The organism is Amycolatopsis bartoniae, from assembly GCF_014191255.1.
In the GTDB taxonomy this organism is placed as follows: domain Bacteria; phylum Actinomycetota; class Actinomycetes; order Mycobacteriales; family Pseudonocardiaceae; genus Amycolatopsis_E; species Amycolatopsis_E bartoniae.
On record NZ_JACHWH010000001.1, the window covers coordinates 392,616 to 448,996 of the forward strand.

55 protein-coding genes and 1 tRNA gene (2 of these 56 cut by a window edge) are annotated in these 56,381 nt (G+C 70.4%); 32 read left to right on the forward strand and 24 right to left on the reverse strand.

What is annotated here, in order from left to right; all coding sequences use genetic code 11:
* Nucleotides 1-207: the final stretch of a haloalkane dehalogenase gene (locus FHX82_RS02005; RefSeq protein ID WP_145936084.1), read on the forward strand. Its footprint begins 699 nt before the window's first position; the window shows 207 of its 906 coding nt (coding positions 700-906); the start codon falls outside the window, past its left edge; the stop codon is at nt 205-207.
* A 3-nt stretch (nt 208-210) separates the two neighbouring features.
* Here FHX82_RS02005 and FHX82_RS02010 read toward each other — a convergent pair whose 3' ends face one another.
* The 3 genes from FHX82_RS02010 to FHX82_RS02020 all read right to left on the reverse strand — a co-directional run bounded on the left by FHX82_RS02010 (nt 211) and on the right by FHX82_RS02020 (nt 3,193).
* A complete protein-coding gene (locus tag FHX82_RS02010; RefSeq protein ID WP_145936083.1) occupies nt 211-981 on the reverse strand; it encodes a PRC and DUF2382 domain-containing protein in 771 nt (256 codons plus the stop codon).
* 98 nt (nt 982-1,079) lie between these two features.
* On the reverse strand, nt 1,080-2,366 hold the full coding sequence (gene serS, locus FHX82_RS02015; protein WP_145936082.1) for a serine--tRNA ligase: 1,287 nt from the start codon (nt 2,364-2,366) through the stop codon (nt 1,080-1,082).
* 74 nt (nt 2,367-2,440) lie between these two features.
* The gene (locus tag FHX82_RS02020; protein ID WP_183176427.1) at nt 2,441-3,193 is read right to left on the reverse strand and encodes a maleate cis-trans isomerase family protein; all 753 of its coding nucleotides are present in this window, start codon (nt 3,191-3,193) and stop codon (nt 2,441-2,443) included.
* A gap of 49 nt (nt 3,194-3,242) precedes the next feature.
* On the opposite strand from FHX82_RS02020, the gene FHX82_RS02025 reads away from it, so the two are divergent.
* A complete protein-coding gene (locus FHX82_RS02025) occupies nt 3,243-3,779 on the forward strand; it encodes a DUF3558 family protein (RefSeq protein WP_229880798.1) in 537 nt (178 codons plus the stop codon).
* Here the strand turns inward: FHX82_RS02025 and lhgD are convergent.
* On the reverse strand, nt 3,760-4,947 hold the full coding sequence (lhgD, locus tag FHX82_RS02030) for an L-2-hydroxyglutarate dehydrogenase (protein ID WP_229880801.1): 1,188 nt from the start codon (nt 4,945-4,947) through the stop codon (nt 3,760-3,762). The genes FHX82_RS02025 and lhgD overlap by 20 nt on opposite strands.
* 61 nt (nt 4,948-5,008) lie before the next feature.
* Between lhgD and FHX82_RS02035 the strand changes: the two genes are divergently transcribed.
* The gene (locus tag FHX82_RS02035; protein ID WP_145936080.1) at nt 5,009-6,406 is read left to right on the forward strand and encodes an AMP-binding protein; all 1,398 of its coding nucleotides are present in this window, start codon (nt 5,009-5,011) and stop codon (nt 6,404-6,406) included.
* A gap of 53 nt (nt 6,407-6,459) precedes the next feature.
* A complete protein-coding gene (locus FHX82_RS02040) occupies nt 6,460-7,173 on the forward strand; it encodes a lysophospholipid acyltransferase family protein (protein ID WP_145936079.1) in 714 nt (237 codons plus the stop codon).
* An 8-nt stretch (nt 7,174-7,181) separates the two neighbouring features.
* On the opposite strand, the gene FHX82_RS02045 is transcribed toward FHX82_RS02040, so the two are convergent.
* On the reverse strand, nt 7,182-7,847 hold the full coding sequence (locus FHX82_RS02045; RefSeq protein WP_145936078.1) for a TetR/AcrR family transcriptional regulator: 666 nt from the start codon (nt 7,845-7,847) through the stop codon (nt 7,182-7,184).
* A gap of 101 nt (nt 7,848-7,948) precedes the next feature.
* On the opposite strand from FHX82_RS02045, the gene FHX82_RS02050 reads away from it, so the two are divergent.
* On the forward strand, nt 7,949-8,863 hold the full coding sequence (locus tag FHX82_RS02050; protein WP_145936077.1) for an SDR family NAD(P)-dependent oxidoreductase: 915 nt from the start codon (nt 7,949-7,951) through the stop codon (nt 8,861-8,863).
* Nucleotides 8,864-8,870: 7 nt separating this feature from the next.
* Here the strand turns inward: FHX82_RS02050 and FHX82_RS02055 are convergent, their stop codons facing one another.
* Nucleotides 8,871-9,686, reverse strand: a complete 816-nt coding sequence (locus FHX82_RS02055; protein WP_145936076.1) for a Cof-type HAD-IIB family hydrolase — start codon at nt 9,684-9,686, stop codon at nt 8,871-8,873.
* 45 nt (nt 9,687-9,731) lie between these two features.
* Between FHX82_RS02055 and FHX82_RS02060 the strand changes: the two genes are divergently transcribed.
* From FHX82_RS02060 to FHX82_RS02095, 8 genes are all read left to right on the forward strand, one after another.
* A complete protein-coding gene (locus FHX82_RS02060; protein WP_145936075.1) occupies nt 9,732-10,610 on the forward strand; it encodes an LLM class flavin-dependent oxidoreductase in 879 nt (292 codons plus the stop codon).
* Nucleotides 10,611-10,659: 49 nt separating this feature from the next.
* Entirely contained in the window at nt 10,660-11,883 is a 1,224-nt protein-coding gene (glf, locus tag FHX82_RS02065; protein ID WP_145936074.1) for a UDP-galactopyranose mutase, read from the forward strand.
* Nucleotides 11,876-12,397, forward strand: coding sequence for a phosphatase PAP2 family protein (locus FHX82_RS02070; protein ID WP_145936073.1), 522 nt, complete (start codon nt 11,876-11,878; stop codon nt 12,395-12,397). Before glf ends, FHX82_RS02070 begins: the two co-directional genes overlap by 8 nt.
* A 9-nt stretch (nt 12,398-12,406) precedes the next feature.
* A complete protein-coding gene (locus FHX82_RS02075; protein ID WP_229880803.1) occupies nt 12,407-13,453 on the forward strand; it encodes a decaprenyl-phosphate phosphoribosyltransferase in 1,047 nt (348 codons plus the stop codon).
* Nucleotides 13,450-15,384 carry an arabinofuranosyltransferase gene (locus FHX82_RS02080; protein ID WP_145936072.1) on the forward strand — a complete coding sequence of 645 codons (1,935 nt, stop codon included), beginning with the start codon at nt 13,450-13,452 and terminating at the stop codon, nt 15,382-15,384. Before FHX82_RS02075 ends, FHX82_RS02080 begins: the two co-directional genes overlap by 4 nt.
* A gap of 10 nt (nt 15,385-15,394) precedes the next feature.
* A complete protein-coding gene (locus FHX82_RS02085) occupies nt 15,395-16,795 on the forward strand; it encodes a hypothetical protein (protein ID WP_229880805.1) in 1,401 nt (466 codons plus the stop codon).
* 64 nt (nt 16,796-16,859) lie between these two features.
* A complete protein-coding gene (locus tag FHX82_RS02090; protein WP_145936071.1) occupies nt 16,860-17,603 on the forward strand; it encodes a hypothetical protein in 744 nt (247 codons plus the stop codon).
* 45 nt (nt 17,604-17,648) lie between these two features.
* Nucleotides 17,649-19,760 carry a DUF8728 domain-containing protein gene (locus tag FHX82_RS02095; protein ID WP_145936070.1) on the forward strand — a complete coding sequence of 704 codons (2,112 nt, stop codon included), beginning with the start codon at nt 17,649-17,651 and terminating at the stop codon, nt 19,758-19,760.
* 1 nt (nt 19,761) lies between these two features.
* Here FHX82_RS02095 and FHX82_RS02100 read toward each other — a convergent pair whose 3' ends face one another.
* Genes FHX82_RS02100 through dprE1 form a run of 6 tightly spaced genes read right to left on the reverse strand, consistent with a single transcriptional unit; the run spans nt 19,762 to nt 25,191 of the window.
* On the reverse strand, nt 19,762-20,358 hold the full coding sequence (locus tag FHX82_RS02100) for a hypothetical protein (protein ID WP_145936069.1): 597 nt from the start codon (nt 20,356-20,358) through the stop codon (nt 19,762-19,764).
* Between the two features lies 1 nt (nt 20,359).
* Nucleotides 20,360-21,040 carry a hypothetical protein gene (locus tag FHX82_RS02105; RefSeq protein ID WP_145936068.1) on the reverse strand — a complete coding sequence of 227 codons (681 nt, stop codon included), beginning with the start codon at nt 21,038-21,040 and terminating at the stop codon, nt 20,360-20,362.
* Entirely contained in the window at nt 21,037-22,515 is a 1,479-nt protein-coding gene (locus FHX82_RS02110) for a WXG100 family type VII secretion target (protein WP_145936067.1), read from the reverse strand. Before FHX82_RS02110 ends, FHX82_RS02105 begins: the two co-directional genes overlap by 4 nt.
* The gene (locus FHX82_RS02115) at nt 22,516-22,998 is read right to left on the reverse strand and encodes a YbaB/EbfC family nucleoid-associated protein (protein WP_145936066.1); all 483 of its coding nucleotides are present in this window, start codon (nt 22,996-22,998) and stop codon (nt 22,516-22,518) included. It lies immediately after the preceding gene.
* Between the two features lie 58 nt (nt 22,999-23,056).
* Nucleotides 23,057-23,812 (reverse strand): decaprenylphospho-beta-D-erythro-pentofuranosid-2-ulose 2-reductase, encoded by a 756-nt coding sequence (gene dprE2, locus FHX82_RS02120; protein WP_145936065.1) that lies wholly within the window; start codon nt 23,810-23,812, stop codon nt 23,057-23,059.
* Nucleotides 23,809-25,191: a decaprenylphosphoryl-beta-D-ribose oxidase gene (gene dprE1 / locus FHX82_RS02125; RefSeq protein WP_183176428.1), complete on the reverse strand. Its 1,383-nt coding sequence runs from the start codon at nt 25,189-25,191 to the stop codon at nt 23,809-23,811. Before dprE1 ends, dprE2 begins: the two co-directional genes overlap by 4 nt.
* A 95-nt stretch (nt 25,192-25,286) precedes the next feature.
* On the opposite strand from dprE1, the gene FHX82_RS02130 reads away from it, so the two are divergent.
* The 5 genes from FHX82_RS02130 to FHX82_RS02150 all read left to right on the forward strand — a co-directional run bounded on the left by FHX82_RS02130 (nt 25,287) and on the right by FHX82_RS02150 (nt 30,473).
* Complete coding sequence (locus tag FHX82_RS02130) at nt 25,287-25,748, forward strand: GtrA family protein (protein WP_145936064.1); 462 nt, start codon at nt 25,287-25,289, stop codon at nt 25,746-25,748.
* A gap of 60 nt (nt 25,749-25,808) precedes the next feature.
* Nucleotides 25,809-27,758, forward strand: coding sequence for a glycosyltransferase (locus FHX82_RS02135; protein WP_145936091.1), 1,950 nt, complete (start codon nt 25,809-25,811; stop codon nt 27,756-27,758).
* A gap of 176 nt (nt 27,759-27,934) precedes the next feature.
* Nucleotides 27,935-28,402, forward strand: coding sequence for a hypothetical protein (locus FHX82_RS02140; RefSeq protein ID WP_221215311.1), 468 nt, complete (start codon nt 27,935-27,937; stop codon nt 28,400-28,402).
* 3 nt (nt 28,403-28,405) lie between these two features.
* The gene (locus FHX82_RS02145) at nt 28,406-28,993 is read left to right on the forward strand and encodes a DUF3558 family protein (RefSeq protein ID WP_145936062.1); all 588 of its coding nucleotides are present in this window, start codon (nt 28,406-28,408) and stop codon (nt 28,991-28,993) included.
* Between the two features lies 1 nt (nt 28,994).
* Nucleotides 28,995-30,473, forward strand: coding sequence for a PPE domain-containing protein (locus tag FHX82_RS02150; RefSeq protein WP_145936061.1), 1,479 nt, complete (start codon nt 28,995-28,997; stop codon nt 30,471-30,473).
* Nucleotides 30,474-30,486: 13 nt separating this feature from the next.
* On the opposite strand, the gene FHX82_RS02155 is transcribed toward FHX82_RS02150, so the two are convergent.
* Nucleotides 30,487-30,729 carry a hypothetical protein gene (locus FHX82_RS02155; RefSeq protein ID WP_145936060.1) on the reverse strand — a complete coding sequence of 81 codons (243 nt, stop codon included), beginning with the start codon at nt 30,727-30,729 and terminating at the stop codon, nt 30,487-30,489.
* A gap of 69 nt (nt 30,730-30,798) precedes the next feature.
* Here FHX82_RS02155 and FHX82_RS02160 point away from each other — a divergent pair, with 69 nt between their 5' ends.
* A complete protein-coding gene (locus FHX82_RS02160; RefSeq protein WP_145936059.1) occupies nt 30,799-31,572 on the forward strand; it encodes an ESX secretion-associated protein EspG in 774 nt (257 codons plus the stop codon).
* Here FHX82_RS02160 and glfT1 read toward each other — a convergent pair.
* The 3 genes from glfT1 to wzm are packed head-to-tail and all read right to left on the reverse strand — an operon-like array spanning nt 31,560 to nt 34,264.
* The gene (glfT1, locus tag FHX82_RS02165) at nt 31,560-32,477 is read right to left on the reverse strand and encodes a galactofuranosyltransferase GlfT1 (protein WP_145936058.1); all 918 of its coding nucleotides are present in this window, start codon (nt 32,475-32,477) and stop codon (nt 31,560-31,562) included. The two genes, FHX82_RS02160 and glfT1, sit on opposite strands and share 13 nt — an antisense overlap.
* 2 nt (nt 32,478-32,479) lie before the next feature.
* A complete protein-coding gene (wzt, locus tag FHX82_RS02170; protein ID WP_145936057.1) occupies nt 32,480-33,295 on the reverse strand; it encodes a galactan export ABC transporter ATP-binding subunit Wzt/RfbE in 816 nt (271 codons plus the stop codon).
* A 9-nt stretch (nt 33,296-33,304) separates the two neighbouring features.
* Nucleotides 33,305-34,264, reverse strand: coding sequence for a galactan export ABC transporter permease subunit Wzm/RfbD (gene wzm / locus FHX82_RS02175; RefSeq protein WP_145936056.1), 960 nt, complete (start codon nt 34,262-34,264; stop codon nt 33,305-33,307).
* 201 nt (nt 34,265-34,465) lie between these two features.
* Here wzm and FHX82_RS02180 point away from each other — a divergent pair, with 201 nt between their 5' ends.
* The 6 genes from FHX82_RS02180 to FHX82_RS02205 are packed head-to-tail and all read left to right on the forward strand — an operon-like array spanning nt 34,466 to nt 41,215.
* Nucleotides 34,466-36,331, forward strand: coding sequence for a glycosyltransferase (locus FHX82_RS02180; RefSeq protein WP_145936055.1), 1,866 nt, complete (start codon nt 34,466-34,468; stop codon nt 36,329-36,331).
* A gap of 20 nt (nt 36,332-36,351) precedes the next feature.
* Nucleotides 36,352-37,545 (forward strand): acylneuraminate cytidylyltransferase, encoded by a 1,194-nt coding sequence (locus FHX82_RS02185; RefSeq protein WP_229880806.1) that lies wholly within the window; start codon nt 36,352-36,354, stop codon nt 37,543-37,545.
* On the forward strand, nt 37,542-38,411 hold the full coding sequence (locus FHX82_RS02190) for an N-acetylneuraminate synthase family protein (RefSeq protein WP_145936053.1): 870 nt from the start codon (nt 37,542-37,544) through the stop codon (nt 38,409-38,411). The genes FHX82_RS02185 and FHX82_RS02190 overlap by 4 nt, the downstream gene beginning before the upstream one ends.
* 56 nt (nt 38,412-38,467) lie before the next feature.
* Entirely contained in the window at nt 38,468-39,151 is a 684-nt protein-coding gene (locus tag FHX82_RS02195; RefSeq protein ID WP_229880808.1) for a glycosyltransferase family 29 protein, read from the forward strand.
* Nucleotides 39,148-39,591, forward strand: a complete 444-nt coding sequence (locus FHX82_RS02200) for a hypothetical protein (RefSeq protein ID WP_145936052.1) — start codon at nt 39,148-39,150, stop codon at nt 39,589-39,591. The genes FHX82_RS02195 and FHX82_RS02200 overlap by 4 nt, the downstream gene beginning before the upstream one ends.
* On the forward strand, nt 39,575-41,215 hold the full coding sequence (locus FHX82_RS02205; RefSeq protein ID WP_145936051.1) for a hypothetical protein: 1,641 nt from the start codon (nt 39,575-39,577) through the stop codon (nt 41,213-41,215). The genes FHX82_RS02200 and FHX82_RS02205 overlap by 17 nt, the downstream gene beginning before the upstream one ends.
* Before the next feature lie 18 nt (nt 41,216-41,233).
* Here the strand turns inward: FHX82_RS02205 and FHX82_RS02210 are convergent, their stop codons facing one another.
* Entirely contained in the window at nt 41,234-41,791 is a 558-nt protein-coding gene (locus tag FHX82_RS02210) for a bacterial proteasome activator family protein (RefSeq protein ID WP_183176429.1), read from the reverse strand.
* 114 nt (nt 41,792-41,905) lie between these two features.
* On the opposite strand from FHX82_RS02210, the gene FHX82_RS02215 reads away from it, so the two are divergent.
* Complete coding sequence (locus FHX82_RS02215) at nt 41,906-43,105, forward strand: cysteine desulfurase-like protein (protein ID WP_145936049.1); 1,200 nt, start codon at nt 41,906-41,908, stop codon at nt 43,103-43,105.
* Here FHX82_RS02215 and FHX82_RS02220 read toward each other — a convergent pair.
* Both FHX82_RS02220 and ypfJ read right to left on the reverse strand, forming a co-directional pair.
* Nucleotides 43,102-44,079: an NAD(P)H-quinone oxidoreductase gene (locus FHX82_RS02220; protein WP_145936048.1), complete on the reverse strand. Its 978-nt coding sequence runs from the start codon at nt 44,077-44,079 to the stop codon at nt 43,102-43,104. The two genes, FHX82_RS02215 and FHX82_RS02220, sit on opposite strands and share 4 nt — an antisense overlap.
* A 31-nt stretch (nt 44,080-44,110) precedes the next feature.
* On the reverse strand, nt 44,111-45,031 hold the full coding sequence (gene ypfJ, locus FHX82_RS02225) for a KPN_02809 family neutral zinc metallopeptidase (RefSeq protein ID WP_145936047.1): 921 nt from the start codon (nt 45,029-45,031) through the stop codon (nt 44,111-44,113).
* 470 nt (nt 45,032-45,501) lie between these two features.
* Here ypfJ and FHX82_RS02230 point away from each other — a divergent pair, with 470 nt between their 5' ends.
* Both FHX82_RS02230 and FHX82_RS02235 read left to right on the forward strand, forming a co-directional pair.
* Complete coding sequence (locus FHX82_RS02230) at nt 45,502-45,966, forward strand: MarR family winged helix-turn-helix transcriptional regulator (protein WP_145936046.1); 465 nt, start codon at nt 45,502-45,504, stop codon at nt 45,964-45,966.
* Nucleotides 45,967-45,986: 20 nt separating this feature from the next.
* Nucleotides 45,987-46,071 (forward strand) — tRNA-Ser (locus tag FHX82_RS02235).
* Between the two features lie 188 nt (nt 46,072-46,259).
* Here FHX82_RS02235 and FHX82_RS02240 read toward each other — a convergent pair.
* Nucleotides 46,260-47,426 carry a hypothetical protein gene (locus tag FHX82_RS02240; protein ID WP_229880809.1) on the reverse strand — a complete coding sequence of 389 codons (1,167 nt, stop codon included), beginning with the start codon at nt 47,424-47,426 and terminating at the stop codon, nt 46,260-46,262.
* A 73-nt stretch (nt 47,427-47,499) separates the two neighbouring features.
* Entirely contained in the window at nt 47,500-48,282 is a 783-nt protein-coding gene (locus FHX82_RS02245; protein ID WP_145936045.1) for a FadR/GntR family transcriptional regulator, read from the reverse strand.
* A 201-nt stretch (nt 48,283-48,483) separates the two neighbouring features.
* Here FHX82_RS02245 and FHX82_RS02250 point away from each other — a divergent pair, with 201 nt between their 5' ends.
* The 3 genes from FHX82_RS02250 to FHX82_RS02260 all read left to right on the forward strand — a co-directional run bounded on the left by FHX82_RS02250 (nt 48,484) and on the right by FHX82_RS02260 (nt 50,328).
* Nucleotides 48,484-48,642 (forward strand): hypothetical protein, encoded by a 159-nt coding sequence (locus tag FHX82_RS02250; RefSeq protein ID WP_183176430.1) that lies wholly within the window; start codon nt 48,484-48,486, stop codon nt 48,640-48,642.
* A gap of 117 nt (nt 48,643-48,759) precedes the next feature.
* Nucleotides 48,760-49,965, forward strand: coding sequence for an aKG-HExxH-type peptide beta-hydroxylase (locus tag FHX82_RS02255; protein ID WP_183176431.1), 1,206 nt, complete (start codon nt 48,760-48,762; stop codon nt 49,963-49,965).
* Between the two features lie 165 nt (nt 49,966-50,130).
* Nucleotides 50,131-50,328 (forward strand): hypothetical protein, encoded by a 198-nt coding sequence (locus FHX82_RS02260; protein WP_145936043.1) that lies wholly within the window; start codon nt 50,131-50,133, stop codon nt 50,326-50,328.
* 35 nt (nt 50,329-50,363) lie between these two features.
* Here FHX82_RS02260 and FHX82_RS02265 read toward each other — a convergent pair whose 3' ends face one another.
* The 3 genes from FHX82_RS02265 to FHX82_RS02275 form a co-directional block, all read right to left on the reverse strand.
* Nucleotides 50,364-51,620: a GTPase family protein gene (locus tag FHX82_RS02265; RefSeq protein ID WP_145936042.1), complete on the reverse strand. Its 1,257-nt coding sequence runs from the start codon at nt 51,618-51,620 to the stop codon at nt 50,364-50,366.
* Nucleotides 51,617-53,422, reverse strand: a complete 1,806-nt coding sequence (locus FHX82_RS02270; protein ID WP_145936041.1) for a dynamin family protein — start codon at nt 53,420-53,422, stop codon at nt 51,617-51,619. The genes FHX82_RS02265 and FHX82_RS02270 overlap by 4 nt, the downstream gene beginning before the upstream one ends.
* 149 nt (nt 53,423-53,571) lie before the next feature.
* On the reverse strand, nt 53,572-55,254 hold the full coding sequence (locus FHX82_RS02275; protein ID WP_145936040.1) for an IniB N-terminal domain-containing protein: 1,683 nt from the start codon (nt 55,252-55,254) through the stop codon (nt 53,572-53,574).
* 213 nt (nt 55,255-55,467) lie between these two features.
* Here FHX82_RS02275 and FHX82_RS02280 point away from each other — a divergent pair, with 213 nt between their 5' ends.
* Nucleotides 55,468-56,381: the 5' portion of an Hsp70 family protein gene (locus tag FHX82_RS02280; protein WP_145936039.1), read on the forward strand. Its footprint extends 226 nt past the window's final position; 914 of the gene's 1,140 nt are visible here — the first part of the coding sequence; the start codon lies at nt 55,468-55,470; the stop codon falls past the right edge of the window.

Consider the following 56,381-nt stretch of genomic DNA (forward strand, 5'->3'; position numbering starts at 1 on the left):
GCCACACTGTCCGAACTGGACATCCCGTTCCTGTGCGCGTTCTCCGACGGAGACCCGATCACCGGTGGGATGGCCCCGGTCCTGAAGCGCGCCATGAAGGGCGCCACTGGCCTGGACCATCCCACGGTGACCGGTGCCGGGCACTTCCTGCAGGAGGACGCCGGTGCGGAACTGGGCGAAATCGTGGCCCGGTTCGTGCGCGGCTAGCGACTAGGGGTGGTTGCGGCGGCCCATGCGGTCGCGACCGTCGCGACCGTCCTCGTCGACCTCGATGCGCTCCTTGCGGACCTCGCCGGAGAGCTGCTGCTCCTCGGTGACGTCCTCCTTGCGCAGCCGCACCTTCTCCATCGGCACGGCCTCCTTCTCCACCTTCGCCCGTTCGGCGTGCAGGGTCATCTCCTGCTCCTCGTCGCCGATGCGGGCGTTGGCGCGCTCCCCGTCGGTGATGGGCTCGCGCTCGATCCGCACCTCTTCGTGCGTCACCGGCACCCGGACCTGCTGTTCCTCCGTGACCGTGTACTTGCGCAACCGCACGCGGCCGGTCTCGACCTGGTCCTTGCCGACCTTCAGCTGCTCCTCGGAGCGGGTCATGGCCTCACCGGCTTCGCGGGTGCGGCCGGTGTCCATCCCGCCCCGGCGCCCGCCGGTGTTCTCCATCGAGGCGCGCGGCGTCGGCAGGTTGTAGTACCGGTAGAGCTCGACACTCTCCTGTTCGGACAGGTGCTGGTCGGCGTCGGTGCGCGGCGCGTCGGAAACCTGGTCCTTCGACACCTGGACGTGCAGGCCGTCGCGGTCAAGGCGCGCGCCCCGCAGCGGGACGAAGCTCTCCTTCTGCCCGAACATCCCGGTCCGCACGGTCACCCACTCCGGCTCCTGGGTGTCGTCGGACAGGTAGACCGTGCCCACCTTGCCGATCTTCTTCCCCTCCGGGTCGACCACGGCGTTCTCGGTCAGTTCCTCGGGACGAAGTGTGCTCGTCATGACTGAATCTCCCCTTCGGATCGTCAACCGTCCTGAAAGGAGTTGACGTTTTCCGGGGACCCCGAAACTGACACGTTCGGGGTTCACTCACGCGTGCCTCAGGAAGTGGTGCCGTCCGCGTTGATCGTGGTGAAGCCCGTGTACGGCACCAGCGCCTCCGGGATCCGGATGGAACCGTCGGCCTGCTGGCACTGCTCGACGAGGGCGACGAGGGTGCGGCCGATCGGCAGCCCGGAGGCGTTGAGTGCGGCCACCGCACCGCGTTTGCCGTCCTTGCCCTTCGCGCGGATGCCGGCGCGGCGGGTCTGGAACAGGCCGGTGTCGGACGCGCTGGAGATCTCGCGGTAGGTGTCCTGGCTGGGCAGCCACACCTCGATGTCGTAGGTGATCTGGGCCGAGAAACCGATGTCGCCCGCGGGCAGCTTGATCACCCGATAGGCGAGCCCGAGCTTCTGCAGCACTTCCTCCGCGTGCACGAGGATCTCTTCGAGCGCCTCACGCGACTTCTCCGCGTCGACCAGCTGGACGAGCTCGACCTTCGAGAACTCGTGCTGCCGGATCAGGCCGCGGGTGTCGCGGCCGTACGAGCCGGCCTCCGAGCGGAAGCACGGGGTGTACGCGGTGTAGCGCAGCGGCAGGTCCTCCAGGTTGAGGATCTCGCCCGCGTGCAGGTTGACCAGCGGCACCTCGGCGGTGGGGATGAGGAACAGTTCCCGGTCGGCGACCGCCGTGCGGAACAGGTCCTCCTCGAACTTCGGCAGCTGACCGGTGCCGGTCATCGTCTGGCGGGTGACGAGCGCGGGCAGCGAGAACTCGGTGTAGCCCTGCTCGATGTGCACGTCGAGGAAGAACGCGGCCAGTGCGCGCTCCAGCCGGGCGCCCGGGCCCTTGAACACGGCGAAGCGCGGGCCGGACAGCTTGGTGGCGCGCTGCAGGTCGAGGAACCCGGCGCGCTCACCGAGGTCGACGTGGTCGAGCGGGGTGAAGTCGAACTGCGGCACGTCGCCCCAGCGGCGGATCTCCTCGGCGAACTCCTCCGTGGCGCCGTCGGGCAGCTCGTCGAGCGGCAGGTTCGGGATCGCGAGCAGGAACTCCTGCAGCTCGGCCTCGACCGAACGCTGCTCGTCCTCCAGCTCACCGATGCGGACCTTCAGCTGCCGCGCCTGCTCCCGCAGCCCGGTGATGTCCTCGCCGCGCCGCGCGGCGGCCTGCACCTCGGTGGCGGCCTTCTTGGACTCCGCACGAGCCTGGTCGCCCTCGCCGATGACCTCGGAGCGCCTGCTGACCAGCTTGCCGAGGCGGTCGGTGTCGAGCACGAACCCGCGACGGCGCAGCTTGGCGGCCGCGTCCACGTCGGGGTCGAGCAGCTGACGAGGGTCGTGCATGGGAACTCCAGGTACGAGCCGGGATTGTCCCGTCCAGCGTATCCACCGGGAGTTCTCGGTGGCATACCGGCTCGTCAGGCCACCTCGGGCACGAAGAGCGGCTCGGTGAGTGCGCTTTCCGCGGCGAGCACCTGCCCGGCGTCCTCCAGCGCGGCCCACATCGTGACCTGGTTCGCGGTCAGCACCGGGATGCCGAGGCGCCGTTCCAGCGGCGCCACCACGTCGTAGGTGGGCACGTTGGTGCAGGAGACGAACAACGCGTCGGCTCCCGTGAGGTCGAGCCCGGCGACCGCGCCCAGCACCGCCGAGTACGACATCTTCCAGATGTCCCCGAGCAGCCCCAGCCCGACGCTCGCGGTGGTGGTGATGCCGTACTCCGCCAGGAAGTCCAGCAGCCTGCCGGTCACGTCGTCGACGTACGGGGTGAGCACCGCGAGCCGGCGGACGTCGAGGCGGGTGCACGCCCTGATCAACGCGCCCGAGGTCGTGACCGCCGCCGGGGCGCCCGCGTCGAGCATGCTCCGCACCAGCTCGGCCTCGCCCGCCGCGCCGCCGACGAAGCTGCCGGAAGTGCAGGCGTAGGCGACGACGAGCGGTTCCGGCACCAGGACGTCCCGCGTCGCGCGGCGCACACCGTGCGGGTCGCTCAGCGCCTCGGCCAGCTGCACCGTCACCGGCTCCGGCAGGTACGGCAGGCGCGTGGTGTGCAGGCACACCTGATCGGGAACCCAGCGCCACAGTTCGCGGTCCAAGGCGAAGTCGAACGGCGCGACCACGCCGACTCCCGTCTGCGCCGGCAGCGTGATCTCGAAGGGACTGCCCGTCATGATGTTCCCCTTATCCCCGGGAGACTCCACTCAGGACGGTAGGTTCCGCGTGCGAAAACGAACGGCGGCGCTGGTAACCGTGCCGTTAATTTCCCTGGCGCTGACTTCCGCCTGCACCAGCACGATCGGCGGGACGGCGCAGCCCGATCCGGCCCGCGTCACGGTCACGCCCCAGGCGTCGACGGACCCGTGCTCGCTGCTCACCAGCGACGAGGCCGAGGAGCTGGGCCTGCAGGTGCCCGGCGTGCCGCGCGAGGCCGAGCCCGCCTCACGCATCCCGCCGAGCTGCAACTGGTCCTCGACCAACCCCGACTCGGAGCTGGACGGCTCGCTGCAGGTCTTCCTCAGCACCGACCTGAACGTGCGCGAGTACTACTCCAGCGCGCCCGACGGGCAGGAGGAGTTCGGCGGCGTGACGTGGGACCACTACCCCAGCGTGATCGGCGACTCGATGTGCGACTACGCCGTCACACTGGCCCAGCTGTCGTTCGTGACGGTGAGCAGCCAGAACTTCGGCGACACCACCAAGGCGTGCGACACCGCTCGCGCGGCGGCCCCGCTGGTCGCTAAGCACCTGCCACGTTAGCCACGTGCTTCGCGATCTCCAGTGCGCTCGTCGCGGCCGGTGACGGGGCGTTGAGCACGTGGACCTGGTGCGGAGCGGTCTCGATGAGGAAGTCGTCGACGAGGGAGCCGTCGGGCAGCAGCGCCTGCGCCCGCACGCCCGAGCCGTGCCGCACGATGTCGTCCGGGCCCACCGCGGGCACCAGCCGCGCCAGGCTCGCCGCGAACCGGCGCTTCGACAGCGAGCGCAGGACCTCTTCGAGCCCCGTCGGGTAGGCGTACCGGCGTGCCAGTCGCCAGGCGCCGGGGAACCGCGCCACGTCCAGCAGGTCGGCGGGGGAGACGTCGCGCCAGCGGTAGCCCTCGCGGCGCAACGCCAGCACCGCGTTGGGGCCCGCGTGCACGCTGCCGTCGAGCATGCGGGTCAGGTGCACGCCGAGGAACGGCAGCGCCGGGTCGGGCACCGGGTAGATGAGCCCGCGCACGAGGTGCCGCCGTTCGGGTCGCAGTTCGTAGTACTCGCCGCGGAACGGGACGATCCGGGCGCGCGGGGTGAGCCCGGCGAGCCGCGCGATGCGGTCGGACTGCAGGCCCGCACAGTTCACCAGGACGTCGGCGCGGAGCACGTCGTGGCCGGTGGCGACCTCGACCCCGCCCGTGCGGCCCGGCCGGACGCCGAGCGCGGGCGTGCCGAGCCGCAGCTCGGCGCCCTTCTCCGCCAGCAGCCGGACGAGCGCGGCACACACCCCGGGGAAGTCGATGATGCCGGTGGACTCGACGCGCAGCGCCTGGACGCAGGCCACCTCCGGCTCGTACTCGCGCGCCTCCTCCGGCGGGACCAGCCGCGCGGGCACGCCGTTGGCCTCGGCGCGCTCCGCGAGCACGTGCAGCGCGGGCAGCTCGGCCTCCTCGGTGGCGACCACCAGCTTGCCGCACACCTGCACGCCGACGCCGTGCTCGCGCGCGAAGTCCACAATGGACCTGTTCCCGGCCACGGACATCCGGGCCTTCGCCGAGCCCGGCTTGTAGTACAGGCCGGCGTGCACGACGTTCGAGTTGTGCCCGGTCTGGTGCGCCGCCCAGGTGTGTTCCTTCTCCAGCACGGTCACCGCCGTGCCGCGCCGGGTCAGCTCCCACGCCACGGCGAGGCCCAGGATGCCGCCGCCGATCACCACCGCTCGCTGCGTCACCGGACCAGGGTAGGCGGACCGGCGGTTACCGTGGGCGGGCCACCAGCGGAAGGATGAGGACGTGACGCTCATCGGGGACGGTGCCCGGCTCGTCGACGCGACCACCGGCCGCGCACTGGAGCACGACGAGCTCGTGCTGCAGGTGACGCGGGTCGCGGAGGCTCTGTCCGCCCTGCCCGGCGGGGTGCTGTTCGCCCGTGCCGGGATCGACCTGACGGGGATCCTGCACTACCTCGCCGCGTTCGAGGGCGGGCGCGCGGTCGCGCTCCTCGATCCGGCGCTGAGCACCGGATCCGTGACCGAACTCGTCGAGCGGTTCCGGCCGGGAGCCGTGCTCACCGCACCCGCCGCCGCTCCGCCGCCGGGATATGTGGCGAAGGACGGGCACTGGGTGCGCCAGGACCCGGACGGCGTCCTGCCGCACCCGGACCTGGCGCTGCTGCTGGCCACCAGTGGCTCCACCGGCACGCCCCACCTGGTGAAACTCTCCCGCCGCGCGGTCGTGGCCAACGCGCACGCCATCGCCGAGGTGCTCGGCATCGGGCCGGACGAGGTGGCGCCGACGAACCTGCCGCCGCACTACGCCTACGGCACGTCGGTGCTGAACTCGCACCTCGCCCGCGGCGCGACGGTGGTGATCGAGCCCTCGGGCCTGCGGGAACGCGCGTTCTGGGAGGCCGTCGACCGGTGCGGCTGCACGTCGCTGGCCGCGGTGCCGACGCACTACGAGATCCTGCGGCGCAACGGTTTCGACCCCGCCGACCACCCGCGGCTGCGCACCCTCACGCAGGCGGGCGGCAGGTTGCGCCCGGAGCTGGTCGCGGAGTTCGACGCGAAGATGCGGGCGGCGGGCGGCGGGCTGTACGTGATGTACGGGCAGACCGAGGCCGGGCCGCGCATGTCGACCATGCCCGCGGAACTGCTGGCGCGGAAACCGGACTCCGTCGGACCCGCCGTGCCGGGTGGCCGGTTCAGCATCCGGCACAACGACGGGTCGGAGACCACGCACCCGAAGATCAGCGGCGAGGTCGTCTACCGCGGCCCGAACGTGATGATGGGCTACGCCGAGGACGAGGCCGGGCTCGCGCTGGGCGACCAGCTCGACGGGGTGCTCGCGACGGGCGACCTCGGCTACCTCGACGAGGACGGGTTCCTGTTCGTCACCGGGCGGCTCAAGCGCATGGGCACGGTGTACGGCAACCGGATCAGCCTCGACGACCTGGAGCAGGCCGTGCGGACGTGCGCGCCGGAGGTGGGGCTCGTGGCCGCGGTGCCCGGCGACGACAGGGTGGTGCTGTTCGTCGAGGGCCTGCCCGGCGAAGCCTGCCGGAGCGTGTCCGAAGCGCTGGCCGACCGGCTGCACCTGCACGCTTCGGGTTTCGACGTGCGGTGCACCGGCACCGTGCCCCTGCTGAGCAGCGGGAAGATCGACTACCAGGCGCTGACCGGGGAGCTGTGAGCGCCCCCTCTTCACTACGCGGAAGTAACCTACGGTCCCGTAACCTTGGTGGCATGGCAGAGCTCGTGTACCCGCCCGTCATCCTGTTCGCGAAGAGCATGTTCCGGGTCCTGGACCTGAAACTGCGGGTGGAAGGCGGCGAGCAGCTGCCCCGGCGCGGCGGCGCGGTGATCGCGTGCAACCACGTGAGCTACCTGGACTTCATCTTCTGCGGCCTCGGCGCGCAGCCGGCGAAGCGGCTGGTGCGGTTCATGGCGAAGGAGCCGGTGTTCCGGCACCGCATCTCCGGGCCGCTGATGCGCGGCATGCACCACATCCCCGTCAACCGGCAGGCGGGCCGCGCCTCCTACGAGGAGGCCGTCGCCCGGCTGCGGGCCGGGCAGGTGGTGGGCGTCTTCCCGGAGGCGACGATCAGCCCGTCGTTCACGGTCGAGGGCATCAAGTCCGGCGCCGTGCGGATGGCCGCGGAAGCGGACGTGCCGCTGGTGCCGATGGCGGTGTGGGGCACGCAGCGGCTGTGGACGAAGGGCCGCCCGCGCCGCCTCACGCAGCGGCACGTGCCGATCTCCGTCCTGCTCGGTGAGCCCATGCACCCGCACCCCGAGGACGACGTGGACGTGCAGACGCGGGAGCTGCGCAGCCGGATGGCGAACCTGCTGGACAAGGCGCAGGCCGAGTATCCGGAGCAGCCCAGCAGCCCTGACGAGCGCTGGTGGCTCCCCGCCCACCTGGGCGGCACGGCACCCGAGCCGCCCGAGGTCTCTTAGCTCCGGACTCAGGAGCGTGGCAGTAGGCCCACGAGCGACGTGATGATCGCGAGCCGCAGCCCTGTCCGCAGGTCGGTGTGGTGGACCGCGAGTGCTGGCTCGGATTCGTAGACGGCGAGCAGGCTCGGCGGCGGCGGGGTGTAGGCGGACAGTGCGCCGGCCACCACCAGGACGGTCAGGCAGAACTGTTCGGCCTGGTCCCCGACCTCGGGCAGGTACCGCCGGACGAGGCCGGCCATCACCGCGAGGTTGGCCAGTGAGGCCTGCTTGTGCCGGCGGACCACCTCGACCGAGACGTTGTGTTCGAGCACTCCGCCCTGCGCGCCGTAGAGGTCGCAGAGCGCCGTCTGGGCGGCGAGCGACCGGCTGAGGACGTCGGCCGTCTGTTCGGCCCGTTCCACCGCGGGCCGGTCCAGGTCGACAGCGCGGGCCAGCTCCTGCTCCAGCTCGGCCAGCCAGGTCGCCGTCCGATCGTCCATCAGGTCGAGCAGCACCGCCTCGCGGGACTCGAAATAACGCAGCACCGCCGTCTTGGCCAGGCCGACCCGCCGGCTCAGCTCGTTCAGGGTCACCTCGGCCACCGGCATCTCGTCGAGCATCGCCGAGGTCGTTTCCAGGATCGCCCGGCGCCGGACTTCACGCTGCTCTTCGGTGCGCGCCCGCTGGAACGTCATGACTTCGATCCTAGCTTGGGTACCGCCGGTACCTTGACAATGTACCGGCGGAACATTATCGTTCGAGTCATAAGTTACCGGCGGTACATTAGGAGGTTCTGATGAAGTGGACCGAGCAGCAGATCCCGCGCCAGGACGGCCGGGTAGCCGTGATCACCGGTGCCAACACCGGACTGGGCTTCGAGACCGCCCGGCGGCTCGCCGAGCGCGGGGCAACGGTCGTGCTGGCCGTGCGCGACACGGAGAAGGGCAAGCTGGCCGCCGCCCGGATCAACGGCGACGTCGCCGTGCAGGAACTGGACCTGACCTCGCTGGAATCGGTGCGCGCCGCCGCGGCCGCCCTGCGCACCACCTACCCGCGGATCGACCTGCTGATCAACAACGCCGGCGTGATGTACACCCCGAAGCAGACCACCCGCGACGGCTTCGAGCTGCAGTTCGGCACCAACCACCTGGGCCACTTCGCGCTCACCGGGCTGCTGCTCGACCTGCTGCTGCCCGTGCCCGGCTCCCGCGTGGTCACGGTCAGCAGCACCGGTCATCGCATCCGCGCCGCCATTCACTTCGACGACCTGCAGTGGGAGCGTTCCTACGACCGGGTCGCCGCCTACGGTCAGTCGAAGCTCGCCAACCTGATGTTCACCTACGAGTTGCAGCGCCGGCTCGCCGCGCACGGCACCACCGTCGCGGTGGCCGCACACCCCGGTGTCTCCAACACCGAACTCGCCCGCAACACCCCGCCGGCCGCCCGCCGGTTGATCACCTGGCTCGCTCCGGTGCTCACCCAGCCCGCCACGGCGGGCGCGCTTCCCACCCTGCGGGCCGCCACCGACCCGTCCGTCCTCGGTGGGCAGTACTACGGGCCCGGTGGTCTGGCCGAGCTGCGCGGCTATCCGAGGCTGGTCACCTCCAGCCCCGGCTCCTACGACCTGACCGTGCAGCAACGCCTCTGGGCCGTCTCGGAAGACCTCACCGGCGTGCGCTTCCCGCTCGGCCGGGCGGCCGCCACAGCGTGAGCCGTGCCTAGAACCAGCGCTCCAGCACCTGCGCCACGCCGTCCTCGGTGTTCGGTGCGGTGATCTCGTCGGCGGCCGCCCGGACGGCCGGGTGCGCGTTGGCCATCGCCACGCCGTGCCCGGCCCACTCCAGCATCGCGACGTCGTTCGGCATGTCCCCGAAGGCGATGACCCGCTCGGCGGGCACGTCGAGCCGCTCCGCGACCTCCGCGAGGCCCGTCGCCTTGGTGATGCCGTGCGCGGCGATCTCGATGAGCCCCGAACCCGCGGAGAACGTGATGTCCACCGAGCCGTCGAGCACCGCGCCCGCCGCCTCGGCCATCTCGTCCGACGTCATCCCCGGGCGGCTGACCAGCAACTTCATCGCCGGGTGCCCGATGACCTCGGCGCGCGGGACCCGCACGCCCTCGCCGTCGCCCCAGGGGTTGCGGTAGTTCTCCTCGATCACGAGGTTGCGCACGTCGGCGTCCACGGCCCGCCTGCCGATCCGCTCGGCGGCGAACGCGCAGCCCGGAATCGCCTTCTCCACCTCGGCGGCGACCTCGCCCAGCAGCACCGGTTCGAGCAGCCCGTTGACCTCGACGATCAGGTCCTGCCTGATGTCGTAGAGCACCGCCCCGTTCGCGCACACCGCGTAACCGGTCAGCCCGGCGGGCTCGGCGACCGACGGGATCCAGCGCGGCGGGCGGCCGCTGCACAGGACCACCGGCACGTCGGCGTCGTTCACCCGGCGGAGCACCGCCAGGGTTCGGGGGGACAGCCGTTCCTGGCCGTCGAGCAGGGTTCCGTCCACGTCCGAGGCGATCAACAGGGGTTGCTCCACACGCCCATTGTCCCTTTGTCAGCCCTGCCCGATAGCGTTGGCTACGTGCGCGTAGGCATTGTGATCCTCCCCGAGGACCGGTGGTGGGCCGCCGAGCCCAAGTGGCGGGCGGCCGAGGAGTACGGCTTCGACCACGCCTGGACCTATGACCACCTCGGCTGGAGATCCCTCGTGGACGGGCCGTGGTTCAGCGCCGTGCCCACGCTCACCGCCGCCGCCATGGTCACCTCCACCATCCGCCTTGGCACCTTCGTCGCCTCGCCCGTGTTCCGCCACCCCGTGCCGTTCATGCGCGAGCTGAACACCCTCGACGACATCTCCGACGGCAGGCTCCTGCTCGGCGTCGGCGCGGGCGGGCTGGGCTACGACAACTTCGCGATGGGCGGCACCGAGCCCACCCCGCGGCAGCGCGCCGACCGGCTGACCGAGTTCGTCGAGGCCCTGCACGGGCTGTTCAACACCGACAAGTTCGACTACTCCGGCGAGTACTTCCAGGCCGTCGGCGTCCGGAACCTGCCGGGCCCGGTGCAGCGGCCGCGGCCGCCGCTCCTGGTGGCCGCCAACGGTCCCCGCACCATGCGCCTGGCGGCGCGGCTGGGCACCGGCTGGATCACCAACGGCAAGCCCGCCGAGACGCTCGACGAGTGGTGGCAGGGGGTCGGCGAGCTGTCGCGGAAGTTCGACGAGCTGCTCGCCGACGCCGGGCGCAAGCCGGTGAACCGCTACCTGAGCCTCGACTCCGCGCCCGTGTTCTCCCTGACGAGCGTCGAAGCGTTCACCGACGCGGCGGGCCGGGCGGAGGAGCTGGGTTTCACCGACGTCGTCACGCACTGGCCCCGCTCCGGCGGGCCGTACGAAGGCCGGGAAACGGTGCTTGAACAGGTCGTGTCCGACGTCTTGCCGAAATTGCACGGCACGGCTTAACTCACGGCCGGTGCGGTAGCACTGCGTAGCGTGGGTACCCTCGACGCCCGTGAGCGAGCACACGAACTCCACTGACTTTTCCGAAGCCGACTTCACCGGCTACGACCTCGTCGTCGTCGGCTCCGGCTTCTTCGGGCTGACCGTGGCCGAGCGCGCCGCCACGCAGCTGAACAAGCGCGTGCTCGTCCTGGAACGGCGTTCCCACATCGGCGGCAACGCCTACTCCGAGCCCGAGCCGGAGACCGGCATCGAGGTGCACCGCTACGGCGCGCACCTGTTCCACACCTCGAACAAGCGGGTGTGGGAGTACGTGAACCAGTTCACCGAGTTCACGAACTACCAGCACCGAGTGTTCGCTCGGGTCAAGGACCAGGTCTACTCGTTCCCGATGAACCTGGGCCTGATCAACCAGTTCTTCGGCCGGTCGCACACCCCCGACGAGGCGCGCGAGCTCATCGCGAAGCAGTCGTCCGAGTTCGAGACCGCCAACGCGAAGAACCTGGAGGAGAAGGCGATCTCGCTGATCGGCCGTCCCCTCTACGAGGCGTTCATCCGCGGTTACACCGCGAAGCAGTGGGAGAACGACCCCAAGAACCTGGGCGAGAACATCATCACGCGCCTGCCGGTCCGCTACACGTTCGACAACCGGTACTTCAACGACACGTACGAGGGCCTGCCCGTCAACGGTTACACGGCGTGGCTGAACAAGATGGCCGAGCACGAGAACATCGAGATCCGGCTGAACGTGGACTACTTCGACGTGCGCGAGCACATCCCGGCGGGCACCCCGACGGTCTACACCGGGCCGCTGGACCGCTACTTCGGCTACTCGGCGGGCCGGTTCACCTGGCGCACCGTCGACTTCGAGTCCGAGGTCGTCGGCACCGGCGACTTCCAGGGCACCTCGGTCGTCAACTACAACGACCAGGAAGTTCCCTACACCCGGATCATCGAGTTCCGCCACTTCCACCCGGAGCGGGACTACCCGAAGGACAAGACGGTCATCTTCCGCGAGTACTCCCGCTTCGCGGGCGAGGACGACGAGCCGTACTACCCGATCAACACGCCGGAGAACCGGGAGAAGCTGGAGCGCTACCGCGAGCTGGCCAAGGCCGAGGCGCGCGACAAGAACGTGCTCTTCGGCGGGCGTCTCGGCACGTACAAGTACCTGGACATGCACATGGCCATCGGTTCGGCGCTGTCGGTGTTCGACAACAAGATCGCCCCGCACCTGACCGACGGCGCGCCCCTGGACGGGAGCCTCGATGCTTGAGAAGGGCGACAGGCCGCTCACCGAGATCGACATCCTCGCCAAGGTGCAGGGGGTGCTCAAGCGGCCGGCGACGGTGAAGGCCGCGCGTGGCCTCTCGCACTTCGGTGAGCACAGCATCGGCTGGTTCGCCGCCGGGCTCGTCGGCGCCGCGGTGGACCGCAAGCGCCGCAAGGACTGGCTGGTCGCGGCCGGTGGCGTGGTCGCCGCGCACGGCGCGTCGATCGCTGTGAAGCGGGTGGTCCGCCGCCCGCGCCCGGAGCACCCGAGCGTCGAGGTGCTCGTCGGCACGCCGAGCCGGCTGAGCTTCCCGTCCTCGCACGCCACGTCCACGACGGCGGCGGCGGTGCTCTACTCCGGGCTGACCGGGCGTAACCTGGTTCCCGCCCTGGTGCCGCCGATGCTGGCCTCCAGGCTCGTGCTCGGGGTGCATTACCCGACAGACGTGCTCGCCGGAGCCGCGCTCGGAGGTGTGGTCGGTGGTCTGCTGCGCAGGAAGATCCGCAAAAAGGGGTAGGGAAGCCGCGTGACCAATTCAGTGAACAAGGCGGAGACCGAAGTGGAGCCTCCTGAGGAGACCACCGAGGCCGCCGAGAGCAAGAACGGCACCGCGAGCGCCACGGCGGCCGGGGACGACCTCGACACCGAGCCGGACTTCGCCGCCGCTCCCGAGCCCGTCGAGGGCGCGGCCAAGCGCGGTCCGTTCCGGTCGGTGCTCGGTGTGGTCAAGACGGCCCGGCCGCGCCAGTGGGCGAAGAACGTGCTGGTCTTCGTCGCGCCGTTCACCGCCGCGCAGATCACCAACGGCGGGGTGCTGCTCGACGCGCTGGTCGCGTTCGTCTCGTTCTGCCTGGTCGCCTCGTCGGTGTACCTGATCAACGACGCGATCGACGTCGAGGCGGACCGGGCGCACCCGACCAAGCGCAACCGGCCGATCGCGGCCGGGCTCGTGCCGGTGCCGGTGGCCTACGCCGCCGCGGTCGTCTTCTTCCTGGTCGGCCTCGGCCTGTCGTTCCTGGCCAGCCCGCAGCTGGCGATCGTGCTGGGCGTCTACGAGGCGGTCCAGCTGGGTTACTGCTTCGGGCTCAAGCACCAGCCGGTGGTCGACCTGGCCATCGTCGGCTCGGGCTTCCTGATGCGCTCCATCGCCGGTGGTGTGGCGGCCGGCATCGCGCTGTCGCAGTGGTTCCTGCTGGTCACGGCGTTCGGCTCGCTGTTCATGGTGGCGGGCAAGCGCTACGCCGAGGTGATGCTGTTCGAGCGCACGGGCGCCAAGATCCGCTCGTCGCTGAAGAAGTACTCGGCGAGCTACCTGCGTTTCGTGTGGGCGACCTCGGTCGCGATCGTGATCATGTCGTACTCGCTGTGGGCGTTCGAGCTGCGCGAGCGCGCGGACGGCTCGGTGTGGCCGGTCATCTCGATGGTGCCGTTCGTGGTCGCGATCCTGCGGTACGCGGTGGACGTGGACAGCGGGACAGCCGGTGAGCCCGAAGAGGTCGTGCTCAAGGACCGCATCCTGCAGGTCCTCGGTCTGCTGTGGGTCGTCACGCTCGCGGTGACGTTCTACCTGTGACGACGACCTTGGCGCGGGCCGCCGCGAAGGACACGGCGCCCGCGCCGGAGGAAGCCCCGCTCACGCGGCTCGGCCTGGGCCGCACGGTGGCCGAGCTGGTGCTCGGTGGCGTGCTGGCCGTGGTGCTGAGCCTGGTGCTGCAGGTGGCGGCGAACCACATCGGCACCGACCCGGGCACGTACGTGCCGGACGCGCTGGTGAACCTGGCGTCCGCGGTGATCCTGCTGGTGCTGTTCACGCTGCTGGCCTGGGGCTGGGCGGCCCGCTGGCCGTCCTGGCTCAAGGTCGCGGGCTGCTGGGCGGCGCTGAGCGCGTTCGCCACGCTGCTGCTGGCGATCCCGCTGCAGGCCACGCGGTTCTACCTGGGCGGCTCCTCGGTCGACAACACCTTCCGGCTGCAGTACCTGGAGCGGATGACCGCCGGGCACTCGCTCGCGGACATGAACTACCAGGGCCTCGCGCCGTACTACCCGGGCGGCTGGTTCTGGCTCGGCGGCCGCTTCGCGAACCTCCTCGGCTGGGAGGGCTGGGCCGCCTACAAGCCGTACTCGATCCTGTGGATCGCGCTGGCCACCGTCGTCGCCTTCGTGCTGTGGAGCCTGGTGGTGCGCCGCCGGCTCGCGCTGCTGGCCTCGATCGCGACGGTGTTCGCGGGCTTCACCACGGTCGCCGTCGACGAGCCGTACGCGTGGCCGACCACCGCGTGCCTGGCGCCGATCGCGGTGCTGGCGTGGCGGGTGTTCCGCCGCCGCGGCCGGGTTCCGGCGTGGACGCTCGTGCTGATCGGTGCGTACCTCGGCGTCTGCGGGATCACCTACACGCTGCACCTGGTGTTCGGCGTGCTGGTCGTGGTGGTGCTCGCCGTGGTGGCGGGTGTGCTCGACGTGCGCCGCGGCGAGGCGGCCGGCCCGGTGGTCAAGCGCCTGTTGCTGCGCCTCGTCGTGGTGGGCGTGGTGACCGGGTTGCTGTCGCTGGTCACGTGGGGGCCGTTCATCCTCGCGGGTGGTCTCGGCGAGCCGAATGTCGCCGCGCACTTCCTGCCCGACAGCAGTGCGAACTTCCCGACCCCGTTCGCGCCGACGAGCGTGTTCGGCGTGCTGTGCCTCGCCGGGCTGGTCTGGCTCGTGCTGCGGGCCCGGCGTGACCAGGTGGCGTTCCCGCTGCTGACGGTCACGGCGCTGGTGTACGTCTGGTTCGCGTTGTCGACGCTCGCACTGCTGGCGCACACCACGCTGCTGGCGTTCCGGTTCGTCGTCACGCTCGACACGGTGCTCGCGGTCGCCGGGGTGTTCGCCGCGGTCGACCTGCTGCGGCTGGTGCCCGGCCTGTTCCGCGAGTCGCGGCCGGTGCTGGTCACCGGGTTCGTGCTCGCGTTCGCCGCCGCGGTGTCGCTGTCGCAGGCGTCGGTGCAGGCGCTGGGCGACCAGGTCGACACCGCCGAGTCGGACTACTACGCCGACGGGTACAACGCGAAGGGCCAGCACGACCCGTCGAAGGACGGCGCCTGGACCGGCCAGCTGATCAGCACCATCGATGAGCTGTCCGGCCGCCCGCGGACGGACGAGATCGTGCTTTCGGCGTACGACCGGTTGCTGTCCTTCGCGCCGTACTGGGGTTTCCAGCAGACCACGCCGCACTACGCGAATCCCCTCGCGGAGTACACCGCGCGGAATGCGGAGATCAAGCAATGGGCCGCCGCGGCCGGTCCGGACCAGCTGCTCCAGCGGCTCGCGGACAGCCCGTACCACGCGCCGAACGTGTTCGTGCTGCGCCGGGACGGCGGCAAGCTCGCCGCGTACCTGGCGTCCGACTCGTTCCCGCAGGCGTCGCCGGTCGCGGTGGAGAAGGTCGACTTCGATCCGGCGTTGTTCGCGTCGCCGAGGTTCACGCAGCGTGATGTCGGGCCGTTTACCGTCCTCGTCGAGCGGTAACCATGTCCTGGTGAGCAGGTCCTGGTGGCTGCCGGTCACCGCAGCGCTGCTGTCGGCGCTGACCTTCCTGGTGGCCAAGGACAGTCTCACCGACGACGCGTACATCACGCTCGACTACGCGCGGAACCTCGCGGTGCACGGGGACTGGGCGCTGATCCCCGGGCGTCCGGCGAACACGGCGACCTCGCCGCTGCACGTCGCGCTGCTGGGGTTCGTCACCCTCCTCACGCGACTGTCCGGTTCGGTGCACCCCGTGCTGGCGCTGGGGATCGTGAACGTCGGCGTGAGCGCGGTGTTCGGCTGGGCCTGGTCGAGAATGCGCTTACCGGCGGTCGCGCAGGTGCTCGGGATCGCGCTCGTGCTGCTCAACCCGCTGCTGCTTTCCGCGCTGGGCATGGAGGTCCTGCTCATCGCCGCGATGCTGACGCTACTCGTGGCGTTCGTGGGCCGGCCGGGGGTGTTCGGCCCGCTCGCCGGGCTTACCCTGCTGACCCGGCTGGACCTCGTGGTGTTCGTGGTGCTGATCGGGGCCGCTTCGGCGGCGGTGCGGCGGAAACTGCCGCAGGTCGTCGGCTGGTGCGCGCTCGTCGCCCTGCCGTGGCTGGTGTTCAGCTGGCTCTACTTCGGTTCGGCGGTGCCGGACACGCTGGTGATCAAGCAGCTGCAACGGTCCTTCGGCGGCCCCGGTTACCTGCACACCGGGTTGGACTTCATGCGGAGCAGTAATCCGGTTGTCGCGTTGAGCTTCGCGCCCGCGGAACTGGGGGTGCTGGCGGTGCTCGCGGTCCTGCTGCTGCGCCGCCGTTTCGACCCGTTCGTCGCGCTCGGGCTCGGCGCGCTCGCGTACTGCCTGCTCTACGCCCTGCTGCGGGTGCCGCCGTACCACTGGTACTTCGTGCCGCCGGTGACCGCGCTGAGCGCGGCGGCCGCGGGAATCGCCGGGCAGGCGGCGAAGTGGCCGCGCGCCGGTGCGCTGACGCTCACGGCGTTGCTGGTCGCCGGATACGCGCCCGCGTTCCTCGTGCCGCTGCCGTGGCAGGCGCCGCCGTTCTTCGGAAACTGGGCCAGCGCGCGGGATTACGCCCGCGTCGGGCACGAACTGGCGGCCCGCGTCGGTGACCGGGCGGTCGGCGCCCCCGGCGAAATCGGCACTCTCGCGTACTTCTGCGACTGCACGATCGTCGACGGTTTTTCCGACCCCGGACTTCTCGCACCACAGATCCGGCAGCGCATCGACAACGCCAGCCCGGTGGTCGCGTGGCTGTTCCGGCTCGACTACACGCGTTTCCAGTGGTCCAAACCGCCCATCCGGCTCGACTACCAGCTGCGCTACGCGCCGGGACCGGGGCCGTGGCAGGTCTGTTCGGCGGCCAAGGGTATCGGCCATCTCACCCTTGAACCGAGTCGCTGATTCCGTAAGCTGCTCGTAAACTCCCTGGGTCCAAACCGACGGGAGAGTTCAGCGAAGGGGTGTCATGCGTTACCCCCGGTACCGGCACGGCACGTTCGCCGTACTCGACGGCGTGTCCCACCCGGTCTCGTACTCGGTCGGGGACACCCATGTCCACCTGCTGGCCGTGCGGACCCAGCCGGTTCCGGTCGAAGCGTGCGAACGCGTGATCTCCGTGCAGGTCTACGCCACCTACCGCGGGCACGGCGTGCTGGTCGACGACATGGACGAAACCGGCAGAGCGCGCATCATGGAAGCCGAGTGGGACGAGGAATGGGCCACGATCAACGGCTTCGTGCACGAGAACCGGTACGAGTACTTCAAGACCGTCGACGTGCTCGACCTGCGTGACTACTACGAGAAGCAGACGGACCTGCTGTTCCTGCGCTGGCGGGCGGCGCATTTCGCGCGCCCGGTGGACGGCCACCCGCTCACCGGCGGCTGGGCGAACGGCACCCCGGCGGTCGTCCAGGGCCGGCCGCGTTCGGGCGTGGTGCAGATCGAGGACGGCCGCACCACGGAGGTCACCACGCGCGCGGAGTACCTCGGTTATCCGTGCGAAGTGGCCGGTATCTCGGCGGACGGTTCGGTGGGCCTGTACTACCTCGGGCAGGACACCGCGCGCGCCGAGGCCGACGGCTTCGAGCTGACGGTCGACTTCCGCTGGGCGAAGACCGTGCACATCTACGACCTCGCCCGCTACCAGGAGCACCACGCCGACCTGTACTTCGAGGAGTGGCGCTCGGCGCGGGAACTGACTCGCGGGTAAGAGGCCGGGGGCAACCGGCGCCCGGAGCTCGACGTACAGTTCCGTGTGATCGCAGCGCTGAACGCCACCCGCGAAACCAGCACGGACTTCCGATCTCCGGCGCGCACGAAGCGCGACTTCGTCCCCTGGCTGATCGGCGGGCTCGCCCTGCTCCTCGGGCTCGTGTTCGTCGTCTTCGACCTCGCGTTCAACCAGGGCAAGCTCATCGCGCCGCTGGACGACGTCTACATCCACCTGCAGTACGGCAGGCAGATCGGGCTCGGGCAGTTCTTCCGGTACGAAACGGGTGATCCGGTCAGCGCGGGCGCCAGCAGCTTCCTGTACGCGCTCGTGCTCGGCCTCGGTTACGCGATCGGGTTCACCGGCCACTGGTTCCTGGTGTTCGCGATGGGCTTCAACATGCTGTGTTTCGCCGCGGGCGCGATGCTGGTCACGCGGCTCGGCACGCGGCTGGTCGCGCGGTCGGTGGGGCGCTGGACCGGGTTGCTGGTGGCGTGCAGCGGCGTGCTGTTGTGGGGCACGACCAGCGGCATGGAGGTCGGCCTCGTGCTGCTGCTCGTCGTGGCCGCGGCGCTGGTGTTCGTGCACGAGACGCCCGCGGGCCGGTTCCGCTGGACGCCGGTGGTGTCGACGCTGCTCGCGCTCGCCCGGCCGGAGGGGCTGATCTTCGCGGGCGTGCTGGTGCTGGGGCAGTGGTGGATCCTCCTGAGCCGCCGCCGCACGACCACCCGCTCCTGGGCGCGCTGGCCCTGGACGCTGCTGCCCGCGCTGGCCGGGCTCGGCCAGCTGCTGTTCTACAAGCTCGCGACCGGCACCACGTCGGCGAACGGGATCCAGGCCAAGTCGCTGCTGTACGACCGGCCGGAGTTCTACCTCGCCGAGTTCCTCGACCGGACGATGGCGAACCTGCGGGCGCTGCTCGGCGCTTTCCTCGGGTTCACCAACGGTGACTTCGCGTTCCCCGGCGCGCTGCTGCTGGCGTTCGGCGGGCTGCTGTACCTGGTGCTGATCCGCCGCGCGTGGCGCCCGGTGTTCGTCGCGTTCGCGGCCGGGCTGGTCGTGGTGCTGCTGTCGGTGTCCACTTTGAACACCGCGCTGGTGCACAACCTGCGTTACGAGCAGCCTTTCCTGCCGATCGTGCTGTTGTTCGCGGTGTCCGGGGCGTACGGGATCACCCGCGTGGTGCCGGTTTCCGTGCGGCGGTATGCGCTGCACGGCGGGCTCGCGGTGGCGCTCGTGTTCTCGCTGCTGGCCGTGCCGACGTGGGCGGTCCGCTTCGGACGGGACACCTCGACGATCCGGGACACCGACGTGTCGGTCGGCGCCTGGGTTTCGGGCAATCTGCCGCCGGGGGCGAGCGTGGCGGTCAAGGACGTCGGCGCGGTCGCGTACTTCGGGGAGCACCACGTGGTCGACCTGATCGGCCTGGGTACGAACGGGTTGGCGGAGCCGTCGAACAACGGCATCGGCTCGCTGTACGAGGCGTTGCGGCATCTGCCGGCGGCGCAGCGCCCGGCGTACTTCGCGACGTACGACACGGGTCCCGGCCCGTCGATGGCGCAGCTGCGGCAGGCGGGGATCCTGGCGGACGAGCCGTTGCAGGAGTTCAAGGTGCAGACGCCGCTCGACCTCAGTGGCAACGTGATCGTGCCGTTCCGCGAGATCGACGTGTACCGGGCGGACTGGAGCCTGGCGGGCAGCGGTGACGTGCAGCAGGTGCCGGGGCAGCTGCGGGACTACGTGAACGTCGGCGACCTGACCAGCGAGGGCGCGCACGCGTACGAGCCGGAGATGGCGCAGGTGAACATGCAGCCGGTGAGCATCGTGACCCGCATGGGCGACGTGGTGGACAGCGGCCGAACCATCCTGGGCGGCGAGGTCTTCACGGCCCGGAACCTCACGCCGGGCCGCGCGCTGACCCTGACGGCCCGCACGTCGATGGACAAGATCGTCCCGGACATGCAGGTGCTGGTCGACGGCAAGGCCGCGGGCACCTGGGTGCGCACCCCGGAACCCGGCGGCTGGGCGACGTACACGTACACGATCCCGGGCGACCTGATCACCAGCCCGTCGCCGCGCATCGAGGTCCGCCAACCACGCCCGCTGCTGAACCCGTACCCGGTCTACAACTCGTACGGCTACTGGCTCAGCCAGTGACCTAGGCCGGGCCGCCGAACCGCGCGACGAGCTCCGCCGCCAGCGGTGCGCGCAGCAACAGCGCGGACCCGTCGGCGAAGTCCACCCGGACCACCCGCGGCGGCGGCGCACTCCGCCCGGCGAAGGGGGCGGAGAAGCGCACCTGCCGGGAGTCGGTCTCGCAGAACGTGGTGAACAGTTCACCCGTCGTGCCGAGGAACTTGCTGGGGTACACGACCGCGACACGCCGGTCGCTCGCCACGAGCCGCGCTTCGCCGTGGCTGTTCGCGAAGTGGTCGGCGAAGTGCACGGCGAGCTGGTCGGGGTGCTGCGCGTACGCGAAGTGCCCGACGGTCGGATCGTCCGGCCAGTCCTCTTCGAGGATCTCGGGCGACGGCAGCGGCCATCGCGGCTTGCCGAGTTTCTCCAGGTCGAAGGCGGGCACCTGGTGCAGCGGCTCGTGTGGGAGCCGGACCTGACCACCGATGTTCGACCGCACGTACTCCCGCAGCGGCGGCGTCCCGAAGCCGAGCCGCTCGCCCCTGCGCAGCCAGTGCCGGGTCAGTTCCTCGGTGACGACCTCGTCGTTCTTGCGCAACTGCTTCGCGAGGAGGTCCACGTCAACGCGCCATCCACTCGAACACCGCGGGATCCTCGACGGGGAGCAGGAGCTCCAGACCCGAACCGTCCACGAAGGACAGCCGGAGGCACGGCTTGCGCCGGCGCTGCGCCGGGGCGACGCCCGCGATCCGGGCCCGCGGCACCTCCGCGACGACCTCCCGCTGCTCGATCACGACCGGCTGTCCCTCCGTGTGCGCGCCGTAGGTCTTCCTGCTGTTCCCGGTGACGGCCCTGGCGAGCCCCTTGCCCACACCGAACAGGGTCTTGCCCAGGCTCACCGGTTCGGGCGTCGGCGGCCGGCCGAACAGGACGAGCCGGCGGGCCGTCAACGCCCACAGGCATTCGAGGTTCTTCCCCGGCTCACCGAGCGCGGCGAGCACGTCCGTGGCCAACCCCTCCTTGCGCGCCCCGACGATGAAGACACCGGCCGGCGGCGGCGTGTTGGAACTGGAGTCGGTCTCCCCCAGCATCTCCGACGCGAAGTCGCCCGCCACTCCGCCGACGGCACGCAGACCCCGCAGGACGGCGTTCTTCTTGCGCTCGCCCAGCGGGTCCAGGCCGTCGACGTCGTAGTAGTACGCGAAGCGGTTGTAGGCGGCCCACAGCAACTGTTCGTCGGGCGGAAGCTGGAGCCGTGCTGTCGTCGCCGCGCCCACCGGATCGGAGAAGCGGTAGCTCATTCGAGCGTGAAGCCTCTTTCTTCGGTCTCCCGACGCTCTTCGTCGGACTGGGATTCCTGCGCCTCGTTGTAGCCGTACTTCACGCCCTGCTCCACGGCGAAGCCGGGCAGATCCGCCTTCGCGGTGCGGTAGGCGGCCTTGCCGACCGAGCTGGTGCCGCTCATCCCCGCCATCCGCAGTCCCGTCTCGGCGAGGTTGGCGGCCAGCGCGCCCTCCCCGTTGCCGAGCGCGCCGGCGAACTTGTTCCCGGTGGCCGAGGCGATCCCTTCCGCGTCGGTCTTGGTGAGGATCTTGACCAGGGGGTTCCGGTCGAGGTGCTCGGCGAGGCGCTTCTCGAGGAAGCCGCCGTTGCGCATGTTGTTCATCTTCTCGACGACCTTCTTCAGCGGCCCCTTGCGCAGCCACTGCAGGAACTTCTCCAGCTTCTCCACCAGTGGCTTCAGCTTGCCGAGCAGCTCCTTGACCTTCATCGCGAGCCGGCCGCCGGTCGCCGCGGTCTCACCGGCCGTCACACCTTCGGCGGCGGCGACGGAACCACCAGCCGTGATCCACGAGGCGGCCAGTGCCGCCAGCCATTCGACGATCAGGCCCAGTATCAGCTGCTCGATGATGTCGACGCAGATCTCCACGAACTCGTCGAACAGGTCGGCCGCGAACTCCAGCATCTGCTGCAGCCCGCGCACCTCCTCGGCCAGCGCCTTGGACCCGTCGGCGAACTCGCTCATCTGCTGCCGGAACGCGTCCCCGCCGCCGCCCTGCCACGCCTGTTGCGTCGCGTCCGCGCGTTGCTTCTCGTGGTCGCCGAAGCCGTCCAGCCAGTCGGCGACGCCTCCCCAGCCCTGCGCGGTGCTGCGCATCTGCTCCGGGTCGCCGATGGCCGGCTCCAGTACGAACTCCACCAGCGGACTGAGCACGATCCCGATCAGGAAGCCCAGCCCGTTGTCGACGAACGACTGGCCAGGGCTGGTGATCAGCTGCAGCTGCTCCATCCGCGCGTTGATGGTCGCGAACACGACGTCCGGCGGGCTGCTCGCGCGCGCCACGTCCCCGGCCGTGCTGATCCACGAGCTGCCGTAGCCGCCGTTCTGCTCCAGGTAGCTCTTGCGGCTGGAGTCACCGGCGGAGTTGACGGCCGAGATGCTCGCCGGGTCGCCGCCCGCGTCCGCGAGCTCCTTGTACTTGCCCAGGTCCTCGGCCGTCAGCTGGTCCTGCCCGTGGTACATGTTCGCCGCGAGCGTGGTGTTGTCGGCGATCTGCTCCAGGAACGACTGCGCCTGCGCCGCGAGGTTCTGGCACTCCTGCAGGCCGTCGAAGTACTTGAACGCGAGGAACTCGCCGATCGGGCCGAAGCAGTCGTCGCTCACGCGCGCCTGCTGCAGCACGTCGGCGAGCTTGCCCAGGTGCCCGGACGCCTCCCGGGAGCCCTCGCTGTGCGCGAGCAGCGCCCCGGGCTCGACCTGAAAACCCGTCGTCATCTAGTCCCGCCTCAGAATCGGTCCGCCGAAGTCCTCGGGTTCGACTTCCGGGGCCGGTGCCCGGTTCCGGGGCTTCTGGACGGGTTCGGGCGGCGGCTGTGGCGCGGGCGGCGCGGGCGGTTCCGGCGTCACCGGGCCGAGCGCGGGCACGTGCGCGTTCAAGGCGTCCTTGAACTGCTCCGTGCGGTCACCCAGCAGCGGGCGCACGGTGTCCTGCACCTGCGCGGCGGCCTGCTGCGTCGCCTGCCGGATGGCGGCCATGATGTCCTGCTGGAGCTGGACGTGCGTGCGGCGCATCGCGGCGGGGGACAGCTGCAGGCCCATGACCGCACCGGAAGGCGCGACGGTCACGGTCACGGCGCCGTCGGGACTGCGGCCCTGGCCGCGCAGCTCGCCGAGCTTCTCCTTGAGCTGAGCGGCCTTCGCGGCCTGCTCCTGGAAGGACCGCAGCGCGCGGTCCAGCCGTTCCTCGCGGCTCGCCATGTTTCCCCCTCGGGTTCAAAGTGCTACCCAAGGGACAGTAAAACACGGCCCGGAGGCGTCAGATCGGCAGTTTCCGGAAGATCGGCCGCGGCACGTGCCGCAGCACCGACATGACCAGCCGGAACTGCGCGGGCGCCCACACCAGGTCCTTGCCCCGGCGCGCGGCGTCCACCGCGATGTCGGCGACCTGCTCGGCGGTCTGCTCCAGCGGCGCCTTGCCCATGCCCTCGGTCATCTTCGTCCTGACCTGGCCGGGGCGGACGACCGTGACGGTGATCCCGAACGGCGCCAGTGCCTCGCCGAGGCCCAGGTAGAACCCGTCGAACCCGGCCTTGGTGGAGCCGTACACGAAGTTCGAGCGGCGCACGCGCTCACCGGCCACAGAGGACAGTGCGATGACCTTGCCGTGCCCCTGCTTCTTGAGCTTCTCCGCCAGCAGGACACCGACCGAGACCGGCGCGGTGTAGTTCACCGTGGCCAGCTCGACGGCCTTCGCGTGGTCCTGCCACAGCTGCTCCGCGTCACCGAGCAGGCCGAACGCGACCACCGCGACGTCGATGTCGCCGCCGGCGAACGCCTGGTCCAGCACCGCGGGGTGCGACGCGGTGTCCGCCGCCTCGAAGTCCACTTCGGACACTTCGGCGCCCGCGGCGCGCAGCTGCTCCGCGGCGACCTTCCTGCGCTCCGTGGCACGGGCGGCCAGCACGACCTTCACCGGCCGCTCGGCCAGGTACTTGCGGGCGATCGCGAGCGCGATGTCCGAGGTGCCGCCGAGCAGCAGCAGAGACTGGGGGTTGCCTACCGCGTCGATCACAGTTCGAGCCTCCGGCTCATGTCTGAGGCGAAAACGCCTTCGGGGTCAACGGAATGCCGGACCTTGCGCCACTCGTCCAGCCGCGGGTACATCTTCGCGAACATCTCCGCCGTGGTCCGGGAGTCCTTCGCGGTGTACAGCCGGCCACCGGCGGCCAGCACGGCCTCGTCCATCTCCATGCAGAACCGGCTCAGCCCGGCCTTGATCGGGAAGTCGACGCTGAGCATCCAGCCCGGCGAGGGCCACGACAGCGGCGCGCGGTTGCCCTCGCCCATCCGCTTGAACACGTTCAGGAACGAGTAGTGCCCGGACGTGGCGATCCTGCGGCACAACGCCTTCAGCTCGTCCTCGCGGCCGAACGGCACCGAGAACTGGTACTGCAGGAAGCCCTTTGAGCCGTACGCGCGGTTCCACTCGCTGAGCATGTCCAGCGGGTGGTAGAACTGCGTCAGGTTCTGGATCTTGCCGCGCGCGCCCTTCTTCGGCACCGTCAGCTGCCACACGTTGTTGAGCAGCCCGAAGGTGAGCTTGTTGCCCAGCCCGTTCGGGAACACGTCCGGCAGCGTCATCAGCTGCGGCGCGTCGAACTTCAGCGGGTCGGCCCGCAGCTTCGGCGGCAGCTGGTCCAGCTTCGCCAGCGAGCCGCGGGAGAACGTGGCGCGGCCGAGGCGCGAGTCGGAGTTGATCAGGTCCGGCACCGACATCGAGTAGTCGTAGTTGAGGTCCGAACCGTTGGTGAACAGCTCCAGCGTCTCGTCGAGGTTCGACGTGCGGTCGGCGTCCACGTAGAAGTACGCGCTCTCGGTCTTCTTCATGCGGATGGTGGCGCGCACGATGATCCCGGTGAGCCCGATGCCCGCGACCGTGGCCCAGAACAGCTCGGCCTCGGGCCCGTCCGGCGTGAGGTTGCGGACGCGGCCGTCGGCGGTGACCAGGTCCATCGACACGACGTGGTTGCCGAAGCTGCCCGCGCTGTGGTGGTTCTTGCCGTGGATGTCGTTGGCGATCGCGCCGCCGATGGTGACCTGGCGCGTGCCCGGCAGCACCGGCACCCACAGCCCGTGCGGCAACGCGGCCTTCATCAGCTGGTCCAGGCTCACGCCCGCGTCGAGGTCGACCAGCCCGCTGTCCGGGTCGATCGAGTGGATGCGGTTCAGCGCGGTCATGTCCACGACCAGGCCACCGGCGTTCTGCGCGGGGTCGCCGTAGGAGCGGCCGAGGCCGCGGGCGATCACGCCGCGCTCACCGGCCTGGGTGACAGCGCGGGCGATGACCTCGACGTCCGGCGTGCTGAGCACGTCCGCGGTGGTGGGGGCGGTGCGGCCCCACCCGGTCAGTGTCCGCCGCTCGGTCGGAAAATCGGCAGTCGTCGCGTTCACCCGGTCCAGGGTAACGATCCCCGATCGGCGGCTTGCGGCTGACCGCTTCTACACTTTCGAAGTCCTGGAAAATCCCATGCCGGTGAGGTAGTGCAGTGGTGTCCACGGAACCGCAGGAGACGACCGAAACCCCGAAAACCGCGCCGGGCCTCCTCGGCCAGCTCGTGCGGTTCGCGCTCATCGGCGGCTTCTGCGCGCTGCTGGACCTGGGCACGTACTCCCTGGAGATGGCGCTCGGCATGGACGTCCAGCCGTGGCCGGTGCTGGCCCGCGCCGTCAGTTTCATCGTCGGCACCACCACCGCCTTTTTCCTTAACCGGAAATTCACGTTCTCCGCGGGCCGGAAAGACGGCGCCGGGCAGATCGGCGGATTCGTGCTGCTCTACGGCGTGACTTTCTTCGTCACGATCGGGGTGAACTCGCTGATGCTGGCGGTGCTTCCGGAGTTCACGCTGAAGGAGACGGTGGCCTGGGTGATCTCGCAGGGCACCGCGACGGTGATCAACTTCGTGATGCTCAAGTGGGTCGTGTTCCGCGAGCAGCCCGCCGCCGCGTAGCCCCCCGAGCACCGGTAGCTTGACCCCGGCGTGACCGAACCCCTGGAGGACAGCGAACTCATGGCTGGTAAGACCGCCACCGGAAGGCCCACGACGTCGGCGCGGACGCGGAGCAACGGCTCTCGCGCGGCCGAGGGCAAGGAGCAGACCACGTTCTCCGAGCACACTCCCCAGGGGCGGTTGACCACCCAGCGCGGCCTGTTCGCGGGGCCGTCGCCGATCGTGTCGAAGGACCTCTACGCCGAGGTCCCGTCGGGTGTCGTCACCCGCGGCCGGGACACGCTGGTGCTCGAAGAGGCGGCCCGCGTCTCGGGCAACACCTACTTCGGCCGGTTCCCGGCGAGCTACTGGCAGCGCTGGACCACGGTCCGCGAGGTGCGCGCCGAGCTGGTCGTGAGCGGGTCCGGCCTGGTCGCGGTCCGCGCGTCGGACTACGAGGGCGAGCCGCGGACGGTCGAGGCGCGCGAGGTCGAGGGCGCGAAGCAGGAGGCGGTGTCCTTCGACCTGAAGCTCGACAAGTTCCTCGACGGCGGCGCGCTGTGGCTGGACTTCGAGACCGAGGCCGGGCAGGGGCTGCGGGTCGAGCGGGTGCGCTGGACGGTCGAGCCGCCGGAGAAGATCCGTCCCACCGCGGTCACCATCTGCACGATGAACCGCGCGGACGACTGCCTCAAGAACCTGCAGGCGCTGGCCGGGGACATCTCGTCGCTGGAGACGCTCGACGCGATCTACGTCGCCGACCAGGGCACGGACCGGGTCGACTCGCGCGAGGGCTTCGCGAAGGTCGCGGCGGACCTCGGTGACAAGCTGCACTACATCACCCAGCCGAACCTCGGTGGCGCCGGCGGGTTCACCCGCGGCCTGTACGAGGTGGCGGGGCATTCGGACACCGAGCACGCGAACGTCCTGTTCATGGACGACGACGTGCTGCTGGAGCCGGACCTGGTGATCCGGCTGACGGCGTTCTCGAACCGCGCCGCGAACCCGGTGATCGTCGGCGGGCAGATGCTGAACCTGCTGCACCCGCACCAGCTGCACGTGGGGGCCGAGTACGCGCGGCTGAACACGCTGGAGCCGGGGATGCCGGTGGAGCACAGCCTGTCCACAGCGGACCTGATGGGTGTCGACGAGGAGACCGGCAAGCCGAACAAGCAGGAGCGGCGCCTCGACGCGGGCTACAACGGCTGGTGGTCTTGCCTGATCCCGGCGGAGGTCGTGCAGGCGGTCGGCTACCCGATGCCGTTCTTCTTCCAGTGGGACGACGCGGAGTACAGCTACCGGGCGCGGGCGCACGGCTTCCCGACGGTCACCCTGCCGGGTGCCGGGGTGTGGCACGCGGACTTCCACTGGAAGGACTGGGACGAGTGGCACCGGTACTTCAACCTGCGCAACTCGATCATCACGGCGGCGCTGCACAGTGAGTTCAACCTGACCGTGCTGGCGCGGGTGCTGATGGCGCAGCTGGTGCGGTACCTGCTGGGGATGCAGTACGGCCTGACGCACACGCTGATCAAGGCGGTCGAGGACTTCCTGGAGGGCCCGGAGATCCTGCGTGACGGCGGGGTCGCCGCGATGCGGGAGATCCGCGAGATCCGGGCGAAGTACCCGGAGACGAAGCGCCACGACCCGACCGAGGTCCCGGGCATCGCGTCGAACGACATCGGCATCATCAACGGTGGCGGCCGCCCGTCGCTGCAGCGGCTGGTCCTGATCAAGCGGGTCGTCGACCGACTGCGGGGGCGGTCCCGGTTCTCGCTGGGCGCGATCCCGATGGACGAGGCGTCGTGGTGGCACGTGGCCCTGTTCGACACCGCGGTGGTGACGGACGCGAACCAGGAGGGCGTGCGGGTCCGCAAGTACGACCGGGACCGGATGTTCGAGCTGGGCAAGCGCGGGGTGCGGGTGCTCAATCGTCTGCGCAAGGAGGGCAAGGCCGTCCAGGCGCAGTACAAGCGGGCGATGCCGGAGCTGACGAGCCGGGAGAACTGGAAGCGCCTGTACGAGCTGTGATTTTCCGCTTCGGAAGGGGCGCGGGCTTTCGGGTCCGCGCCCCTTTTGTCGTGGTGGGGGAACCACAGGCCGCTGAGCTGCGTCGAAGGAACGATTCTGCGTGAAACCGCGGTTACCGCTGGTCGCCGACCAGTAGACTCCGCGAGGTACCAGAACGAGACGACGTGGGGACAGCGATGACGGGGTTCGTGCCCAACGCGGGTCAACAGCCGCCGGCCACCACCATCGGTGGCACGATCGGTTCAGCGATCGGCGGCATGCTCAGCGAGGCATCCATCGCCTCCACCACGGCCGAAGTGCAGAAACTGGTGGACTCGGCCAAATCCGGCGGCTTCGCGATCAGCGAAGAAGGCGCGAACGAGTACATCCGGGTTTTCCGTGAGTTCGAAGACGTAGGCGGCGATCTGCTGCGTACGGTGGACGCGGCCGGGCAGGCACCGCAGCTGGGCGACAGCGACTACGCGAACAGCGTGGCCTCCCACACCGTGCTGATGGCGAGTGGTGATCCGCAGTCGTACGGCACGGCGCTCCGAGCGCTTCTCCAGATCGTCAAGCAGGCCCGCGAAGCGTTCGAGCAGGCCAAGAAAAACTACACGCACATGGACGACGAGGCCGTGCGCACCTTCAACGGGGTGCAGGTCTGACCCATGACTGCCGTCAAGAACAGCCTTTCGGCGCTCCTTGCGACCGTGGCGGGAGCGTTTCTCGTCGTTGGGTGCTCGAGCCCGCAGACGGGACAAGCTGTTCCGAGCACGGGCAGCGGCGCAGCGTCGAGTACCTCTGCGGCTGGTTCCTCGCCTACTGCCAACACCTCCCTGGCGTCGATCAAGCCGTGTGACCTGCTGACCTCTCAGGAGGCAGCCCAGTTCAAAGCTCAGGGACCGGGGCAGGTAGGAGACACGCAGGCGTCCGGTTCGACCAGTGCGTGTGGTTGGCACGGACGGTCTGCGGACGACAGCTCCGTCAGTTTCGGCATCGACATCCGAGCGTCACAGGGTGTGGACGAACTGCGCGCGAACGGCGGCACCATCACGGATGGCAAGGTCAACTCCCGTACCGCCCGCCAGCTGCAGACAGTCAATGCCGGCTGCATCCTGACGCTCGCGGTTACTCCGAACTCCCGCGTGGACGTGTCCGTTGTCGTAGCGGCGAGCCCGAATGCCACCGAGGCCTGCCAAATCGCTTCGAACATCGCGACGATCATCGAGCCGAAGTTGCCTCCGGAGGCGAAGTAGCATGACCAATCCGCAGCAGCCGGGCAGCCAGGGGCTGGACCAGTACAACGGCGACGGCCGGTACGTTTCGCCGCAGGAGGCGTACGCCCAGGAGCTCAAGGCGCAGGGCTACGACCCCAACAGCCAGGGCTTCCTGGACGCCATCAACAACTTCGCCGCTCAGTTCCAGGCGCAGGCGACCACCGACCAGCAGCGTGCGCAGCAGTCCCGCCAGCTCAGTCAGGACGTCGAGTTCCGCGGCGGGCTGAAGCCCTCGAACCAGAACTACCTAGCGATCGAGCACGAGAAGCTCAAGGCCATGGTCGACACCGTCAACCCCAGCCAGGTCACCGGCGTCTCCAGCTCCTGGACCCAGCTCGCCAACGCGATGGCCACCTTCGGGCAGCAGCTCAACCAGGCCGCGTCCAAGTCCGGCGCCACCTGGAAGGGCGCGGCCGCGGGGTCGGCTTTCAACTTCGTCTCCGGGCTCGGCACGTGGAGCGACCAGAGTGGTCAGGCGGCGCAGCTCGCCGCCGATCAGGTGTACAACCAGTCCTCCGCGGCGGAGACCGCGAAGAACAGCATGCCCGAGCCGATCCCGTTCAGCTGGTCCGACGAGGTCAAGAGCTGGGCCACCTCGAACCCCTTCGACCTCGTCGACAACATCGACAAGTCGCTCCAGAAACAGCAGCAGAGCCAGGACGCGCACGAACAGGCCGCGCAGGTCATGTCCACCTACGACAACAACCTGTACAGCGCCGCCGCCAAGGCACCCGCCTTCACGCCGCCCCCCACGTTCGACGCCTCCTCCACCGGCTCGATCGGCCACATCACCGGCGGCCTCGCCGGCACCACGTCCTCCTCCTTCACCGGCCCGACCGGCGGCAACATCGGCGCCTCCGGCGGCCACCCGACCAGCTCCACGGGCACCCCCGGCACCGGCTCGGTCAGCGGCATCCTCGGCAGCATCGCCACGCCACCGACCCTCACCAACGGGGTCAAGACCGGGGTCCGCAACCCCTCGGACAACACCACCAGCGCACAGGGCTTCCAGACCTCCACCGGCAACTCCGGCTCCGGCACCACCTCCGACCTCGGCGCCACCGGGCTCGGCGCCATGGGCGGCATGCCGATGGGCGCCATGGGCGGCGTCGGCGGCATGGGCGACGAGGAGTACTCCTCCGGCAGGTCCGGCCGCGCTGGTAGCGGCAGCTTCGGGCCCGGCGGCAGCGGTTCGGCGGCCGGCAGCGGCAGCGCCGGCGCGGGCGGTCAGTCCGGTGCCCGCGCCGCCGGCGCCGGGGCGGCCGAGACCGCCGCGGGCGGTGGGCGCGGCGCGGCCGGCGCGGGGCGCAGCGGAATGGGCGGCATGGGCGCCCACGGCGCCAAGGGCAAGGGCGAGGAGGACGAGGAGCACCAGCGTCCCACCTGGCTCGTCGAGCCCGACCCCGACGACGTGTTCGGCACCAGCGAACGCACCGCGCCGCCGGTGATCGGGGAGTAACGCGGAAAAGGAATCAGTGCAGCCCGAAGACCTTGCCCCTTCGCTGCAGGTCGTCGATGTACGCGACGGCCACGTGGGCGAAGTTCACGGAGATCCGGTTGTCCTCCTTGGTCTGCACTGATTCCACCGAACCGTGCTCCAGCAACAGGTGCAGTTTCGACGCCAGCTCGTCGGCGTCCTTCTCCGCCAGCGCGAACACCAGTGGTTCGCCGCCGGTGGACAGGTGCAGGACGAGTGCGGGTTTCTTGTCGGCCATGCACCCAGAACAGCAGCTCGCGATCTTGCCAGGCAACACGGTTCGCTGAAAGCGGAGGGAAAAGAAACGATGCCACACCAGTTTTCGCTTTCGCTGGCGGCGCTGGACATCCTGCTGGAGCACCTGGACCTCGGCCGGGCCCCGCAACCGTTCGAGGTCCCCCACCTCGGCATCACCTTCGACGAGCGCGCGCAGATCCGCAACGCCGTGTTCCGCGACCTCGAGTCACGCGGGCTCTTCGGTCGCGGCCGCCTCGACGACGACGTGGAGCTGGCCCTGCGGACCTTCGTCGCCGGGCCGTTCGCCGTCCTCGCCGTCGCCCAGCTCGACGACGGGCAGCAGCTGTTCGCCCGCGCCGCGTCCAACGGCCAGTACGCCGTGGTGGCCAAACAGGACCGCAACTCCATGATCTTCCAGGAGTGCCGTGCCACCGCGATCGTCGCCGGCGTCGTCGACCTGCTGCCCCGCACGCCCGCCGCGGCCGGGCCGTCGGTCACGGTCGCCAAACCCGCGAGCGGCCGCCACCACCGCCAGGACGACGCGTACGACCCCTTCGCGAACGTCGCCAAGCCGCGCTCCACGGCGCCCGCCCAGCTGCGTGCGGTGGAGCGGATCTTCCAGAAGCCGAAGCTGCGCATCGGCCAGTTCACCGTCGTCGTCCCCGGTCGCGACGGGAAACCCAGCCGCCTCACGCCCACCGCGTGGTTCGACACCGACGAGGGCCGCTACTTCGCCACCTCACGCAAGGCCGAGGACGGGCAGAGTTGGCTGACCTATGCGCCCGCCGACAACTCACGCATCGCGCATCACCTGTTCGAGGAGCTACAGGCTCACGCGCGGTAACGGAAGAAGCGCTCGCGCTGCCCCAGCCGCACCAGCTTCAGCCACTGCAGGAACGCCTTCGGGTCACGCTTCACGCCCACGAAGTACAGCCCGAACCGGAGCACCTCAAGCGCACCGATCTTGCGCATTCCCGGCTGCGACAACAGGTACCCGCGGTTGCGGTAGGTGTAGTACCGCTTGACCTCGTTTTCCGGGTCCTGCGCGTGGAACCGCCCGCCGAGCATCGGCTTGAACTCGTCCGACCCGTCCGGGTGCAGGTATGCCACGCGCAGCGACGTGCCGAACGGCAGCCCCGACCGCACCAGGCGGCGGTGCACCTCGACCTCGTCACCGCGGAAGAACAACCGCAGGTCCGGCACGCCGACGACGTCCAGCGTCGAGGCGCGGAACAGGGCGCCGTTGAACAGCGACGCGATGCCGGGCAGGAAGTCGGTGCCCAGCTCCGCCGAGGACCGCTTCCACGTCAGTCCCCGCCGCAGCGGGAACGCCAGCTTCGCCGGGGCCTCGATGTTGGACACGACCGGCGAGACCTCCGCCAGTCCGCGTTGCTCGGCCTCCTGGAGCAGCACTTCCAGCACGTGCTCGTCCGCCGGGCGGCCGTCGTCGTCGGCCAGCCACACCCAGTCCGCGCCCAGCGACAAGGCGTGCAACATGCCCAGCGCGAACCCGCCGGCGCCACCGAGGTTCCGGTGCGACGGCAGGTATGTGAACGGCAGCGGGAAGGTCTCGACGACCTCGCGCGCGGGCTGGTCCGGCCCGTTGTCGACGACCACGAGGTGGTCGACGGGCCGGGTCTGCGCCGCGATCACCTTCAGCGAGTCCGCGAGCAGGTCACGCCGGTGCCGGGTGACCACCACGGCCACCACGGCCCCCGCGGGCAGGGGCGCCTGCTCGGCACCGCTCATGCTCACTCGCCGCCCTTGCCGGCGACCGCGGGCTCGGCACCGAGGCGGGCCAGCATCTCCGCGCTCATGTTCTCGTACGGGTCGCGGCCCTTGTACGCCGTCAGGACTTCCCGCAGCGAACCCTGCTTGCGCATCCGGCCCTCGTCCATCCAGATGGCCGTGGTGCACAGCTCCAGCAGCAGGTCGTCGGCGTGCGAGGCGAACACCAGCAGACCCGAGCGGCGGACGAGGTCGACGAGCCGGTCCCGCGCCTTGTTGAGGAACGCCGCGTCGACCGCGCCGATGCCCTCGTCGAGGATGAGGATCTCCGGGTCGATCGTCGTCACGACGCCCAGCGCGAGCCGCACCCGCATACCGGTGGAGTACGTGCGCAGCGGCATCTGCAGGTAGTCACCGAGCTCGGTGAAATCCGCGATGTCGTCGACCCGCTTCTCCATCTGCTTGCGGGTCATGCCGAGGAACAGGCCCCGGATCATGATGTTCTCGTAGCCGGAGATCTCCGGGTCCATGCCGATGCCCAGGTCGAACACCGGCGCGACCTTGCCCACCACGCGCGCGGTGCCGCGGGTGGGCTCGTAGATGCCCGACAGCAGCCGCAGCAGCGTGGACTTGCCCGCGCCGTTGTGCCCGACCAGGCCGACGCGGTCGCCGTCCTTGAGCGACAGCGACACGTCCTGCAGCGCCTCGATGATCGGGACCTTCGCGTCGGTGCCGATCTTGCCGCCGACCTTGCCGAGCACCCTCTTCTTCAGCGAACGGGTCTTCGCGTCGAAGATCGGGAAGTCGACGTAGGCGTTCTGGACCTCAATGCTGACCATGTCTAGTTCTCACACCCAGTAGGAGACGCGGGCCCGGTAGTTGCGCATGGCGATCAGCGCGAGCAGCCAGCCGACGACGGTGATACCGCCGACGACGACCCAGCTCCACGGGTTGACCGCCTGCCCGATGAGCGGGGCGCGCAGGACCTGGACGAAGTGGTAGAAGGGGTTCAGGTGCACGATCGGCACCACCCAGCTGGCCAGCTCGGCGCGGGCGCCGGTGCCGTAGAGCTGGTCGATCGGCCAGACGATCGGGGTCATGTAGAACAGCAGCTGGATCAGCGAGTTGATCACCTGCGGGATGTCCCGGTAGCGGGTCGAGATGATGCCCAGCAGCAGCGTCACCCACCACGCGTTGATCGCCAGCAGGACGAACGCGGGGATCGCCGACAGCGAGTACCAGCCCAGGCCCGGGTGGCAGATCACGTTGGCTTCGCACACGCCGTGCTGCAGGCCGTAGGAGTGGTTCAGGTTGCCGAAGAAGATCGCGTCGATGATCACGACGACGATCAGGTTGTGCGCGAACATCAGCGTCTGCCGCCACACCGTGCGCAGCGCGTACACCGTCAACGGCGCCCGGATCTGCTTGATCAGGCCCTCGTTGGAGATGAACGTCTCCATGCCCTCGGCGAGGCAGCCGCTGATGAAGCCCCAGACGATGAAGCCCGTGGCGATGTAGGGCAGGAACGTCGAAACGTGCAGACCCCACAGCGTCGAGTACAGGACACCGAGGCCGAGGGAGATGACACCCTGGCTGATGGTGATCCAGAACGGGCCGATCACCGAGCGGCGGTAGCGCTGCTTGATGTCCTGCCAGCCCAGGTGGCTCCACAGTTCGCGCTGGCGGAAGCCGTCACGGAGATCGGCGGTCGCGCGCGCGAAGGAGCGGCTGCCCGCCGAGGGCGGGACGCGGCTGGCGCTGTCTGTCACGGGGTCGCTGGCCTTATCGACCGTGCTGGTGGCGTGCACCCGCTCAGGGTAGCGACCGGAGCCACACCCGCCGGGAGAGGGCGGGCAACCTCAAGGTCATTCGCCGCGTCACTCTTTCGGGGCGGGTGATTTATCGCCTTCTCACGCCCGGTAGCGTGTGATCCATTCCGCGAGGCGTCGGGGCCGAGCGCTGCCGTCGACAAAAACAGCACATTTTCTCGAGACGGGGTATCGAGCGATATGACCCAGAAAGCGATCGCCGAGCCGGAGAACCGGTCCGGTCGCCAGTCCGGTGGGCCCGGGCGCCTCCTCGCACAGCGGACCTTCTTCGCCGCGCGTTCCTTCCCGGCGCCCGACGCGATGTACGCCGTCACCACGCTGGGTGCCGCCACCACGGAGCGGGACCGCGTCACGGTCGAGCCGCACGCCGCGGTCAGCACGAACACCTACTTCGGGCGTTTTCCGGCGAGCTACTGGCAGCGCTACACGGAGATCACGTCGTGCGACGTCGAGGCCGTCGTCACCGGTTCCGGCAAGCTCATCGTGAGCGCGTCGGACAGCAAGGGCGACAGCCGGCAGGCCGCCTCCGTCACCGTTTCGGGTGCCGACCGGCAAACCGTCCGGCTGACCGCGCCGATCGACCGGTTCGTCGACGGCGGCGCGCTGTGGCTGGACGTCGAGACCGCCGGTGAGCGGCTGGTCGTCGAGGACGTCCGCTGGACCGTCGCGGCCGCCGGCGCGCCGCGCCCGGTGTCGGTGGTCATCTGCACGCACAACCGCGCCGACTACTGCATCGAGACGCTCACCGAGCTGGCCGAGGACCCGATCGTGCGCGACTACGTCGCCGCGGTGCACGTCACCGACCAGGGCACCGACACCGTCGAGTCGCGCGAGCGGTTCGCGCACGTCAAGGAGCTGCTCGGCGACAAGCTGCGCTACGTGCGCCAGCCCAACCTCGGCGGCGCGGGCGGGTTCACCCGCGGCATGTACGAGACGCTCGAAGCCCCTGGCGGCGAGGACGCGCACATCCTGCTGATGGACGACGACATCAAGCTCGAGTCCGACACCATCATGCGGATCAGCGCGCTCGCCAACAGCACCACCGAGCCCGCCGTCGTCGGCGGCCAGAACCTGTGCGAGCTGCACCCGGACCAGCTGTTCGTCGACGCGGACATCGCGAACCTGCCGAAGCTGCGCGCCGGCATCGACCGCACCGACTCGCTGTCGCAGCGCAGCATGCTCGAACACAACCAGGACCGCCGGGTGGACGCCACGCACAACGCGTGGTGGTGCTGCCTGATCCCGGCCGAGGTCGTGCGCGCGGTGGGCTACCCGCTGCCGATCTTCTTCCAGTGGGACGACGTCGAGTACGGCCTGCGGGCGCGTGGCGCGGGCTTCTTCACGGTGACGCTGCCTGGCGCCGGGGTGTGGCACCAGGACCTGCACTGGAAGGGCTGGGACGACTGGGCCCGCTACTTCCACTACCGCAACGGCCTGATCACCGCCGCGCTGCACCACCAGCTGCAGCCGAAGGACATGTTCCAGTTCCTGCTCAACGAGTTCATGGAGACGCTGGCCTCGATGCAGTACGGCCTGGCGGCGACCATGATCAAGGCGATCGAGGACTTCCTGAGCGGCCCCGAGACGCTCGCCGACGGCGGCGCGAACGTGGTGCCCGCGATCCGGATGCTGCGTGCGGAGTACCCGGAGACGCACATCGTCCCGGCGGCACGCACCGGCGTGCGGGCCGACCACATGCCGATCGTGCGGGCCGGTTTCGAGCCGTCGAAGCCGACGCTCGTGCTGCTCAAGCGACTGGCCATGCAGTACCTGGACAAGCCGGGCGGCAGCGCGGCGGTCCGCGCCGGGGACGAGCACTGGTGGCACGTCTCGCTGTTCCGCACCGCGGTGGTCACCGACTCCTCGCAGACGGGTGTGCGGGTGCGCCGCCTGGACAAGCGGCTCATGACGAAGCTCGGCAAGCAGGGCCTGCAGGTGCTGTGGCGGCTGCGGCAGGAGGGGGAGCAGACCGTCCGCCGCTACCACGAGGCGCAGCAGCAGCTGACCAGCAAGGAGAACTGGGAGCGCCTCTTCGGCGAGCGATGACGTTCCGTACCCTCGGCCGGGTGACAGAACGCGACGGGACCCGGGTGCTGGCCGTCGTCCCGGCCCGGGGCGGCTCGAAGGGCGTGCCCGGCAAGAACCTGGCGAAGGTGGGGGAGGACCCGCTGGTCGCCCGTGCCGTGCGGGCGCTGCGCTCGTCCGCCCGCGTGGACGAGGTGGTCGTCAGCACCGACAGCACGGAGATCGGGACGGTCGCCAAGGCCGCGGGTGCGGTCGTGCTGCCGCGCCCCGCCGAGCTGTCCGGCGACTCGGTGTCGTCGGAGGCGGTGCTGCTGCACGTGCTGGACGCCTTCGAGCAGGAGCACGGTCACGCGCCCGACGTGGTGCTGATGGTGCAGTGCACCTCGCCGTTCATCGCGACGGAGACGATCGACAACGTCGTGGCGCAGGTCGCCGACAACGGCTGGGACTGCGCGCTCACCGCCGTGCGGGTGCACGAGTTCCTCTGGCAGCGTGACGCCGAGGGCGGTGCCGTCGCGGTGAACCACGACGCCGCCGTGCGGCCGCGGCGCCAGGAGCGCGCGCCGGAGTTCCGGGAAACCGGTGCGGTGTACGGGATGCGCGTGTCCGGGTTCCGCGCGGCGCGGCACCGGTTCTTCGGCCGCATCGGGCTCGTCGAGACGCCCGCGGAGCATGCGATCGAGATCGACACGCCGGAGGACCTGGCGGTCGCGCGCCTGCTCGCCGCCACGCTCGAACCGCCCGTGCCGGAGCTCGTCGACGTCGACGCCGTGGTGACCGACTTCGACGGGGTGCACACCGATGATCACGCGCTGGTGCTGCAGGACGGCACCGAGGGCGTCATGGTGAGCCGGTCCGACGGCGCCGGGGTGGCCCGGCTGCTCGCCGCGGGCGTCCCGTTGCTGATCCTGTCCGTCGAGCAGAACCCGGTGGTCGCCGCGCGCGCCGCCAAGCTCGGCGCGCAGGTGCTGCACGGCGTCGGCGACAAGGCCGCCGTGCTCAAGACCTGGCTGGCCGAGCAGCGCCTCGACCCCGCCCGCGTCGCGTACGTCGGCAACGACCTGCGCGACCTGGAGGCGATGGCGCTGGTCGGCTGGCCCATCGCGGTGCAGGACGCGCGGCCGGAGGTCCGCAGGGCCGCCCGGCTGGTGCTGGACCGCCCCGGCGGGTACGGCGCCGTCCGCGAGGTGGCGGACCTCGTGCTGCACGCAGTCGAACGGAGGAAAGAACAGTGACTTCTGCCGTGCGGATCGGCGACCGCGAGGTGGGCCCGGGGCACCCGGTGTACACCGTCGCGGAGATCGGTATCAACCACAACGGCGACGTCGGCATCGCGAAGCAGCTGATCGAGATCGCCGCCAGTGTGGGCGCGGACGCGGTCAAGTTCCAGAAGCGGACGCCGGACATCGCGACCCCGCCGGACATGCGCGACACGATGCGCGACACGCCGTGGGGCCGGATGACCTACCTCGACTACCGCTACCGCGTCGAGTTCGGCGAGGAGGAGTACGCCGAGATCGACCGGTACTGCAAGGAACTGGGCATCGCCTGGTTCGCCTCGCCGTGGGACGTGCCGAGCGTGGACTTCCTGGAGAGGTTCGACGTCGTCACGCACAAGGTCGCTTCGGCGTCGCTGACGGACCTCGACCTGCTGAAGGCGTTGCGCGACACCGGAAAGCCGATCATCGCCTCCACCGGTATGTCCACAATGGAGGAAGTCGACGCCGCCGTCGAGGTGCTCGGCACCGACCGGCTCGTGCTGCTGCACACCACGTCCACGTACCCGTGCCCGCCGGAGGAGGCGAACCTGCGCACGATCGGCACGCTCGCCGAGCGGTTCGGTGTCCCGATCGGCTACTCCGGGCACGAGCGCGGGCTGCAGGTCTCGATCGCCGCCGTCGCGCTGGGTGCGTGCCTGGTCGAGCGGCACGTGACGCTGGACCGCACGATGTGGGGTTCGGACCAGGCCGCGTCGCTGGAGCCGGACGGGCTGCGGCGGCTGGTGCGCGACATCCGCAACGTCGAGCTGGCGCTCGGCGACGGGGTCAAGCGGGTCTTCCCGGGCGAGGAGAAGCCGCGGCAGCGCCTGCGCCGGGTGTGACGCCTGCTGTGCCGTTCGTTACAGTCTGGCGGTCCATCGGGGAAGAGGAGGACTTCGTGCACCTCGCGGAGGCCGCGCCGGAGCAGGCGGGCGCACCGGGGCAGCTCGACGTGTTCCGGGACCTGCTCGTCGCCTACGCGCGCGGGCAGCGGGTCGAGACGGTCACGGTGGTCGGCAACGCGCCGCTGCCGCCCAGCGCGCAGCGGGCGGAACTGATCGACGACAGCGACCTCGTGCTGCGGATGACCACGTTCGCGCTCGACGAGCCCGGCGCGGAACCGGCGTACGGCCGCAAGACCGACGTCGTCGTCCTGCACCGCGGAGTGCTGGTCAGCCCGCACACCTTCGCCGACTACAAGTCGCGGCTGTACCTGCTGGCCGAGCCGGGCAGGCTGCACTGGGAGACCGAGATCATCCCGGACTGGTGGCCGGACGACATGGGTTTCGTGCCCATCCCCAACCGCCTGTTCGTGCAGCCGCTGGGGCGCCTGCTCGGGCTCGACCCGGAGCAGGCGATCTGGGCGACCACCGGCACCCTCGTCGTGTACCTCGCCGTGCGGCTGTTCCCGGCGGCGAAGATCCGGATCACCGGGTTCTCGATCCTCGACCGGCCCGAGCAGACGACGTTCGCGCACGCCTGGGGCGAGGACGTGAACGTCACCGGAGACCACCGCCTGCACGCCGAGTCCGCGCTGCTGCGGTCCTGGAGCGACACCGGAGAGATCGAGTTGATCGCGTGAGCACCGTCAAGAAACTGGGCAAGGTCGCCGTGTTCCCGCTGTGGAAGCGGTTGCGCTGGCGCATCGAGAACGTGACCGAGCAGCGGTTCGGCCCGCAGCTCGACGACCTGCGCCGCCAGCTGGACGGGCTGCGCGGGGAGCTGCACGCGGTGCGTGACGAGCTGCGCGGGCACACCGACTCGCGCGCCGCCGAGCTGGACGGGCGCATCGGCTGGCACGACGACGAGATCCGGCGGCTCGCCGCGCACGTGGCCGCCATGGACAGCAGGCTGGCGACGCTCGAACGCCCGGGTGCGGGTAACGGGCAGTCGCCGGCCGACGTGGAAGAGGTGCGGGCCGAGCACGCGCGGATCCGGGCCCGCGTTTCCGCCGTGGCGCAGTACGAGGAGCGCCTGGCCCGAGTGGAAGAGGCACTGACGAAGGATGACCACCGCAACTGAGGTCAGACTCGGCGCCCCCAGCCGTCGCCCCGCGTTCTCCCGCGTGGCCTGGTTGGCGGGCGGCCTGCTCGCGGCGATCCCGGTCGCCGTGACGCTCTTCTGGACTGGTCTGAACCACGATGTCCGGTTCGTGCTCGGTTGTCTGCGTACGAGCGATGTCGGTCCCGCCGGGGTTTTCGTGCACCGGCCGCTCGCGTACCGGCTCGTTCTCGCGCCGACCAACCTTGTCTCGTCGGAAACGCTGATCCGCCTCGGCGCGCTCGTCATCGTCGCGCTCGTCGCACTCTGGCTGCGCGCCGCGTTGCGCCGCCCGGAAAGCTCACTCGTGGCGGCGGCCGTCGGGCTCGCGCTCGCGCTGTCGCCGAACTGGGACTTCCTGCAACCCGAGTGGATGGCCGGTGTGTTCGCCACCGCCGCCGTCGCCGCTTCCCTGTGGCCCAAACGACTGTGGGTCGGCGCGGTGCTGGGCGGGCTCGGCCTCGCGCTCGCCGTGCTGGTGAAGTACACGACGGCTCCCACGGCGTTGCTCGCGATCGGCGTCGTGCTGCTCGTCGACCGCCGCCGTGCACTGTGGACGACCGTGGCCGCCGTGCCGATCGGACTCGGGCTGTTCGGCCTCGCCGTGCTGATCGAACCGCGCGAATGGCGCTGGTTCCACGAGTTCTCGGTGCTCAACGGCGCGTCCCCGCTCAGCGGCGGCAAGATCGACGTGTTCGACCTCGCCCGCACGGTGATGAACGAGGCGCTGCAGAACCCGCTGTTCGCGCTGCTGCCGGTCAGCGTCGTGGTGCTGCTGCGGCTGCGTCGCGGCTGGTGGGTGCTCCTGCTGGCGCTGGGCGTGCTCGGTGTGTTCACCACGACCCTGTTGCAGGCGCAGTGGTTCCAGTACCACCTGACGCCGCTGCTGCCGCTGGCCGCCGGGGTCTGGGCGCTCGCCGTCGGCCGCTGGTACACCGAGCACGGCCGTCCACCGTGGACACTCGTGGTGACCACCGCGATCCTCGCCGTGATCGAACCGCTCGCGGCGGCGCGCTCCGAGCAGTGGCGCGACAACCACCAGATCCTGGCCTACGCGGGGCTCACCGGGCTCGTGGTGCTGGCGTGCGTGGTCGCGGCGCTGGAGTCGACGCGCGGCAGCCGACGGCTGTTCGCCATCCCGGTGCTGGTCGCCGTGGCCGCGTTGTCCGTGCAGGTGTGGCCCAGCAGCCCGTACTCGTTCGACTTCGGCGCCGCCGACAACCGCAACACCGACCGCGTCAACACCGCGGAGCGGCTCGTGACGCAGCTGGGCCAGGTGCGCGAGCAGATCGGCCCGGACACCGAGGTGCTGTACATCGCTTTCGGCGACGTCGCGTACTTCCTCGGCAACCCCACGCCGTGCCGGTACCCGTCGCCGGTGTTCCTGCAGCGCAGCACCGACATCCCGGCGATCCGGGGGCTCGTCAGCTACGAGGAGAACGCGGCCTGCCTGACGGACCCGAAGGTGCGCTACCTCGTCTACAACACCAGCTGGCTCGACCTGGACAAGCTGGAACCGCGGCTCGCGCAGGAGGTCCGCGAGACCTTCGACTGCAGCAACCCGATCAGGACCACCGACGTCGAGGTGTGCCCGCGCCGTCAGTAGGCGGCGCGGGCACCCCCGCTACAGGTACTGCCCGGTGCCGCTGATGCCCGGCGCGTGGCCGTCGGGCCTGGTGGCGGCGGTGCCCGGCGGCAGGCCGCGGCGCATCTGCTCCAGCTGCACCCGCGCCGCCATCTGCTGCGCGAACAGCGCGGTCTGGATGCCGTGGAACAGCCCTTCGAGCCAGCCGACCAGCTGGGCCTGCGCGATGCGCAGCTCGGCGTCCGACGGGGTCGAGTCGTCGGTGAACGGGTTCACCAGGCGTTCCAGCTCCTGCTGCAGCTCGGGGGCGAGCGCCTGCTCCAGCTCCTTCACCGACGTCTGGTGGATCTCGCGCAGCCGGTTGCGGCTCGCGTCGTCCAGCGGTGCCGCGCGCACCTCCTCGAGGAGCTGCTTGATCATCGTGCCGATGCGCATCACCTTCGCCGGCTCTTCGACGAGGTCGCCGACGGACTCTTGGTGCTCCTCTTCGCCAGACGGCACGCGTGCCGTGCCCACCGGGGCACCGTCCGGGCCGACGACCAGCACGTGCTGGGCCTGCTCGTCCGACTGGGGGTTGGGGTAGTTGGGCTCCGTCATCGCTCCATCCATGGACTCGGTTGCACGTTCGAGACTAGCCGGATTACCGCGGTCAGGTGTCCCATAGTCCAACCCCGGACGCGCAGCGAAATTACCCCTCCGTACGGTGTCTCCATGGCGTTCGACGTCGCTCGAATTCGTGGGTTGTTCCCCGCGCTGGGTGACGGCTGGATCCACTTCGACGGCCCTGCCGGAATGCTGGTACCCGAACAGGTGGCCTCGGCCGTGTCGACGGCGATGCGCGCCCCGGTTTCGGTGCCAGGGGGCGCGTTTCCGGCGTCCCAGCGTGCGGAGAGCATAGTGACTGCCGCGCGGCGCGCGGTCGCGGACCTCGTCGGCACCGACCCGGCCGGGGTCGTGCTCGGGCCGAGCGCTGCCGTCCTGCTGCGCCGCCTGGTCGACTCGATGAGCGAACGCTGGACGTTGGGCGACGAGGTCGTGGTGTCGCGGCTCGACGAGCAGGCGAACCTGGTGCCGTGGCAGCGCGCGGCGAAGCGCGTCGGCGCGATCGTGCGCTGGAGCGAGATCGACATCGAGACGTGCGAGCTGCCGGCGTGGCAGTACGAGGGTCTGGTCAACGCCCACACCAAGGCGGTCGCGATCACCGCGGCGTCGGGTTCGGTCGGCACGCGGCCGGACGTGCCGACGGTCGTGGAGTTCGCCAAGCGCGTCGGCGCGATGGTGGTGGTGGACGCGACGTACGCCGCGCCGTTCCTGCCGCTCGACCTGCCGGAGCTGGGCGCGGACGTGATCGTCGTGTCCGCGCAGTCGTGGGGTGGTCCGGCGGTGGGCGCGCTGGCGTTCCGCGACCCCGAGATGATCGAGCGGCTGCCGACGGCGTCGCTGGACCCGGAGGTGCGCGGCCCGGGCCGGCTCGAACTGGGGCCGCACGCGTACCCGCTGCTCGCGGGCCTCATCGCGTCGATCGACTACCTCGCGGGCCTGGACGACGCCGCCACCGGCTCCCGCCGCGAACGCCTGGTGACCTCGCTCGGGTCGGCGAAGTCGTACCACGCGGGACTGCTCGCGCAGCTGACCAGCGAGCTGCGGTCGCTGCCGCACGTGATGCTGATCGGCGACGCGATGCGCCGGATCCCCGCGCTGGCGTTCGCCGTCGCGGGCAAGAAGGCGCCGGAGGTCGCGGACTACCTGGCGTCGCAGGGCCTGTGCGCGTTCGCGGACGAGGGGACCAGCGGGGTGTTCGCGGCGCTGGGCGTGGGCGAGGTCGGCGGCGCGGTCCGCATCGGCCTGGCCCACTACTCCAACGTCTTCGAGGTCAACCAGCTGGTCCGCGTCCTCGAAGAGCTCCGCTAAGCGCGAGAGGTCAGCAGCACCTTTCCGAACACGCCGCCCTCTTCCAGCGCGCGGTGCCCGTTCGCGGCCTCGGACAGCGGGATCGCCTGCCCGACGATCGGCTGGACCGACCCGTCCTCGACCAGCGGCCACAGGTTCTTCCGCACGTCGGCGACGATGCGTCCCTTGTCCTCCACCGGCCGTGCCCGCAGCGTGGTGGCGGAGACGAAGGCCCGCTTGGCGCTCAGCTTGGTCAGGTTCAGCTCGGCCTTGGTGCCGCCCTGGAAACCGATGATCGTGATCCGCCCGTTCGGCTTCACCGCGGCGATGTTGCGCTCCAGGTAGGACGCGCCCATGTTGTCGAGGATGACGTCGGCGCCGCCGGTCTCCTTCTTCAGCTCCTCGACGAAGTCCTGTTCCCGGTAGTTGATCGTGATGTCCGCGCCGAGCTGGCGGCAGCGTTCGAGCCGCTCGGCCGAACCGGCGGTGACCGCGACGGTGGCGCCCAGCGCCTTGCCGACCTGGATGGCGTGCGTGCCGATGCCGCCCGCACCGCCGTGGACCAGCAGCACCTCGCCCTCGGTCAGCTGCCCGATCATCACGACGTTCGACCACACGGTGCACGCGACCTCGGGTAGCGCGGCGGAGGTGAGGAGGCTGACCTCGCCGGGCACGGGCAGCAGCTGCACGGCGGGCACCACGACCTTCTCGGCGTAACCGCCGCCGGCGAGCAGCGCGCACACCTCGTCGCCGTAGTGCCAGTCCTCGACGCCTTCGCCGACCGCCGCGATCGTGCCCGAGCACTCGAGGCCGAGGATTTCGCTGGCGCCGGGCGGCGGCGGGTAGAAACCCTGCCGCTGCAACAGGTCCGCGCGGTTCACGGCACTCGCGGCGACCTCCACGACCACCTCGCCCGGGCCCGGTTCCGGGTCCGGGACCTCGGTCCACTCGAGCACTTCGGGGCCGCCGGGTTCACGAATCGTGATGGCTCGCATACACCGACCCTATCGCGGAGCGGGGGTGGCTTCAGCCGAGGTTGCTTGTGCCGAACGTGTCGCAGCGCGCCGGGTCGCCGGTGGTGAAGCCGGTGTTGAACCACTTCTCGCGCTGGGCGGACGTGCCGTGTGTGAACTGCGAGGTGTCGATCTTGCCGCTGCCGAGGTTCTTCTGGATGTAGTCGTCGCCGATGCGGGAGGCGGTGTCGAGCGCGCGGTTGATGTCGTCCTGCGTGATGTCCGTGATGAGTGGGCGGCCGCTGGAGGACGGGGTGGTGGTGGCGTGGTTGCCCCAGACGCCGGCGTAGCAGTCGGCCTGCAGTTCGAGCCGGACGGAGCCGGAGGTGGGGCCGGTGCCGCTGCCGACGCGGTCGGAGGTGCCGAGGAGGTCCTGCACGTGGTGGCCGTACTCGTGGGCGAGGACGTAGGCCTCGGCGAAGGGGCCGCCCTCGGCGCCGAAGCGGCTCTGCAGCTCCTGGTAGAACGACAGGTCGATGTAGACCTTGCCGTCGGCGGGGCAGTAGAAGGGGCCGGTGTCGGAGGTGGCGCTGCCGCAGCCGGTGCGGACGCTGCCGCTGAAGAAGTTCGTGGTGGCCTTGCGGTAGGTCTGGCCGGAGCGGGCGAACTGGTCGGTCCAGTAGTCCTGGATCGAGTTGATGTACGCGACGACGGCGCAGTCGTGGTTGCGGTTGGCGTCGGCGCCGGTGTGGCACTCGTCGGCGAGGGTGCTGTTGGTGATCTGCTGCCCGGACTGGAGCTGGCCGAGCCCGACGCTGCCGCTGCTGCCGCCGGTGCTGATCCCGCCGAGCTGGCTGAGCACGAAGTAGATGATCAGGCCCACCACGCCGAGACCGCCGCCGCCGAGCGCCACGCGCCCGCCGATGCCGCCGCCTTCGCCGCGGAGGTCGGAGACCTCGGAAGTGTCCAGCTCAGCGTTGTCGTCGAACCTCATAATTGCGGCAGCTTAACCGAAAAAGGCCCGGGTGCGGCGGTTGGAGGAGCCGCACCCGGGCTTTACCGAGGTTGTTCCTGTTGTGGGGCGGTTGGCTGGTTTCCGGGCCGGTGAGTCGTGCGCCGCCGGTGCGTGTGCGGAGACCGCACCGATGCGGGGCCAGATCCTCACCGTTGTGCTGTTGGAGCGCACGAAGAGAACACCCGTCGCCGCTCGCGTCGCGACCGGAGTGGGGTCATCGCATCCCGGTCGTGGGGGCGCAGCCGACAGTCAACCGCTGGGGTTTTCTCGCCACTGAACCACCTGACCTTCCTCGGCGGCGGGCCCCGCGAGGTGCACCCGGGTAGTGCGCCGACGTCGCGGAGCTCGTCCTCCGACATCTCCAGCATGCGCCTTTCCGGCGCCACGCTCAACCGATCCGTCATCCCACGTCCGGGCGGTTCCGGCTTCGCCCGCTAGTGTTCCCTGGCATGGGTGAAGTGCGCTGGCTGACCGAACGGGAGGCGGCGGCGTGGCGGGCTTACATCGTGGCGACGGTGAAGCTGCGGCACCGCCTGCACCGCGAGCTGAGCGAAGCCCACGACGTCTCCCTGACGGACTACGAGGTCCTCGTGTGCCTGGACGCGCAGGAGGACAAGCGGATGCGGATGACCGAGCTGGCGACGATGCTGGGCTCCACGAAGAGCCGCCTGTCGCACCAGGTGGGCCGCATGGAGAGCGACGGTCACGTGAGACGCGTCCCGGACCCGGAGGACAAGCGCGGGGTCATCGCGGAGATCACGCCGGCCGGCCGGGCACTGCTGGAGAAGGCGGCACCCACGCACGTCGAGGGCGTGCGGGAGCACCTGATCGACCTGCTCACGCCGGAGGAGCAGGTGGTGATCGGCCAGGCGTTCACGCGGGTGTTCGAGCACCTCAACCACCTGCCGGAGTGACGGGCTACCCTGCACCCCAGGGAAGCGTGGCAGAGCGGCCGAATGCACTCGCCTTGAAAGCGAGCGTGGGGCAACCCACCGGGGGTTCAAATCCCTCCGCTTCCGCTTGGGGTTGCGGTTGACGCCGCAATCGGCTGTGCGCTGAACTTCCTGCGCTTGTCCCCGGCTTGTACGGATATGGCGATCCGGAGCATCGAACGTCGTGGTACAGGCCTGACCGAAGTCCTACTCGTCTGAGCGGCACGGCGGCGTGCTCGAGAGTGGCGAAACCGTGCTGCGGTACCGAATCCGGGTCAAGACCGGCTCGGGCGCCACAGCAGCGCCACGCCGTGACCCGGCAGCAGCCATGAGCGCACGTCCAGCTCCGGCAGGTCCTCCGCACGCAGCCAGCGCGTCGTCGCGGTGTTCGAGCGGAACGTGAAGGGCGCCAGGTTGAACTCGAACACCGTCGAGCCGTCGACGTCGAGCTCCTTCGCGGCGAAGGTGATCTGGTCGACGTAACACGGGTACGGCGCCTGCCAGTAACAAATCCCGTCGTCGATGCGCTGCAGCGCGCTCACCCGCACCGACAAGCGCTCGATGGCGCGGACCGTGTGGTCGTCCGCCGCGATGTCGCTCAGGTCGCACTCGAAGATCCGCAGGTCACCGAGGTGATCGTGGGTGTTCTGCCGCGGCAGCGGGCCCATGTCCTCCCGGAAGAACGACAGGTAGTCCGCCCACTGCTGGTACTTCACCTCCCGCAACCGCAGCTTGCTCGCCGACGCGCTGTGGTGCCCGCCGTCCAGGTCGAGGTACTCGATGCCCAGCCGCACCGAGGGCAGCATGTCGTCCACCGAACTGCGGAACAACGAGCTGTCCGGCACGAACCACAGCTCGAACAACGGCAGCTGGCACCCGGAACTGATCGAGTCCCGCAGCAGCGCGTTGCACGTCGCGAACACGATGAACCGGTCGACCTGCACGTTCTTGCGGAAGCTGTACGTGACAGCAGTCGTCAGGTAGTACAGCTCGCGGTCGACCCCGCGCAGCTCCATGTGCACGCCGGTGTGCGTGCTGATCGTGAGATCGCCGCCGAGCGGCCGCCGTCCCGCGCCGCCCAGCACGCCCGTCATGACGTCGCGGTTCGCGTCGTTCTCGCCGTAGATCGAGTCCAGCAACGCCTCCATCACCTGGTGCGGCAGCAGCGCTTCGACGATCCGCGGCCCGGCCAGGTGGGCGAGCTCCGCCGCCAGCCACCGCCGCAGGAACAGCTCGTACCCGTACAGCGCGGCCCCGGCGAGCAACGCGACGGGGAAGCTCAGCTCCAGCAGCCGGTGGACCGCCCTGCCCACGCCGCGCGCCGGATCCCACAGCACGACCGCGACCAGCGAAGCGGAACCCAGGAGCAGGAACCCGGCGGCCACCCGCCGGACGGCAGGGCGCGCGAAACCGGCGGATCTGCTGCCGTCCCCAGCCTCCACTGCCTCTCCGCCCCGTAGAGAGAATCCATGATCTGTGGAGAGAGGACGGACGCGATAGGCCCGATCGGTTGATTCAGGACTTGTGCCAGCGGGGTTCGTCGGCTTCGTCGTAGCTGTACGTGTTCAGCGTGGCCCGCTCGTCGGGCGGCACATCGCTCCGATTCGCCAGGTCGTTGTACAACCCGAGCAGGTGCGTGGTCATCGACACCCGCGCGCCGCCCTCGTCACGCCGCTTGAGGAACCACGCCACCTGGTCGTGCTCGGTCGCCGACCGGTTGTGCAGCTCCGCGGTGCCGTAACTGTTGCGGCGATAGCCACGCAGCTTCGGCACCAGCGACCGGTACAGCTGTTCGAGGAGCTCGTTGTGGCTCGCCTTCACGACGGCCGCGTGGAATTCCTCGTCGGTGCGGAGCAGCTCCTCGACGTCGTCCGACGACGCGGTCTGGTGGTCCTTCGCGCGCTTCGCGATCTCGTCGATCTCGCCGTCGTCCGCGCGCACCGCGGCGAGGCTGGCCGCGGTGGCCTCCAACGCGATCCGGACCTCCAGCAGGTCAGAGTCGCTGATCCGGCCGTCGAGCACGAGCGGGGTTTCGTCGCGCTCACCGACGTGGGTGGACCGGACGTACCAGCCGCGTCCGCGCATCACCTCGACGATGCCTTGCAGCTGCAGGCGTTGCAGCGCGGTCCGCAGCGAACTGCGAGCCACCGCCAGTCGCTGGGCGAGCTCGGGCTCGGTGGGCAACCGGTCGCCGGCCTGGAAGCGGCCGCTCTCGATCAACTGCCGGAGCTTGTCCTCGATCAGCTCCGGCAGCGGTTTGCGGGTGTCCGGTGAGAGCGCCCAGCTCTCGTCATCCATGGTCAGCCTTCTCGAGCTCTCAGTGGTCCCCGAGCATTCCGGTAATCGTAAGCCTGGACGGACAGCGGACGCAAGTTGTCTGGCAACAAGTTGTAACTTGACAGACAACTGACAGGATGGAGATCCTGGAACTGCCGAGTCGGCCGGAGTGGTGATCCCCGGTTCGGTCCTGGCTCGGCGGGAACCGAGGAGGTGTTCTGGATGAGCTCGCAAAACCTGCTTGTGGTCATCTTCCTGGTCGCCACGGCGGTCGCGATGATCGGCTGGCGGACAATACTGGTCATGACCGTGACGGCGGGACTGACCCTGGCCGTGCTCGGCCTGGTGCAGATCGTCACCCTGCTGGGCGGAAGTGCCTGACAGTACCGTGGCGGGGACATGTCCAGTCTGTTGTCAGACATGTCCCCGGATGTGCGGGCCCGCCAGAAAGCTGTACCTTGTCGCGGGTCGGGGCTCGCTCCTAGTGGAAGCCGCAGCATGAATCCCAACTCAGACTGGCCGGACGCCACCGCCGTGCACGCGGTGCTCGCGCCGGTGGACGCGCTGCTGGCCGAGCGCCGCAGCCTCTACCGGCTGGCCGTCGAAATGTTCACCGGCGCCCCGTGCGCGCTCGCCGACGAGCGGCTGGACGATCCGCTGTTCCGCTTCCGTGTCGGGGAAGCGCTTGCGGGCCGCGGTGAATTCGTCCCCGAAGAGCTGCCCGGGGATGCCGTGATCCGCCTGTCCGCGGGCACGTTCGCCTTGCCCCTCGCTTCCGGTGCGCCGGAACATCTCGCCCGGATGCTGGCCGTCGTGCACGCGCAGAGCGGGATTTCCGGCCCGCCGCCCCGGGCGCTGACCGAGGCGGACGGCGAGCGTTTCCGCCAGGCGCGGGCGGTCGTCGAAGCGGGTCTCGCCAAGGTGTACGACGTCGTTCCCGGGCTGGCAGCCGACCTCGTGCCGCACACCGGGTTGCTCGTCGTGCTCGACCGGAACACCTCGCGCGGGCTGGTGTCCGCGTCCTCCCGGTTGTTCCCCGGCCTGATCCTGGTCGACGAACCGGCGTGCGCCTACGACGTGGCGGAGGCGCTGGTGCACGAAGGCGCGCACCAGAAGTTCTTCGACCTGGCCATCACGCACGACTTCCTCGCCGAGGACCTCTCGCGCGACCGGATCTTCCACCCGTCGTGGTCCGGCGCGAGCTGGCCGGTGGAGCAGGTGATCGCCGCGTTCCACGCCTACGCGTGCCTGGCGCAGTTCGGCGAGGAAGTTCGGCGTCGCGGCGAAACCGCGTTGCTGGGGGAAAACTCGCTGCTGCTCGACGCCCGCGACCGGGAAACGGAAATCGGGCACTGGCTGCTCGGTGCCGAGGACGCGCTCGAATACGACGCCCGGTGGTTCCTGCGCACATTTTTGCGCGAGGAAGTCGACCGACCGCAAATCCTCCCGGGAAACGCGCCCGAAGGCCGTTACGTGCTCGATCCGCTGGTGCGCCTGGCCCGCACCGCGACCACGGGACGAGTGCTGCTGGCGCGTCCCGGCACCCCGCCCCAACTGCACTGGCTCGATCGGGAAGCCGCAGAAGTCGTGCAGTGGCTGGAAAACGAGCCGGTATCGGCCGACGCGCTGCGGCCGGCCCAGGCCGCCGCGCTCGCCCATCTGGTCGAGTCCGCGCTCGTGCACCGCGTGCCGATGCCGGATTGACACGTTCGAGGGAACTCGGGATTCGGGCTGGCCGGTTGCGGAAATCCGTCACCAAAAGTCGCACCGGGTTCGCGCTCCGCCGCCGGAAAAGGCCGGGGGTGGGACGTGGTGGGCACGGTAGTAGTGTCCTCTTCGGACCGAATCCCGAATCGTTTAAGGAGAGCGATGGCAGCCCAGTGGGAGCCTCCTCGCAGACCCGGCACCCCCTCCGGTGGGCCCGCGCAGCAACAGGCCCGGCCCGGTGAGAACACCGCGATCGTTCCCCTCGGCCGGCCCTACGGCAGGCCCGTGACCCCGGTGGAGTTCTTCCGCCGCATGCCCACCGGCGGCGGCACCGTGTACTTCAAGCCCAGCCAGGACTGAGACCGCGCGCGGTGACCACGGGGTTGCCGCGCGACTCAAAGAGCCCCGGCCGCCATCGCCTCGCAACTGCGGATCACCACTGCCGCGGCGCGCCGCTCTCCGACGCCGAAGGCCGGGGTCTCCGCCAGCGCCCGCCACCGCCGGATCGTGTCGAACACCGCCCGCTGCAGGCCCGCACCCTGCGTGCCCAGCCGCTCCTCGATCCCGATTCCGTTGCCGCCCACCAGTCGCAGCGCTTCCGCGTTCAGCTCCGGCGGCAGCGTGACCCGGCCGGTGCGCAACGCGGCCACCAACCGCAGTTCCCGGAAGTCGTGCGCCCCGGCCAGAATGCGCTCCAGCCCCGCCGCTAGCCCGGCCGCGGCCGGGCGCGGTTCCATCCGCAGCACCACCTCCAGCCCCAGCAGTGCGGACCGCGCCTTCAGCACGTCCTGCCGCTCGGTGAAGTACTGGTCGATCGTGTCGCGCAGCTCGGCGAGCCCGCTGCGGGGCACGAGCTGCGCCGCCAGCGCGGGCAGCGTCTGGGCGCCACGCCGGATGAGCGTGACCGCGAGCCGCACCCCGAACATCCCGAACCGGCTCAGCAACACCGCGCCCGGCTGTCCCGTCGCGGCGATGAACCGGTCGGCGGACAGCAGGTGCGCGTCCAGCTCCGCACGCGGAATGCGGGCCAGTTCGAGCAGGGCGTCGAACTCGACCTCACGCAGGGTCCGTCCGCCCGCCGCGAGCAGCCCGGCGACCGGCACCACGTCCTGGCACAACCCCCGCAGCTCCGGCTCCCGGCGGTAGCGCCGGGCGATCTGGCGCGCGGAGATCAGCGCGTCCACGCGCCCGCCGCCGAGCTCGTCGGCGCGCGACAGCACGACGACGGAGTTCACCGCGGACGCTCGCGCGATCGGGTGGTCCTGGAGGGTGTGCAGGAAGCCCAGGTCGGCGTTCTGCGGATGCCGCACCAGGTACAGCACCGCGTCCGCCTCCGCGCAGATGCCCTCGATCGTCTGCGGCGTGGCGTCGGCGTCGATGGCGGGGGTGTCGATGAGCGTCAGCTCCTCCTGCGAACGGCTCGGCGCCGCGCGGAACCACCGCATCCCGTCGCCCTGACCGTGCAGCTCCTGCCCGGCGATCGCGCTCACCATCGTCGACTTGCCCGCCTGCGGGCCGCCGACGACGGCCAGCCGCAACGGGTCGGAGAACCGGTCGAGGTGCTTGCCCAGCCAGGCCGCCGCGCGTGGGCTGTCCTGGTACGCGTCGAGGGCCTGTTCGAGCAGGATCCGGGTGCGGGCGGCCAGGTTCACGCCGTGAGCCCCCGCGGCGCCGGGCGCGGCCGGAACCCACCGAGGGACTGCGCCCGCTGCCGCAGCAGCGCCAGCTCGTCGATGCTGCGGCGGATCTCGTGGGCCCTGGCCGTGCGTTGCGCGGTGTCCGTGTCGATGACGTGCTTGATCGACTTCGCGGACTCCGTGATCTCCGCCCGCAGCTCGTCCGCCACGCCCGACAGCCTGTCCCGCAGCGCGCGGTGGATCTGGCGCGCGGTGTCCTTGCTGTGCTTGCCGTAGGTCAGGAAGAAGTCGTCGACGTACCGGTGCGCGGCGGTCTTCGCCGCGGCCTGCCGCCGCTTGAGCCGGTTCCCGCGCTCCTCCAGCACGCTCTTCGCGCCGAACGCCGCGCCCGCGCCGAGCGAGATCGGGTTGATCAGCGGCAGGCCCGCGATCGTCGTCGCCAGGCCGAACATGAGCAATCCGCTGTAGGAGCCGCGCATGCCGACGAACAGCTTCTGGCCGACGCCGAACCGCTCCACCCGCGGCATGCGCAGGTCGCCCACCGCGTCGGCCGGCACCTCGCGCGGCAGCGAGTCTGGCACCGCGTCCGGCCGGTGCGGCGCGAGCTGCCGCGCCAGCTTGCGGGCGATCCACTCGAACCGGTCGAGCAACCACTCCGAGTTCGTCTCGGCGACCGTCGTGAGGTTCTCGCGCAGCCACTCCTCGAACTCCGACCACGTGCGGGCCGGGTCGGCGGCGTCGAAGTACTCGTCGACCTCGACCAGGATCCGGCGCGTCCGATCGCGCAGGTCGAACTCGACGTCCGACAGCAGGTCCGAGACCTCGTCCGACAGCAGCGTCTGCCAGCGGGCGGCGTCCCGCTGCAGCCGTTCCAGCCGCCGGCCCTCGTTGTGCCAGCGCGCGACCGCCTCCCCACCACCGGCCTGCTGGGTGGCGGCGAACTCCTCCAGTAGCGGCCCCTGCAGCGACTCGACCGTCAGCGCGGTCAGCGCTGCCACGGAGCGCCGGGCGAGCAGGTCCGCCTGGCCGAGCAGGTCCTGGCGCAGGAAGCGGATCAGGTCCGCGAAACCGGACTCCTCGTTGAGCGCCTTGTCACCGGTGCGCGCGGCCGCGAGCCGCAGCGTCGCCGACACGGGCATGACCGTGGCGAGCAGGCCGTCCTCTTCGAGGCGGGCGCGGGTGCGTTCGACGACGGCACGCCAGCCGGGGACCAGGTCGATCTTGGTCAAGGCCACGATGATCGTGGGGCACAGCCGGGCGACCTGTTCGAGCAGGCGCAGCTCCGCCGCGGACAGGTCACTGGTGGCGTCGGTGGCCATCAGCACCGCGTCCGCCGCCATGTCCTGCACCGTGTCCAGCGCGGCCGGGGCGGGTGTGTCGACCAGGGCCAGCCCGCCGGCGAGCAGTGCGCGGGGCAGGCCGATCTCCGTGCGCACCACGGGGGCGCCGGACGCGGAACGGGCCTCGCGGTTGGCCTCGGCGGTCACCGAGTCGACGGCGACGGCGGCGTGGGCCGGTCCCTCGATCGCCCTCGGCCCGCCGGTCACGACGGTCGCGGTGGGGGTCTCGGCGTGCTCGATCACGGCGGGCACGGCGGTGGTGCGGTCGTCGCCGACCGCGCAGACCGGGGCGTTGAGCAGCGCGTTGATCAGCTGGCTCTTGCCCTGCCCGGACTCGCCGATGACGACGACACGCAGCTTCGGATCCAGTAGCCGGGATCTGCGCGTGCTCAGCCGCTCCACGAGATCCGGGCGCCGGTGAGCGGCGCACACGCGGACGGTGTCGTCCAGCACTTCGAGCCAGGGCAGTGCCATCACGGCCAGAAGTGTGCCCTGTCCGGTCACGAAATGGAAACGGCGGGGGTCCGTCCGAAGACGAACCCCCGCCGTCGATACGACCGGCGAACGGTGTTCTCACCCCGTTGGGAGGGCACTGGCGAGAACACCACTCGCCACACTGGGCGCGGTCAGTGGCCGAAAGGCAGGTCGTCAGTGAGGCCGCCGAGACCAGGGGCCTCGGACAGCACGGAGTGGTCGAGGACGTGCGTCGCGTCGCTCACCGGGTTGTGCGACACGTCCACGGAGTCGCTCAGCGGCTGCGAGGAGATCGCGTGCTCCAGGTCGCCCGCCTGCGGCAGCGGGTTCGCCACCGGCAGGTGCGGCAGCGACTGCGGCAGCTCGGCGGACACGTGCACCGGCAGGTCGGCAGGCAGGTGCGACGGGACCTCGGTGGGCAGCGCGGGCGCGGGCAGCGCCGGGGTCTCCACGGGCAGGTGCGGGGCCTGCGTGGAGAGGCTCTCGGCGCCGTTGGTCACCTGGGTCGAAGCCTCGGCGCCGGTGGCGGTCACGGCCTGGCCGACGGTGCCGTCGACACCGGTCAGGTAACCGCCGAGGGTCGAGGTGCCACCGGCGACGTGCTCGCCGACCAGCTGGCCGCCCGAGGAGACGTAGTCGGCGAGGGTGCCCGCGGCCGGGGCGCTCTTGGCCAGCGCGTCCTCGTCGAGGCTGCGGCCGAGGTCGCCGACCGAGTCGAAGCTCGGGACGCCGGCGGGGATGCCGTCGGCGACGACCGAGTAGGCGCCGAGCGGGCCCTCGCTCTCGAGGCCGCCCGCGACGGCGTCGGTGCCGGCGGCGCCGCTGCCCGCGACGGTGCCGAACTGCGAGTCGGCGGCACCGGCGAGGCCGACGCCGTCACGGGCGGCGGTGGCGCCCGCGGCGGCCGCGCCCTGCTCACCGGCGTACGCGGCGCTGCCGGCGAAGCCGTCGGTGGTGCTGCTGGTGGCCGTCTGGACGGTGCCGACGCCCGGCAGGTCCAGCTGCGGCGCCGACACCGGCACGCCGTTCACCGAGGGGGTGTTCAGGCCGTCGATCTCGTCGGTGTCGACGGGCAGGCCGTCGAACTTCGTCGCCTCGTGCGCGAGCCCGCTCACGGGCAGCTCGTTCAGCGGCAGGTCACCGATCAGCGGCATGCCGTGGGAGAGGTCCGGCGTGCCCAGCGGCAGCGTGGTGCCGAGCTCGGGGGCGGCGGGCAGGCCCTCGCCCAGGTTCGGCAGCGCGGGCAGCCCCTCGCCGAGCGCGGGCAGCCCCTCGCCGAGGGCGGGGAGCCCGTCGCCGAGGTTCGGCAGCGCCGGGAGGCCGTCGCCCAGCGCGGGCAGCGCGGGGAGACCGTCGCCGAGGTCGGGCAGCGCGACCGGGAGGCCGGACAGCTCGGGCGCGGACACCGGGAGCGAGCGCTCGCCCTCGCCGCCGAGCTCGGGCAGCGTGGGCAGGCCGTCGCCCACCGCGGGCAGCGTGACCGGCAGGCCGGAGACCGTCGGCGCCGACAGCGGCAGTCCGCGCTGTTCCGGGGCCAGCTCGGGCAGCGCGTTCGCGGCGTCGGCGACGGCGGACAGCTGCGCGATCGCACCCTGCAGGCCCTCGGTGTTGCCGGTGGGCAGCGACGAGATGACGGACTGGAGCGCGTCCGCGGCGGGAACCGGGGCGTAGTCGGCGACGAGCGGGGCGACTTCCTGGATGTCCTGCGGGGTCACGTCACCGAGCCCGGCGCGCTCCAGCGCGGCCGTGGGGTCGGTGGAGAACGCCGACCGGGCACTGTCGTCGGTCAGCAGGGTGAGCACGAAGTCGTGCAGCGTCTGGGCGGGGTGGGACAACGAGGTCTCCGGGATCTAGGAATCGGTCATGAGGGCGCTCGGCACCGGCCGAACAACTCGACCCAATCTAGGCATTCCCGCAGGTCCTGCCATCGGGGAACATTCCTGGTCCCGTTCGGGGCACGGCCACACGAGCGGGTTAGGGGGTTAGGGGATGAGACCCCAACGGAAGCCTTTGGTACGAAAGGACGACTCCTAGGAGGAAGCACTCGAATGCGTTACGTCCTCGGTATCGATCTCGGTAGTACCCGGATCAAGGCGGCGGTATGCCGCCGCGCGGGAGAAATCTGGGGTGAGCCCGAGGTCGTGTGCTCGCTCGAATCGGTCCTGCACGTCGCGGCGGACGCGACGGTCGTCGCGGGCCCCGAAGCCCGTCACGCGGCCGCGGCCGAGCCCGAGCGGATCGCGCGTGGTTTCGTCCGCCGGGTCGGCGACGAGGTCCCCATGCTGCTGGGCGACGAGCTGTACCGGCCGGAGTCGCTCGCCGCGGTCGTCGTCGGCTGGGTGGCCGACCAGGTCGCCGAGCTCGAAGGCGAGGAGGCGGACCGCATCGCCGTGACCCACCCACCCGGCTGGGGCGCGCACCGCCGCCGCCTCCTGCACGACGCGCTCGTCGAGGCCGGGCTGCCCGGAGTGCTGCTGCTGCCCGGCCCGGCCGCGGCGGCGGAGGCCCTGCTGGTGCGCGAACGCGTCGAGGTCGGCAGCCTCCTCGCGGTGTGCCGGCTCGGCGGGGAGCACGTCGACACCGCGTTGCTGCGGCGCGCGGCGGCGACGTTCGAGCTGGTCGCGCACGACGAGCAACCCGCGCCCCCGATCGACGACGTGCTGGTCGAGCACGCCGTGTCCCGGTTCGGCGGGGAGCCGGCGCAGCTGCGAGCGGCGTGCGTCGAGGTGAAGGAGCGGCTGTCCACCGTCACCGAGGTCGACCTGCCGGGCCGTCTCACGCGCGTCGAGTTCGAGCGGCTGGTCCAGCCGTTGCTGACCGTCGCGTTGACCCCCGTGCGCCGGTACGAGGAGGCATCCGCGGTGCTGCTGGCCGGTGGCATGGCCCGGATCCCGCTGGTGGGCAGGCTCGCCGAGGAACTGCTGGACTGCCGCGTGGTCGTCGACCCCGGGCCCGAGACGGC

Coding starts and splice junctions, on each gene's coding strand:
- FHX82_RS02010 (WP_145936083.1), bottom strand. CDS start 981: ATGACGAGCACACTTCGTCCCGAGGAACTGACCGAGAACGCCGTGGTC.
- serS (WP_145936082.1), bottom strand. CDS start 2,366: ATGCACGACCCTCGTCAGCTGCTCGACCCCGACGTGGACGCGGCCGCC.
- FHX82_RS02020 (WP_183176427.1), bottom strand. CDS start 3,193: ATGACGGGCAGTCCCTTCGAGATCACGCTGCCGGCGCAGACGGGAGTC.
- FHX82_RS02040 (WP_145936079.1), top strand. CDS start 6,460: ATGGCAGAGCTCGTGTACCCGCCCGTCATCCTGTTCGCGAAGAGCATG.
- FHX82_RS02045 (WP_145936078.1), bottom strand. CDS start 7,847: ATGACGTTCCAGCGGGCGCGCACCGAAGAGCAGCGTGAAGTCCGGCGC.
- FHX82_RS02050 (WP_145936077.1), top strand. CDS start 7,949: ATGAAGTGGACCGAGCAGCAGATCCCGCGCCAGGACGGCCGGGTAGCC.
- FHX82_RS02070 (WP_145936073.1), top strand. CDS start 11,876: ATGCTTGAGAAGGGCGACAGGCCGCTCACCGAGATCGACATCCTCGCC.
- FHX82_RS02090 (WP_145936071.1), top strand. CDS start 16,860: ATGCGTTACCCCCGGTACCGGCACGGCACGTTCGCCGTACTCGACGGC.
- FHX82_RS02105 (WP_145936068.1), bottom strand. CDS start 21,040: ATGAGCTACCGCTTCTCCGATCCGGTGGGCGCGGCGACGACAGCACGG.
- FHX82_RS02110 (WP_145936067.1), bottom strand. CDS start 22,515: ATGACGACGGGTTTTCAGGTCGAGCCCGGGGCGCTGCTCGCGCACAGC.
- FHX82_RS02115 (WP_145936066.1), bottom strand. CDS start 22,998: ATGGCGAGCCGCGAGGAACGGCTGGACCGCGCGCTGCGGTCCTTCCAG.
- FHX82_RS02135 (WP_145936091.1), top strand. CDS start 25,809: ATGGCTGGTAAGACCGCCACCGGAAGGCCCACGACGTCGGCGCGGACG.
- FHX82_RS02140 (WP_221215311.1), top strand. CDS start 27,935: ATGACGGGGTTCGTGCCCAACGCGGGTCAACAGCCGCCGGCCACCACC.
- FHX82_RS02145 (WP_145936062.1), top strand. CDS start 28,406: ATGACTGCCGTCAAGAACAGCCTTTCGGCGCTCCTTGCGACCGTGGCG.
- FHX82_RS02150 (WP_145936061.1), top strand. CDS start 28,995: ATGACCAATCCGCAGCAGCCGGGCAGCCAGGGGCTGGACCAGTACAAC.
- FHX82_RS02155 (WP_145936060.1), bottom strand. CDS start 30,729: ATGGCCGACAAGAAACCCGCACTCGTCCTGCACCTGTCCACCGGCGGC.
- FHX82_RS02160 (WP_145936059.1), top strand. CDS start 30,799: ATGCCACACCAGTTTTCGCTTTCGCTGGCGGCGCTGGACATCCTGCTG.
- glfT1 (WP_145936058.1), bottom strand. CDS start 32,477: ATGAGCGGTGCCGAGCAGGCGCCCCTGCCCGCGGGGGCCGTGGTGGCC.
- wzt (WP_145936057.1), bottom strand. CDS start 33,295: ATGGTCAGCATTGAGGTCCAGAACGCCTACGTCGACTTCCCGATCTTC.
- FHX82_RS02180 (WP_145936055.1), top strand. CDS start 34,466: ATGACCCAGAAAGCGATCGCCGAGCCGGAGAACCGGTCCGGTCGCCAG.
- FHX82_RS02205 (WP_145936051.1), top strand. CDS start 39,575: ATGACCACCGCAACTGAGGTCAGACTCGGCGCCCCCAGCCGTCGCCCC.
- FHX82_RS02210 (WP_183176429.1), bottom strand. CDS start 41,791: ATGACGGAGCCCAACTACCCCAACCCCCAGTCGGACGAGCAGGCCCAG.
- FHX82_RS02215 (WP_145936049.1), top strand. CDS start 41,906: ATGGCGTTCGACGTCGCTCGAATTCGTGGGTTGTTCCCCGCGCTGGGT.
- FHX82_RS02220 (WP_145936048.1), bottom strand. CDS start 44,079: ATGCGAGCCATCACGATTCGTGAACCCGGCGGCCCCGAAGTGCTCGAG.
- ypfJ (WP_145936047.1), bottom strand. CDS start 45,031: ATGAGGTTCGACGACAACGCTGAGCTGGACACTTCCGAGGTCTCCGAC.
- FHX82_RS02230 (WP_145936046.1), top strand. CDS start 45,502: ATGGGTGAAGTGCGCTGGCTGACCGAACGGGAGGCGGCGGCGTGGCGG.
- FHX82_RS02245 (WP_145936045.1), bottom strand. CDS start 48,282: ATGGATGACGAGAGCTGGGCGCTCTCACCGGACACCCGCAAACCGCTG.
- FHX82_RS02250 (WP_183176430.1), top strand. CDS start 48,484: ATGAGCTCGCAAAACCTGCTTGTGGTCATCTTCCTGGTCGCCACGGCG.
- FHX82_RS02255 (WP_183176431.1), top strand. CDS start 48,760: ATGAATCCCAACTCAGACTGGCCGGACGCCACCGCCGTGCACGCGGTG.
- FHX82_RS02260 (WP_145936043.1), top strand. CDS start 50,131: ATGGCAGCCCAGTGGGAGCCTCCTCGCAGACCCGGCACCCCCTCCGGT.